At 60.9% G+C, this 56,693-nt stretch carries 55 protein-coding genes, 2 tRNA genes and 1 other annotated feature (1 of these 58 running past the window's edge); of the genes, 19 read left to right on the top strand and 38 right to left on the bottom strand.

The genetic code is table 11. From position 1 onward, the window contains the following. Positions 1-530, top strand: partial view of a polysaccharide pyruvyl transferase family protein gene (locus tag ACT67G_RS04190; RefSeq protein WP_443663096.1) — the end only. The gene continues 1,768 nt to the left of window position 1, outside the view; only the last 530 of its 2,298 coding nucleotides appear in the window; its start codon lies off the left edge, out of view; its stop codon occupies positions 528-530. Positions 531-617: 87 nt separating this feature from the next. Further along, the gene (gene rd, locus ACT67G_RS04185) at positions 618-776 is read left to right on the top strand and encodes a rubredoxin (protein WP_325246455.1); all 159 of its coding nucleotides are present in this window, start codon (positions 618-620) and stop codon (positions 774-776) included. A 65-nt stretch (positions 777-841) separates the two neighbouring features. Here the strand turns inward: rd and ACT67G_RS04180 are convergent, their stop codons facing one another. From ACT67G_RS04180 to dusB, 4 genes are all read right to left on the bottom strand, one after another. After that, positions 842-1,348: a QueT transporter family protein gene (locus ACT67G_RS04180; RefSeq protein ID WP_325246456.1), complete on the bottom strand. Its 507-nt coding sequence runs from the start codon at positions 1,346-1,348 to the stop codon at positions 842-844. 239 nt (positions 1,349-1,587) lie between these two features. Then, entirely contained in the window at positions 1,588-2,544 is a 957-nt protein-coding gene (locus tag ACT67G_RS04175) for a zf-HC2 domain-containing protein (protein WP_443663095.1), read from the bottom strand. 2 nt (positions 2,545-2,546) lie between these two features. Beyond that, the gene (locus tag ACT67G_RS04170) at positions 2,547-3,155 is read right to left on the bottom strand and encodes an RNA polymerase sigma factor (RefSeq protein WP_325246459.1); all 609 of its coding nucleotides are present in this window, start codon (positions 3,153-3,155) and stop codon (positions 2,547-2,549) included. 33 nt (positions 3,156-3,188) lie between these two features. Next, positions 3,189-4,157: a tRNA dihydrouridine synthase DusB gene (dusB, locus tag ACT67G_RS04165; protein WP_325246461.1), complete on the bottom strand. Its 969-nt coding sequence runs from the start codon at positions 4,155-4,157 to the stop codon at positions 3,189-3,191. Positions 4,158-4,375: 218 nt separating this feature from the next. On the opposite strand from dusB, the gene ACT67G_RS04160 reads away from it, so the two are divergent. Then, positions 4,376-6,406: a SpoIIE family protein phosphatase gene (locus ACT67G_RS04160; protein WP_443663094.1), complete on the top strand. Its 2,031-nt coding sequence runs from the start codon at positions 4,376-4,378 to the stop codon at positions 6,404-6,406. 70 nt (positions 6,407-6,476) lie between these two features. After that, complete coding sequence (locus ACT67G_RS04155; RefSeq protein WP_325246465.1) at positions 6,477-6,749, top strand: hypothetical protein; 273 nt, start codon at positions 6,477-6,479, stop codon at positions 6,747-6,749. Between the two features lie 54 nt (positions 6,750-6,803). Here ACT67G_RS04155 and ribF read toward each other — a convergent pair whose 3' ends face one another. From ribF to ACT67G_RS04095, 12 genes are all read right to left on the bottom strand, one after another. Continuing rightward, positions 6,804-7,721, bottom strand: coding sequence for a riboflavin biosynthesis protein RibF (gene ribF / locus ACT67G_RS04150; RefSeq protein WP_443663093.1), 918 nt, complete (start codon positions 7,719-7,721; stop codon positions 6,804-6,806). 14 nt (positions 7,722-7,735) lie between these two features. Next, positions 7,736-8,602, bottom strand: coding sequence for a tRNA pseudouridine(55) synthase TruB (gene truB, locus ACT67G_RS04145; protein ID WP_443663092.1), 867 nt, complete (start codon positions 8,600-8,602; stop codon positions 7,736-7,738). A gap of 37 nt (positions 8,603-8,639) precedes the next feature. Continuing rightward, positions 8,640-9,599: a DHH family phosphoesterase gene (locus ACT67G_RS04140; protein ID WP_443663091.1), complete on the bottom strand. Its 960-nt coding sequence runs from the start codon at positions 9,597-9,599 to the stop codon at positions 8,640-8,642. Between the two features lie 3 nt (positions 9,600-9,602). Next, positions 9,603-9,986 (bottom strand): 30S ribosome-binding factor RbfA, encoded by a 384-nt coding sequence (rbfA, locus tag ACT67G_RS04135; RefSeq protein ID WP_443663090.1) that lies wholly within the window; start codon positions 9,984-9,986, stop codon positions 9,603-9,605. 141 nt (positions 9,987-10,127) lie between these two features. Then, positions 10,128-12,494 carry a translation initiation factor IF-2 gene (gene infB / locus ACT67G_RS04130; RefSeq protein ID WP_325246475.1) on the bottom strand — a complete coding sequence of 789 codons (2,367 nt, stop codon included), beginning with the start codon at positions 12,492-12,494 and terminating at the stop codon, positions 10,128-10,130. Between the two features lie 81 nt (positions 12,495-12,575). Next, the gene (locus ACT67G_RS04125; protein WP_443663089.1) at positions 12,576-13,352 is read right to left on the bottom strand and encodes a L7Ae/L30e/S12e/Gadd45 family ribosomal protein; all 777 of its coding nucleotides are present in this window, start codon (positions 13,350-13,352) and stop codon (positions 12,576-12,578) included. After that, positions 13,342-13,620 carry an RNase P modulator RnpM gene (gene rnpM, locus ACT67G_RS04120; protein WP_325246479.1) on the bottom strand — a complete coding sequence of 93 codons (279 nt, stop codon included), beginning with the start codon at positions 13,618-13,620 and terminating at the stop codon, positions 13,342-13,344. Before rnpM ends, ACT67G_RS04125 begins: the two co-directional genes overlap by 11 nt. Positions 13,621-13,645: 25 nt before the next feature. Further along, positions 13,646-14,818, bottom strand: a complete 1,173-nt coding sequence (nusA, locus tag ACT67G_RS04115) for a transcription termination factor NusA (RefSeq protein ID WP_326216624.1) — start codon at positions 14,816-14,818, stop codon at positions 13,646-13,648. Positions 14,819-14,872: 54 nt separating this feature from the next. Beyond that, complete coding sequence (rimP, locus tag ACT67G_RS04110; protein WP_325246483.1) at positions 14,873-15,334, bottom strand: ribosome maturation factor RimP; 462 nt, start codon at positions 15,332-15,334, stop codon at positions 14,873-14,875. 219 nt (positions 15,335-15,553) lie between these two features. Beyond that, on the bottom strand, positions 15,554-16,366 hold the full coding sequence (locus ACT67G_RS04105) for a metal ABC transporter permease (protein ID WP_443663088.1): 813 nt from the start codon (positions 16,364-16,366) through the stop codon (positions 15,554-15,556). Continuing rightward, on the bottom strand, positions 16,363-17,076 hold the full coding sequence (locus ACT67G_RS04100; protein WP_443663087.1) for a metal ABC transporter ATP-binding protein: 714 nt from the start codon (positions 17,074-17,076) through the stop codon (positions 16,363-16,365). Before ACT67G_RS04100 ends, ACT67G_RS04105 begins: the two co-directional genes overlap by 4 nt. After that, entirely contained in the window at positions 17,063-17,479 is a 417-nt protein-coding gene (locus ACT67G_RS04095; protein WP_325246489.1) for a Fur family transcriptional regulator, read from the bottom strand. The genes ACT67G_RS04100 and ACT67G_RS04095 overlap by 14 nt, the downstream gene beginning before the upstream one ends. Before the next feature lie 156 nt (positions 17,480-17,635). Between ACT67G_RS04095 and ACT67G_RS04090 the strand changes: the two genes are divergently transcribed. The 12 genes from ACT67G_RS04090 to leuB all read left to right on the top strand — a co-directional run bounded on the left by ACT67G_RS04090 (position 17,636) and on the right by leuB (position 31,276). After that, complete coding sequence (locus tag ACT67G_RS04090; protein ID WP_325246491.1) at positions 17,636-18,553, top strand: sugar phosphate nucleotidyltransferase; 918 nt, start codon at positions 17,636-17,638, stop codon at positions 18,551-18,553. Positions 18,554-18,679: 126 nt separating this feature from the next. Beyond that, positions 18,680-19,390, top strand: coding sequence for an aspartate/glutamate racemase family protein (locus ACT67G_RS04085; RefSeq protein ID WP_325246493.1), 711 nt, complete (start codon positions 18,680-18,682; stop codon positions 19,388-19,390). Between the two features lie 217 nt (positions 19,391-19,607). After that, positions 19,608-20,843, top strand: a complete 1,236-nt coding sequence (locus tag ACT67G_RS04080; RefSeq protein WP_443663086.1) for a dicarboxylate/amino acid:cation symporter — start codon at positions 19,608-19,610, stop codon at positions 20,841-20,843. A gap of 172 nt (positions 20,844-21,015) precedes the next feature. After that, positions 21,016-21,918, top strand: a complete 903-nt coding sequence (locus ACT67G_RS04075; RefSeq protein ID WP_443663085.1) for a GDSL-type esterase/lipase family protein — start codon at positions 21,016-21,018, stop codon at positions 21,916-21,918. 247 nt (positions 21,919-22,165) lie between these two features. After that, on the top strand, positions 22,166-23,449 hold the full coding sequence (locus ACT67G_RS04070; protein WP_325246499.1) for a DUF362 domain-containing protein: 1,284 nt from the start codon (positions 22,166-22,168) through the stop codon (positions 23,447-23,449). A gap of 91 nt (positions 23,450-23,540) precedes the next feature. Further along, complete coding sequence (locus ACT67G_RS04065) at positions 23,541-24,908, top strand: GntP family permease (protein ID WP_443663084.1); 1,368 nt, start codon at positions 23,541-23,543, stop codon at positions 24,906-24,908. A gap of 45 nt (positions 24,909-24,953) precedes the next feature. Beyond that, positions 24,954-25,244 (top strand): UxaA family hydrolase, encoded by a 291-nt coding sequence (locus ACT67G_RS04060; protein WP_325246503.1) that lies wholly within the window; start codon positions 24,954-24,956, stop codon positions 25,242-25,244. Positions 25,245-25,259: 15 nt separating this feature from the next. After that, entirely contained in the window at positions 25,260-26,423 is a 1,164-nt protein-coding gene (locus ACT67G_RS04055) for a UxaA family hydrolase (protein ID WP_325246505.1), read from the top strand. 145 nt (positions 26,424-26,568) lie between these two features. After that, positions 26,569-26,829 (top strand) — a binding site (T-box leader). Positions 26,830-26,861: 32 nt separating this feature from the next. Continuing rightward, positions 26,862-28,421 (top strand): 2-isopropylmalate synthase, encoded by a 1,560-nt coding sequence (locus tag ACT67G_RS04050; protein WP_325244642.1) that lies wholly within the window; start codon positions 26,862-26,864, stop codon positions 28,419-28,421. Positions 28,422-28,440: 19 nt separating this feature from the next. Beyond that, positions 28,441-29,709, top strand: coding sequence for a 3-isopropylmalate dehydratase large subunit (leuC, locus tag ACT67G_RS04045; RefSeq protein WP_443663083.1), 1,269 nt, complete (start codon positions 28,441-28,443; stop codon positions 29,707-29,709). Next, on the top strand, positions 29,706-30,203 hold the full coding sequence (leuD, locus tag ACT67G_RS04040) for a 3-isopropylmalate dehydratase small subunit (protein ID WP_443663082.1): 498 nt from the start codon (positions 29,706-29,708) through the stop codon (positions 30,201-30,203). The genes leuC and leuD overlap by 4 nt, the downstream gene beginning before the upstream one ends. Then, positions 30,200-31,276, top strand: coding sequence for a 3-isopropylmalate dehydrogenase (gene leuB, locus ACT67G_RS04035; RefSeq protein WP_443663081.1), 1,077 nt, complete (start codon positions 30,200-30,202; stop codon positions 31,274-31,276). The genes leuD and leuB overlap by 4 nt, the downstream gene beginning before the upstream one ends. 58 nt (positions 31,277-31,334) lie before the next feature. Here leuB and pfkA read toward each other — a convergent pair whose 3' ends face one another. From pfkA to typA, 12 genes are all read right to left on the bottom strand, one after another. Then, positions 31,335-32,348, bottom strand: coding sequence for a 6-phosphofructokinase (pfkA, locus tag ACT67G_RS04030; RefSeq protein ID WP_443663080.1), 1,014 nt, complete (start codon positions 32,346-32,348; stop codon positions 31,335-31,337). Positions 32,349-32,443: 95 nt separating this feature from the next. After that, positions 32,444-33,811 carry an amino acid decarboxylase gene (locus ACT67G_RS04025; RefSeq protein ID WP_443663079.1) on the bottom strand — a complete coding sequence of 456 codons (1,368 nt, stop codon included), beginning with the start codon at positions 33,809-33,811 and terminating at the stop codon, positions 32,444-32,446. Further along, positions 33,808-35,190, bottom strand: coding sequence for a thioether cross-link-forming SCIFF peptide maturase (scfB, locus tag ACT67G_RS04020; protein WP_326214875.1), 1,383 nt, complete (start codon positions 35,188-35,190; stop codon positions 33,808-33,810). Before scfB ends, ACT67G_RS04025 begins: the two co-directional genes overlap by 4 nt. A gap of 125 nt (positions 35,191-35,315) precedes the next feature. Then, entirely contained in the window at positions 35,316-35,462 is a 147-nt protein-coding gene (scfA, locus tag ACT67G_RS04015) for a six-cysteine ranthipeptide SCIFF (protein ID WP_325245416.1), read from the bottom strand. Between the two features lie 126 nt (positions 35,463-35,588). Continuing rightward, positions 35,589-36,158: a TlpA family protein disulfide reductase gene (locus tag ACT67G_RS04010; RefSeq protein WP_443663078.1), complete on the bottom strand. Its 570-nt coding sequence runs from the start codon at positions 36,156-36,158 to the stop codon at positions 35,589-35,591. 12 nt (positions 36,159-36,170) lie between these two features. Continuing rightward, positions 36,171-36,839 (bottom strand): cytochrome c biogenesis CcdA family protein, encoded by a 669-nt coding sequence (locus ACT67G_RS04005; protein ID WP_443663077.1) that lies wholly within the window; start codon positions 36,837-36,839, stop codon positions 36,171-36,173. Between the two features lie 77 nt (positions 36,840-36,916). Further along, positions 36,917-38,260 (bottom strand): magnesium transporter, encoded by a 1,344-nt coding sequence (gene mgtE, locus ACT67G_RS04000; RefSeq protein WP_443663076.1) that lies wholly within the window; start codon positions 38,258-38,260, stop codon positions 36,917-36,919. Positions 38,261-38,570: 310 nt separating this feature from the next. Next, positions 38,571-39,356, bottom strand: coding sequence for a polysaccharide deacetylase family protein (locus ACT67G_RS03995; protein WP_443663075.1), 786 nt, complete (start codon positions 39,354-39,356; stop codon positions 38,571-38,573). A 212-nt stretch (positions 39,357-39,568) separates the two neighbouring features. Continuing rightward, positions 39,569-39,652 (bottom strand) — tRNA-Leu (locus ACT67G_RS03990). Positions 39,653-39,691: 39 nt separating this feature from the next. Further along, positions 39,692-40,168: a hypothetical protein gene (locus tag ACT67G_RS03985; protein WP_443663074.1), complete on the bottom strand. Its 477-nt coding sequence runs from the start codon at positions 40,166-40,168 to the stop codon at positions 39,692-39,694. A 113-nt stretch (positions 40,169-40,281) separates the two neighbouring features. Beyond that, positions 40,282-41,244, bottom strand: coding sequence for a stalk domain-containing protein (locus tag ACT67G_RS03980; protein ID WP_443663073.1), 963 nt, complete (start codon positions 41,242-41,244; stop codon positions 40,282-40,284). A 147-nt stretch (positions 41,245-41,391) separates the two neighbouring features. Next, entirely contained in the window at positions 41,392-43,215 is a 1,824-nt protein-coding gene (typA, locus tag ACT67G_RS03975; protein ID WP_443663072.1) for a translational GTPase TypA, read from the bottom strand. A gap of 348 nt (positions 43,216-43,563) precedes the next feature. Here typA and ACT67G_RS03970 point away from each other — a divergent pair, with 348 nt between their 5' ends. Both ACT67G_RS03970 and ACT67G_RS03965 read left to right on the top strand, forming a co-directional pair. Further along, positions 43,564-44,730, top strand: coding sequence for a phosphoglycerate dehydrogenase (locus ACT67G_RS03970; protein ID WP_325244058.1), 1,167 nt, complete (start codon positions 43,564-43,566; stop codon positions 44,728-44,730). A 211-nt stretch (positions 44,731-44,941) separates the two neighbouring features. Further along, positions 44,942-45,018, top strand: a tRNA-Arg gene (locus tag ACT67G_RS03965). A gap of 186 nt (positions 45,019-45,204) precedes the next feature. Here the strand turns inward: ACT67G_RS03965 and ACT67G_RS03960 are convergent. After that, entirely contained in the window at positions 45,205-46,599 is a 1,395-nt protein-coding gene (locus ACT67G_RS03960; protein ID WP_443663071.1) for a site-specific integrase, read from the bottom strand. 21 nt (positions 46,600-46,620) lie between these two features. After that, the gene (locus tag ACT67G_RS03955; protein WP_065533846.1) at positions 46,621-46,827 is read right to left on the bottom strand and encodes a helix-turn-helix domain-containing protein; all 207 of its coding nucleotides are present in this window, start codon (positions 46,825-46,827) and stop codon (positions 46,621-46,623) included. A gap of 87 nt (positions 46,828-46,914) precedes the next feature. On the opposite strand from ACT67G_RS03955, the gene ACT67G_RS03950 reads away from it, so the two are divergent. After that, on the top strand, positions 46,915-47,598 hold the full coding sequence (locus tag ACT67G_RS03950; RefSeq protein WP_443663070.1) for a hypothetical protein: 684 nt from the start codon (positions 46,915-46,917) through the stop codon (positions 47,596-47,598). A 9-nt stretch (positions 47,599-47,607) separates the two neighbouring features. On the opposite strand, the gene ACT67G_RS03945 is transcribed toward ACT67G_RS03950, so the two are convergent. The 8 genes from ACT67G_RS03945 to ACT67G_RS03910 all read right to left on the bottom strand — a co-directional run bounded on the left by ACT67G_RS03945 (position 47,608) and on the right by ACT67G_RS03910 (position 56,531). Further along, positions 47,608-49,350: an ABC transporter ATP-binding protein gene (locus ACT67G_RS03945; protein ID WP_443663069.1), complete on the bottom strand. Its 1,743-nt coding sequence runs from the start codon at positions 49,348-49,350 to the stop codon at positions 47,608-47,610. Positions 49,351-49,366: 16 nt separating this feature from the next. Continuing rightward, positions 49,367-51,160, bottom strand: a complete 1,794-nt coding sequence (locus tag ACT67G_RS03940) for an ABC transporter ATP-binding protein (RefSeq protein ID WP_443663068.1) — start codon at positions 51,158-51,160, stop codon at positions 49,367-49,369. A gap of 58 nt (positions 51,161-51,218) precedes the next feature. Next, the gene (locus ACT67G_RS03935) at positions 51,219-51,836 is read right to left on the bottom strand and encodes a TetR/AcrR family transcriptional regulator (RefSeq protein WP_443663067.1); all 618 of its coding nucleotides are present in this window, start codon (positions 51,834-51,836) and stop codon (positions 51,219-51,221) included. Positions 51,837-51,944: 108 nt separating this feature from the next. Next, entirely contained in the window at positions 51,945-54,041 is a 2,097-nt protein-coding gene (locus tag ACT67G_RS03930) for a heavy metal translocating P-type ATPase (protein ID WP_443663066.1), read from the bottom strand. A 54-nt stretch (positions 54,042-54,095) separates the two neighbouring features. Continuing rightward, positions 54,096-54,356: a DUF6110 family protein gene (locus ACT67G_RS03925; protein WP_289518741.1), complete on the bottom strand. Its 261-nt coding sequence runs from the start codon at positions 54,354-54,356 to the stop codon at positions 54,096-54,098. A 205-nt stretch (positions 54,357-54,561) separates the two neighbouring features. Next, positions 54,562-55,401 (bottom strand): helix-turn-helix domain-containing protein, encoded by an 840-nt coding sequence (locus tag ACT67G_RS03920; protein ID WP_443663065.1) that lies wholly within the window; start codon positions 55,399-55,401, stop codon positions 54,562-54,564. An 83-nt stretch (positions 55,402-55,484) separates the two neighbouring features. After that, positions 55,485-55,733 carry a heavy-metal-associated domain-containing protein gene (locus ACT67G_RS03915; RefSeq protein WP_443663064.1) on the bottom strand — a complete coding sequence of 83 codons (249 nt, stop codon included), beginning with the start codon at positions 55,731-55,733 and terminating at the stop codon, positions 55,485-55,487. Between the two features lie 129 nt (positions 55,734-55,862). After that, positions 55,863-56,531, bottom strand: a complete 669-nt coding sequence (locus tag ACT67G_RS03910; protein ID WP_443663063.1) for a class I SAM-dependent methyltransferase — start codon at positions 56,529-56,531, stop codon at positions 55,863-55,865. Positions 56,532-56,693 lie beyond the last annotated feature (162 nt).

The raw sequence follows: 56,693 nt of genomic DNA, 5'->3' as shown, positions 1-56,693 counted from the left end.
GGTTCCGCAACAAGGTCTCCGGCTGGAAGGACAGCCACTTCACCGCCGTCTTCAGCGACGGGACCGTGGACTCCGCGCCGCTGTTCCGCACGGAGTACGGCCGGGCCTTTGGCCGGGCGCTGTTCCTGCGCAGCAGCTGCCACCACTGTCCCTATGCCTCCATGACCCGGCCCGGGGATCTGACGTTGGGAGATTTCTGGGGCCTTGCCCCGGACGAGCTGCCGGATGAGCAGCTGCGGGGGGTGAGCTTGCTGCTGGTGAACACGCCCCACGGCAGCTATATCTTCGACCAGCTGCCTCTGGCAAAGCGGCCGTTCCCGGCGGAGCGGGCCATCGCCGGAAATCCCCGGCTGGCCTCTCCCATCCCGCCCAGCCCTCAGCGGACGGCCTTTTTCGCGGCCTACGCCATGGAGCCCTTTGAGCAGGTACGACGAAAATTTTTTAAGCTGCCCGCTCCTCCGGTGGCCTTGGCTGCCCGGGTGCTTTCACCGGAGGTGAAGGCCCGCCTGCGGAAGAAGCTGAGAAAATAACAGTGTTGCAAATACCATAGCAGTATAAAGCAGTTCCTGTTAGGATATCCTCAGGAAAAGTAATCAGAAGAAAGGAAGGTAACCCCCATGAAGAAGTACGAGTGCGGTCCTTGCGGCTATATTTACGACGAGGCCGCCGGCGATCCCGATAACGGCATTGCCCCCGGCACCAAGTGGGAGGATCTGCCCGCTGACTGGGTGTGCCCCGTCTGCGGCGTCGGCAAGGAAGAGTTCTCCGAGGTGTGATTTCTCTGTCTGCGTAAAAAATCCCCGGCTCCGTAAGGAGCCGGGGATTTTTTGTGGGAGAGGATTCAGGCGTGGGCAGTCAGATGAAGGGCCTTCACCCGGGGCAGCCAGCTGAGCAGCAGCAATCCCAGCACATAACAGGCGATGGCCTCGCCTAGGCCCACGGTAAAGGCGTTGAGGGCGAAGGCGGGCAGGAAGGCGGTGCCCTCCGGCATGAAGAACAGGGCGATTTCCGCGCCCACGATGACGGCGTTGCAGATCACCGGCGGCAGGGGAGCCAGATACTTGTTGGGCATCCGGCGGGTCCACAGGGCTGCCAGCAGCGTGGCGGCGGTGCCGAAGATCCAGTCCATGGGAATGGGAGAGAGCAGCAGGTTGGACAAAAAGCAGCCCACCGTCAGTCCCACGATGGCTTCCGGGAAGAAGAAGGGCAGCACCGTCATGGCCTCCGCCACCCGCAGCTGCACGCCGCCGTACTGGGGGATGGGCAGCAGGGTGGTGAGGGCCGTGTACACGGCGGCGATGATGGCGGCTGTGGTCAGCTGCCGGGTGGTAAAGCGGGGTTTGGACATGAAAAAAGACCTCCTGATTTGGAGGCCTGTTGCACGCGCAGCAAAGGAAAACGCACGGTAAGGCCGCGCGCAGCCTCCATTTTTTGTTTAGAGAACGGCAAAACACTCCATTTTGCCGAACGAACGCCTCAAAAGAGACGCTTGGACAGGGTGTGGAAACCTGTCAGGAGGCATCATACCATATTGCCGGAAAAAAGAAAAGGGGGAAATGCGAAATTTTTTCGCATTTCCCCCTCTTTTTACTGCATGACTACCACGACTTTGGCCCATTCTCCGCTGCCGGAATCTGTCCAGGAGACGTCCTCCAGCTGAGCGGTCAAATCCTGGAATTGCTGTTGATCCAGATAGTAGATCCGCTGGAGCTCCGCCCCGGTGTCCGGATCCCGGACCACCTCTGATGCGTCCATCCCGTCCAGCAGCGTGCCCGCCTGATCCGGCGTCAGCGTCAGCTGAGCAAAGCATTCCACCGTATTTTCCTGGGGACTGGAGGCGCCCGTTTCACCATCGGAATTTTCCTCATCCACCCGGGCGGTGGTGATGGAGGCGGGGACATCCTGAATCAGCGTGGTCTCCTTCCGGGCGGTGTCTTCCTCCTGTTGGGGAGTGCTCTCCTGCGGTGCTGTCTGCAAGGTGGACGGAAGGGAGGCCGGAGCCTGCACGGTGTCCTCCTGGGTGGTTTCCGTCTGGCCGCTCCCCGCAGAGTCGGAGGTCGAAGCAAAGTACTGCGCCGCTCCTGCGTTGGCGGCATTGTCGTTGGATGCCGTCTGGGGCTCTGTGGAGACATCCCGCTCCTGTGGCTGGATGGTATCTTCCGTTTGGCAGGACTCCTGCGAGGCTGCCTGGGCCGCGTCCTCTGTCATCCGGCTGCTGAGGGGACCCAGCCCCACCACTGCCGCAATGGCAAGGCAGGCGGCCAGCGGCGCCAGGATCCGCACGAGGCGGAGGGGGCGGCGCTTGCTGCGGGCCTGGGGCGGGGCGCTGCGGACAGCGTCCATGACAGTTTGGGAGAATCCCTCCGGCACCTGGACATCCGCCAGGTCTTCCAAAGCGTCCCGCACGGCAAAGGCGTCCGCCACATAGGCCCGGCAGTTTTCACACTCCGCCAGATGGCGGCGGACCTGATTGGCCTCCGCCTCCGGCAGTTCTCCGTCGATAAAGGCGTCCAGCAGGGCTGAGAGCTTTTCACAAGGTTCCATGGTCAGCCCTCCTTTCCTGTTTTTTTGGACGCAGCGAACGCGGAAAAGTTCCCGGTAGCGAGTAAAAAATTCCGCAGCTGTCTGCGCCCCCGGCTGATCCGGGACTTCACGGTGCCCAGATCCAACTTCAGAATCCCGGCGATCTCGTCGTAGCTGAGCTGGTGGATCTCCCGCAGGATCAGCACCTGCCGGTGCTCCGGAGAGAGGGAGGCCAGTCCTGCTTCGATCTGGCGGCGCAGATCCTCCCGCTCCGCGGCCTCCTGAGGGCCTGGTGCGCTGTCCGGCACACTGGGGCCGGATTCCTCATCGTCCAGGGACGGCCCCGCCGCCTGGCGGTGGCGGCCCTCCCGGCGCAGCAGATCCACACAGGAATTGCTGGCGAGCCGGTAAAGCCAGGTGGAGAAGCTGGCGTCTCCCCGGAAGCAAGGAAGCCCCTGCCAGGCGGCCAGGAAGGCCTCCTGGGCGGCTTCCGCGGCGTCCTCGGGATTGCCGCACATCCGCAGCGCCAGTGCATAGATCCGCTTTTCATACAGGTGTACCAGCTGTTCAAACGCCTCCTGGTCACCCTGTTGGGCCTGGGCGATCCATTGTTGTTCTTGTGTATGGTTCATCCTGCAACCCTCATTTGCGGGCCTCGCCCGCTGTCACGTCAGGTCCCGCTGGATGCCCCGGGTCACCCGGTAGACGTCCTCCAGCGTGTTCATGTGCACGATTTGTTCCTTGTAGTAACCGGAGTGGGGCACCCCCTTGAGATACCAGCAGTAGTGCCGCCGTGCCTCCAGCACCGCCACCCGCTCGCCCTTGTACCGGGCCGCAAGCTCAAACTGGCGCACCGCTGTCTCACACCGCTCCGCCAGGGGAGGCAGAGGCGGAACCTCCGTCCCCTCCAGCACCGCCTTGGCCTGCTGGAACAGCCACGGATTTCCAAAGCACCCCCGGCCGATCATAGCCATATCCGCCTTGGTGTGCTGCAGGATGCGGGCGGCGTCCTGGGGCTCCCAGATGTCGCCGTTGGCGATCACCGGGACATGCACCGCCTCTTTCACCGCCCGGATGCAGTTCCAGTCGGCCTTGCCGCTGTACACCTGGGCCCGGGTGCGGCCGTGGACGGCCACGGCGGAGATCCCCGCCTGCTCCAGGGTTTGGGCGAACTCCACGCAGTTGCAGCTGCCCATGTCCCAGCCCCGGCGGAACTTGGCGGTCACCGGCACGGACACGGCTTTCACCACGGCCTCCACGATGCGTCCGGCTTTCTCCGGATCCTTCATCAGGGCGGCGCCGTCGCCGTTGTTGACGATTTTTCCCATGGGGCAGCCCATATTGAGGTCAATGATATCGGCCCCCGTGTGTTCCAGGGCAATTTGGGCGGCTTCCGCCATGCAGACGGGGTCGCTGCCGAAGATCTGCACCGCCGCCGGATGCTCCCCGGGGAACTGGGTCAGCAGGGAGAAGGTCTTCTTGTCGTGGTAGCACAGGGCCTTGGAGGAGATCAGCTCCGTGATGGTATAGCCCGCCCCCAGCTCTGCGCAGATCTGGCGGAAAGCGGCGTCTGTGACACCGGCCATAGGGGCCAGCGCCAGGCGGGAGGGAATGTCCACGGTTCCGATCTTCATGGGTAAAAACTCCTTCTCTGGGACTTCAAAATGTTCATCCATCATACCATATGGGACGAAAAAAGTCCACCTTGGGGGGTGGAGGGCGGAAAACTTTTCTCCCCGCCGGGAAATTGGAGCCCTTTGCTTTTCCCGACGGGTTTCTTCCGGCAGCGGCGCTAAAATGGGAGAAACTACCAAAGAAGCCGCCTTGTGCGGCCATGTAGGAGGGACATGCTTTGCGGCAAGGACACATCATATTGGGGCGGGAACAGCAGGGACGGCTGCTGCGGCTGGGCGTGCGCTTTTTCCTGGCAGCGGCGCTGACTGCCTCCCAGACGCCGGGGGGCTACGCTCCTTTCGCCCTGGGCTTTGCCAGCGCGTCCGGGGGAGGGGCCGAAGGGGCCGCCGCCCTGGCGGGGACGGTGCTGGGAGCGGCGGTATTCATGGATTTTTACAGCGCCCTGCCCTTTCTGGCAGCGGTGGTTCTGGTGTTCACCACCGCCTGCGCTTTCCGCGACAGCTGGCTGATGGAGCGGCGCAGCTTCCTGCCTCTGACGGGGACAGGCCTCTTTCTGGCGGTGGCGGGGATCTATGTGGCCCAGTCCCTCTCGCCGCTGCGGGATGCGCCGTTGTGCGCCGCCGCTGCGGTGCTGGTGGGGCTTTCCGCCTGGTTTTACGGTCCGCTTTTTCAGGAGCGGCCGGAGCCGGACAGCCTGCTGTTCCTGGTGGGCTCGCTGCTGCTGGCGCTGGCGGACGTGGAGATCCTGACGGTCTCCGTGGGCCGGAGCCTGCTGGGGTTGCTGCTGGTGTATACCGCCTATGAGCGGGGCCTTCCGGCAGGTGCGGCAGCAGGCCTGGGCGCAGGGCTTGCGGCGGACTTTTGCAGCGGCAGCGGTACCGTACTCTATGCGGCGGCCTGGGGCCTGGGCGGCCTTCTGGCCGGAAGCCGGAGCGGTGGGCGTCGGATTGGGGCTTCTGCCGTCTTCTGGTGCGCGTCGCTGCTGGCGTCGCTGCCGGTGTCCGGCGAACTGCGCGCACCGCTTCTGGCGGAGGCCGGACTGGGGGCGGTGCTGTTTTTGCTGCTGCCCGGCAGGCTCTTCGGCGGCAAGCGGGTCAAGCGGGCGGAACCCTTAGAGGCCCCGGCAGGGCTGGAACGGCTCAAAGCCCAGCTCACCGGCGCCGCCGGGGCCCTGCGGGATCTGTATGAGAGCATGAACCGCCTTCCGGCTCCCGCTACGGAGGAAAACCCGGCCATCGTCTTTGACCGGGCGGCGGAGAAGGTGTGCCGGGGCTGTGCATTGTGCGAGCTTTGCTGGCAGCGGGAGTACAGCGGCACCTTCAATGCCCTCAACGACGCCACGCCCTATCTTCTGGAACGGGGCCGGGCCCTGGCCAAAGATTTCCCCGGCTACTTTTCCAGCCGCTGCATCCATATGCCGGATTTCCTCACCGCCGTCAACGGCGAGCTCTCCGCCTACCTCCTGCGCCGCCAGTACCGGAGGCAGCTGGAGGAGACCCGCCGCAGCGCCCGGGGCCAGTACGCCCAGCTCAGTGAACTGCTGACGGCCACCGCCGCCGGGCTGGGAGAGACCAGTCCCGTCTCCGGGGAGGGAAACACCTACCGCATCGGCGCTGCCCTGCGGCCCAAGGACGGGGAGACTGCCTGCGGCGACACGGTGACGGCCTTCCGCACGGAGAGCGGCCTTTTGTGTCTGCTGCTGGCGGACGGCATGGGAAGCGGTGAGGCCGCCCGGAAGGAGTCGGCCCTCACCTGCCGGCTGCTGCGCCAGTTCCTGGAGGCGGGGATCGCTCCCGAAGCGGCCTTGAAGACGCTCAACTCCGCCATGGCATTGCGGGGGGCGGATACCGGCAGCTTCACCACCATTGACCTGGTCACCTGCCGTCCGGAGACGGGGGAGGCAGCGGTGTACAAATTCGGTGCGGCTCCCAGCTACCTGAAAAAGTCCGGAACCGTCCGCCGCATCACCGGCGGCACACTGCCTGCAGGGCTCCGGGGGGCACCTGCGGCGCCGGATGTCACCAACCTCACCCTGGAGCCGGGGAGCTTTCTGGTGATGATCAGCGACGGTGTGGCGGATCCCGCCCGGGACGAGTGGCTTCAGGATCTGCTGGCAGGCTGGTCGGGAGACGATCCCCAGACGTTGGCCAATTTCCTCCTCAGTGAGAGCCGGCACCGGGAGACCCTGGACGACGACTGCGGAATCCAGATTTTATATCTGCCGGAGACGCCGGCAAAAAAGGTGTAAGCACGGTATAAAGTTTCCCCGGCTGAGACAAAATGGAAGTATCAAGCGCAAATGGCAGGAGGAAACGGATATGGTGAAAGGAATTTCCAGACGTGTAGTCGTCATTGACTCTCCGGATCAGCGGTATTTTGAGCAGGCCATCTTTCTGGTGCGCAACGACGCCGCCGGACAGGGCGTCACCGCCCAGGAGCTGGTGGAGGAGGCCCGCCGGGTGGCCCGCAATTACGCCGGCGGAGACCACGGGCGTCTGACCCGGGCCTGGCGGGAGCTGTCTCCGGCGGTCTATACCCTCATGGGGGCTGCGGGCATCGGCCTGGTATGGCTGACCGTGTGGCTGGTGTAAGGTTGAAAACAGCAAAAAAGGAGGCTGCCGCAGGCAGCCTCCTCTTTTGTTCGGTTATTGTTCCACAACCCCGTCAGGGTGATCCCGGAAGTAGGCCCGGGTGGTCTCTGCGTCAGCGGCGATCTGGATGCGCAGGGCATCCATGGAGTCAAAGCGCATCTCATCCCGCAGTTTGTGGAAAAACTCCAGGCGCACCGTGGTGCCGTACAGATCCCCCTGGAAGTCCAGCAGGCAGGCCTCCACGGTCACGTCGGTGCCGTTGTTGACCGTGGGGCGGGTGCCCACGTTGGTGACGGCGGCGTACTGCCCGCCGTCCGGCAAGGTCACCCGGGTGACATAGACGCCGTGGCTGGGGACCAGCACATGGGGCGGGATCTCCAGGTTGGCGGTGGGGAACAGCCGGGAAGAGCCGATGCCCCGCCCGTGGCGGACAGGGCCCGTCATCACATGGGGGTGGCCCAGAAAGCGGTTGGCCCGGTCGATCTGGCCCAGCTCCACCAGCCGCCGGATATAGGTGGAGCTCACCTCAATGCCCGCCACCTCCACCTTGGGGATGATATCGCAGCCAAGGCCCAGCTCCCCGCAGGCGGCAACCAGCCGCTCCGGGGAGCCCTCGTTTTTGTGGCCGAAGTGGTGGTCGTGGCCGGCCACCAGATGGACGGCGTGATAGCGCTCCATCAGGATGTCCGTTAAGTATTGATGCCAGGGGGTAGTCATCATCTCCTGGTCAAAGGGGACCATGATGACCTCGTCGATGCCGTAAAGCCGCCGTATCAGCTCCCGGCGGTCTGCCGGAGAGTTGATGAGGGGGCAGGGAATGCCGCTGACCACCTCCTTGGGGGGGCGGTCAAAGGTAAATACTGCGGAAGTACAGCCCCGGCGGGCGGCCTCCTGGGCAGTCCGGCGCAAAAGCGCGCCGTGACCCAGATGGACGCCGTCGAAAAAGCCCAGGGCAATGACACGTTCTTTCATGGGAAGATCCGTCCTTACGCTCCAAAAAAATTCTTGAGAGAGGTCAGGGTGCCGTCCCTGGCCTGGGACAGGCAGAGAAACTGCCGGTCCTGACTGTAAATGCGGTAGGTGCCGTCGGGGGTGCCCGGCATGGTGATGGGATTGCCGCAGCGGACCCGCTTTTCCATCTTGTCGGATTTGAGCAGCAAAATGGGATGATCAGAAAAGAGGCTGTCTGTGGACAGCAGCAGCGCCTCGCCTTGGGACTGGACATCCTCCAGCGTCACCGCCTGGTCTGCTGTAAAGCCCGCTGCCATGGTGCGGCGGAGGCTGAACATAGTGCCGCCGCAGCCCAGGGCCTGCCCGATATCGTGGCAGAGGGTGCGGATGTAGGTGCCCTTGGAGCACAGGCAGCGAAGGAGGTAATCCGTCTCATTCACCTGCTCCAAAAGCTCCAGTTCATAGATGGTGATGGACCGGGGCTTGCGGGCCACCTCCTGGCCCTTGCGGGCCAGCTCATAGAGCTTGTGCCCCCCCACCTTGATGGCGGAGTACATAGGCGGGATCTGCTGCTGGAGGCCCCGGAACCGCTCCAGGATTGCCGCTACCTGATCCCCTGTCACCTGTACCGGCCGGGTCTCCAGCACATGGCCGGAGGTATCCTGGGTGTCGGTGATCTGGCCCAGACGGAGCCCTGCTACGTATTCCTTCCGGGCGTTCTCGGCAAATTCCACGCCCCGGGTGGCTTGTCCCACAAAGACCGGCAGTACGCCGGTGGCCATGGGATCCAGGGTCCCCCCGTGGCCCACCCGCTTTTCATGCAGGATGCCCCGGATCTTGGCGCATACGTCCATGCTGGTCCAGTCCTGGGGCTTGTCGATGATGATGATGCCGTTGGGCATTGCGGATTCCTCCGTTTTCTAGGGTAGATGGAGCAGCTCAGGTCGCGGAGAAGTCCGGTGCTACCTGGGCTACAGCCTCCAGGATCCTGCGCTTGGCATCCTCCAGGGGCGCCTCCACCGTGCAGCCGGCGGCAGCGGCGTGTCCGCCGCCGCCCAGCAGGGCGGCAGCAGCCGTGGCATTGACCCGGCTGCCGGTGCGCAGAGACATCTTCCAAACGTCCGGCCGCAGCTCCCGCAGGGTGATGGCGCAGTCCACACCCTGGATCTGGGGGCCCAGGGCGCTGAGATCCTCAGCATCGGTCTCGGAGGCCTCCAGCCGCTCCATCAGGGAGATGGGCACGGTGAGAAGGGCTACCCGGCCGCCGTCATAAAACTCACAGCCGCTGAGCATGGCGGCCTCCAGCTGCATGCGCTTGCGGCTCTTGGTGCGGAAAAACACCTTGTTGACGGTCTGATAGTCGATGCCGGTGCGCATCAGCGCTGCCGCCACCGCGTGGGTCTGAGGGGTGACGTTGCCGTAGGCAAAGCAGCCTGTGTCGGTGGATACCGCCACGTAAAGAGGCAGGGCGATCTCCGCCGTAATGGGGCCCAGGTGTGCCAGAATGTCGTACATCAGCTCGCCGCAGGCCGCCGCCTCCGGCCGGACGATGTTGGCCTTGCCGAAATGTTCAAAGGAGGGATGGTGGTCGATGGCCAGATCCACCCGCTCCAGGTAGGGCTTGGCGTTCTCCGGAAACAGGGAGGGGGTGGCAATGTCCGTGGAGACCACCCGGTCCGGGGTAAAGTCCTCCGGCGCCGCATAGGGCAGGAAATAGGGGGCGGAGGTGTCCGTGAGCTCGGGATTGGGCAGCAGATACGCTGTCTTCCCCAGGGCACGGAGTCCCGCGCACAAGGCTGCGGCGCAGCCCACGGTGTCTCCGTCGGGGCGCACGTGGGTGAGGATCAGCACATTGTCAAAGGTCCGCAGCAGGGCGGCAGTCTCGGATACCGTCAGCATGGCTCACTCCTCCGTTTCCGGTGCGGAGCCCCGGGCCTCGTCAGCCTGTTCCACTTTGCGCAGTACCTCCAAAATATGGGCGCCGTGGGCAATGGAGTCATCGGCGATGAACTGCAGCTCCGGGGTATAGCGCAGCTGCAGCGCCCGGCCCAGCTCCCGGCGCAAAAAACCTGCGGCGGACTTGAGGCCCTTGAGCACATCCTTTTCCTGGGCCTTGTCCAATACGGAGATATAGACCCGGGCATAGCGCAGGTCGCCGGTGGTGTCCACCCGGGTAATGGAGACCATACCCACTTGGGAGACCCGGGGGTCTTTCAGACGGCGCAGCTGGTCGCTGAGCTCCCGCTGGATTTCCTCGTTGATACGGCCGATACGGTTACTAGGCATAGAAATGACCTCCTTCCAGAGGAAAAAGAAATGAAAGAAATGTTACATCCGGGAGCGGGCCCGGATAAAAATATCTGGGCGGGCGAATCCGCCCGCCCAGGTCGCTGGAGTTCTTCATAAAAGGGAAGGGATGGTACTCCCTTATCTGGGGATCTCCTCCATAGTGAAGGCCTCGATGATGTCGCCTTCCTTGATGTCGTTGAACTTCTCCACGGTGAGGCCGCACTCGTAGTTCTCGGCCACTTCCTTAGCGTCGTCCTTGAAGCGCTTCAGGGAGGCCAGGGCGCCCTCGTGGATCACGATGCCGTCCCGCACCACCCGCACGGAGCAGTTGCGCACGATCTTGCCGTCCTGGACATAGCAGCCGGCCACGGTGCCCACGCTGGAGACCTTGTAGGTCTGGCGGACTTCCGCGTGGCCCAGAACCACTTCCCGGAACTTGGGTGCCAGCATGCCCTTCATGGCGGCGGTGATCTCATCGATGCAGTCGTAGATGACCCGGTACATCCGCATATCCACGTTCTGACGGATGGCGCCGTCCCGGGCGGCGGCGTCCGGACGGACGTTGAAGCCCACGATGATGGCGTTGGAGGAGGCGGCCAGCATGACGTCGGATTCGTTGATGGCGCCCACGCCGCCGTGGATAACCCGGACGTTGACCTCGTCGTTGGAGAGCTTCTCCAAGGAGGCCTTCACCGCCTCCACGCTGCCCTGGACGTCGGCCTTGACGATGAGGGCCAGCTCCTTGCGCTCGCCGGCCTGGATCTGGTCGAAGAGATTCTCCAAAGAGACCTTCTGTACCGGCGCGGCGGCCTTGGCACGGGCCTCGGCCTTGCGCTGTTCCACCAGTTCCCGGGCCATACGCTCGTCGGCCACGGCGAAGAAGGGACTGCCGGCCTCGGGAGCCTCGGAAAGACCCGCAATCTCCACGGGGACGGAGGGGCCGGCCTGGGTGAGGCGGGCGCCCTTGTAGTCGGTCATGGTGCGCACGCGGCCCACGGCGGTGCCGGCGATGATGATGTCGCCCTGCTTGAGGGTGCCGTTCTGCACCAAGAGGGTAGCCACGGGGCCCCGGCCCTTGTCCAGCCGGGCCTCGATGACGGTGCCCTGGCCGGCCCGGTTGGGGTTGGCCTTGAGCTCCTCCATCTCGGCGGTGAGGGTCACCATCTCCAGGAGGTTGTCGATGCCGATATTCTTCTTGGCGGAGACCTTGCAGCAGATGGTCTCGCCGCCCCACTCCTCCGGCACCAGGCCGTATTCCGTCAGCTGCTGCATGACGCGGTCGGGGTTGGCCTCGGGCTTATCGATCTTGTTGATGGCCACGATGATGGGGATATTGGCGGCCTTGGCGTGGTTGATGGACTCCACGGTCTGGGGCATGATGCCATCGTCGGCAGCCACCATCAAAATGGCGATATCGGTGATCATGGCACCCCGGGCACGCATGGAGGTAAAGGCCTCATGGCCGGGAGTATCCAGGAAGGTGATGGGCTTGCCCTTCACCTGCACCTGATAGGCGCCGATGTGCTGGGTGATGCCGCCAGCCTCGCCGGCAGCCACGGAGGTATTGCGGATGGTGTCCAGCAGGGAGGTCTTGCCGTGATCCACGTGGCCCATGACCACCACCACGGGGGCGCGGGGAACCAGATCCTCCGGCTTATCCTCGTGGTCGTCGATGAGCTTTTCCTCGATGGTGACAGTGACCTCTTTTTCCACCTTGCAGCCCATCTCCTCGGCGATGATGGCTGCGGTGTCGAAGTCGATGAGCTGGCTCAAGGAGGCCATGACGCCGTTTTTCATCAGGCACTTGACCACCTCGGCGCCGGTCTTCTTCATGCGGCTGGCCAGTTCGCCCACGCTGATCTCGTCGGGAATCATGACCTTCACGGGAGCCTTCTTGGCAATCTCCAGCTGCAGGCGGCGCATCTTCTCCTGCTCGTCCTGGCGGCGCTTGTTGGACATGGGCATGCCCCGGCGCTGGCTGTTGGAGCGGATCTTCTCCTTGCCGCCCCGCTGCTGGCGCTGCATCCGGTCGGCCCGCTCGCCGCCCAGAGTCTCCAGACGCTCATCGTACTTGGCAAGGTTCACGTCGCCGCCCTTGCGGGTATCCACGATCTTCTTCTGAGGCACCCGGGTGGTGGGGTGAGACACCACCGGCTGGGGCTTGGACTGCTGGGGATTCTTCTGCTGCGGAGCCGCCTGCTGCTGCGGGGCCTGCTTGGCCGCCTGCTGCTGGGCGGGCTGCTGGGGAGCTGCCGGCTTCTGCGCCGGAGCCGCAGGGGCCTCCTTGGCCTTCTCCTGATAGGTGTCGGCAAAGATCACCTGGATGCCGGAGACCTGATTGTGCTGGGTCAGATAATCGAAGATCACGGACAGCTCATGGTCCGTCAGCACCTGCATGTGGTTCTTGGGGGCCGCCACATACTTGGTGAGGATCTCCGTAATGGTCTTGGTGGGCAGGCCGAAGTCCTTGGCCACCTCATGCACTCTGTATTTCTCAATACCCAATCAAAACACCTCGTTACGCTCCAACCCGAGGGCTGGGGAATTTTTTCAAGCATTTGCCGGAGGAATCTCTCCATCCGGATTTCAGCCCTCCCGTTTGCGGAAGGAGCCCTTGCCCTTTTTCACCGGGCGGCTGTGGGCATAGGGGGCGGTTCTCCCTGAGGAGCGTCCGCCGCCCGGGGAATGGCTGTTGGAAAAGCAATCCCGGGAACGGTGTCCCTGGGAAGCGGTGCGCTCAGCGTAGGGCTTGCGTGGGCCCCGTTCTTCGCCGGAGCCGTAGGCGCTCCGCTCTTTGTCATAGGGGCGCTTGCCGTAAGGCGGTTTGCCCTGCTGGGAGCGAAAATCCCGGCCGCCTTCCCTGCGGGGCGGCTGTCCGCTCCCTTCGCTGGGCTTGCGGCCGCGGCCTGCCTCCCGGCTCTCCGGCCTTTTCCGGGGCGGGGGAGCGGCCTTTTTGGGAGCTTTCTCCCGTGCCCGGGGAGCGGCCCGGCGCTCGGCGGCCCGCTGCTGCTTGAGGTGCAGCTTTTGGGCGATCTCGCCGTACTGGGCCGGGTCCTGCTGGGCCAGCCGGTCCGCCGCAGCGGCGGCCAGGCCCACATCTGTCAGGGCGGCCAGGGCCACGGAGGTGCGGCCCAGGGCGTGGCCCAGCTCCGCCTTGGTGGCGGGAAGGGTCAGGTACAGGCACTGGCCCACCCGGGCGAAAGAGGCGCACCGGCGGGCGATGGTGTCTCCGGCATCGGAGGCCAGGAGCAGCAGCCGGGCATCCCGGGCCTGGACTACTGTCTCCACGGGTTCCTCACCCATGACCAGCCGGCCGCCCCGCAGGGCCAGGCCCAGCAGGGACAAAACAGCGTCAATCTCCATGGGCACCTCCCAGCTCTGCCTCCATGGCGTCGTACACCTCCGGCGGGATGGTCACCTCGAAGGCCCGCTCCAGAGCCCGGGTTTTCCGGGCCTTGCGCAGGCACTCCACATTATGGCAGACGTAGGCGCCCCGGCCGGGCTTCTTCCCGCCGAAGTCCAGGGAGACCTGCCCCTCGGGAGAGCGCACCACCCGCAAGAGGGATTTCTTATCCTTCATTTCCCGGCAGCCCACACACTGCCGCTGGGGGATCTTTTTTACTTTCGGCATCCGTCAGGCCGCCTTTCTATGGAAATTATTCTTCGGTGCTCTCCGCAGCCTCAGCGGGGGCTTCCTCCTGAGCGGGGGCCTCCTCCTGGGAAGCAGCGGGCTCCTCTTCCTGATAGCTCTCAGGCTTGATATCGATCTTGTAGCCGGTAAGGCGGGCGGCCAGGCGGGCGTTCTGGCCCTCCTTGCCGATAGCCAGGGACAGCTGATCGTCAGGCACTAGCACACGGCAGGCCTTGCCCTCCTCCGCCATGCGCACATCCACCACGTCGGCGGGAGCCAGGGCGGCGGCGATAAAGGTGGCGGGATCCTCGCTGTACTTGATGATGTCGATCTTCTCGCCCCGCAGTTCTTCCACGATGGCAGCTACCCGCTGGCCCTTGGGGCCCACGCAGGCGCCGATGGGATCCACGTTCTCATCGTTGGACCACACAGCCATTTTGGTGCGGCTGCCGGCTTCCCGGGCGATGGAGCGGACCTCCACGGTGCCGTCGTAGATCTCAGGGACTTCCAGCTCGAACAGGCGCTTGACCAGGCCCGGATGGGTCCGGGAGATGAGGATCTGGGGACCCCGGGTGGACCGGCGGACTTCCACCACATAGACCTTGATGTGGCTGCCCTCGGTGAGCTCCTCGCCGGGAACCTGTTCACCGGAGAGCAGCAGGGCTTCGGTGGACTCGCTGCCGGTGCCGATGCGCAGGGAGACGTTGCCCGTGCGGGGATCGATGCGGGTCACCACGCCGGTGAGGATCTCATGCTGCTTGGAGTTGAACTCGTCGTACACCATGCCCCGCTCGGCCTCCCGCAGGCCCTGGATGATGACCTGCTTGCCGTTTCCGGCAGCGATGCGGCCAAACTCCACGGTGTCCACGGGGATGTTGACGATGTCGCCCACGTTGTACTTGGCGGAGAGGTGCTTGGCCTCCTCCACGGTCATCTCGTTGGCGGGATCCACGTAGTCCTCTTCCTCCACCACGTTCTTCTGTACGTACATGCGCAGATCCTTGTGGGCCTCGTCCACGTCCACGATGACGTTTTCCACACCCTCATGGTCCCGCTTGTAGGCGGTGGTCAGAGCCTGGATGATCTTATCCATCATGAAGCTCTGGGGAATGCCCCGCTCCTGCTCCAGCAGGGCCAGGGCGGCAAAGATCTCTGCGGGGTTGAAGCCCACGGGCTCCTTTTGCTTTTTGCCTTTCATGGTAATGCTCCTTACTTTATAATATACGTCTTTTTCCGACGGATGATGGTGTCTTTAGAATTCCACCCGCAGGCGGACCAGGGCCACGTCCTTCTTGGGGAAGGTGCGCTCCCCGGAGCCGTCGGTGATGGTGACGTCCCCGGTGGCCTCGTCGTAGGCGGAGAGCTTGCCGGGGAACTCCTTGCGGCCCTCCAGGTTCCGGTAGAGCTTCACCAGCACGGGAGAGCCCAGAAAACGCTGGAAATCAGAGGGACGCTTCAGGGCGCGCTCGGCGCCGGCGGAGCCCACCTCCAGGGTGTAGCTGCCCTCGATGGGGTCGGCCTCATCCAGAAGGTCCGAGAGCTTCCGGGACACGGCCTCACAGTCCAGAATGTCCACGCCGCCCTCCTTGTCCAGCAGTACCCGCAGATACCAGGTGCCTGCCTCCCGGACGTACTCCACATCCCAGAGGGTGCAGCCCTGTTCGGCGATGGCGGGAGCCGCCAGCTCCGCAGTCAGTTCGGTGATTTTCTTCATGGACACGCCTCCTCACTGGCAATCCCTGCAAATTTTAAGCAGGGGAAAAAGGTCAAGAAAAAGAGCGGACCACCGGTCCACTCCGCATACCTTACACATCTAACATATGCACTATACCATAGCGGAGCATAAAGCGCAAGCCTTTTCTTGCCATTATTATGGGAAAATCCGCCGAAAAAATGCCGGAGACACGGCAAAACCGTGCCTCCGGCGTCAAAATTACCGATTTTGGATGGCCCGCAGGGCGCAGGAGAGGAGAAAAAAGGCCAGATTGGCCGCCACCACCGAGGCACCCACCGGCGTGGACCACACCCAGGAGACCGTGAGGCCTACGCAGAAGCACACCACAGAGGTGATGCCGGCGCAGGTCACCACCCCCCGGAAGCTTTTGAACAAACGCATGGCGGTGAGGGCCGGGAAGATCACCAGGGAGGAGATCAGCATAGCGCCCATCATCCGCATGCCCAGCACGATGGTCAGGGCAGTGAGTACCGACAAAAGGGTGTTGTAGCGGTCTACCTTCAGACCGGTGGCCCGGGAGAAGCTCTCGTCAAAGGTGACGGCGAAGAGCTTGTGATAGAAGAGCACGAACCAGGCCAGCACCGCCAGGGAGAGCAGCACGGAGAGCACCACATCCGCCTCCGTCATGGCCAGAACGCTGCCGAACATGTAGTTATCCACATCGGTGGTCATGCCGGTGGTAAAGGAGATGACCATGATGCCCACCGCCAGGGACGAGGCGCTCATCACCGCCACGGCGGCGTCGCTGTTCCAGCGGGGATGGCTGGCCATGCGCAGCAGGAAGAAGGCCGCCAGGATCACCACAGGGATGGAGAAGTACAAGGGCGTCACCCCTAGGGCCACGGCGATGGCCAGGGCGCCGAAAGAGACGTGGGAGAGGCCGTCGCCGATCATGGAGTACCGCTTGAGCACCAGGGGCACCCCCAGCAAGGCGGCGCACAGGGACACCAGAATGCCTGCCGCCAGGGCCCGCTGCATAAAGGGATAGGAAAACATCTCCAGAAGACTCATCCCTCCACCTCCTGAAAGCGCTTCCCCAGGGGGGAGGCGAGATAGTCCGCCGCGGAGCCGAGAAAATAGCTGCTGCGGCCGATGCAGAGCACCGTGCGGGTGCTCTGCAGGGCGGCCTTGAGATCGTGGGTCACCATGACCACGGCCATGCCCTCCTTGCGGTTGAGGTAGCTGAGGATCTTGTAGAGATCCTGGGCGGCGGCGGGATCCAGCCCGGTGATGGGCTCATCCAGAATCAGCAGCTTGGAGGCGGCGCACAGGGCCCGGGCCAGCAGCACCCGCTGCTGCTGGCCGCCGGAGAGATCCCGGTAGCACTGGTCCTTGAGCTCCAGAACCCCCAGCTTGCCCAGGTTCATGAGGGCCGCGGACTTCTGGGCGGCGGAGTAGAAAAACCGGGTCTTTTTCTGGTTCAGGCAGCCGGAGAGCACCACCTCATACACAGTGGCGGGGAAGTCCCGCTGAGCCCGGGTCTGCTGGGGCAGGTAGCCGATGGCGCCCCGCTGGAGTTCCGGCGAACGGTCGATGGTGCCGGAGAGAGGGGCAAGCAGGCCCAGAAGGCCCCGCAGCAATGTGGACTTGCCGGAGCCGTTGTCTCCTACGATGCAAAGGTAATCCCCCGCCCGGATGGTGAGGTCCAGGTGGGTGAGGACGCTTTGCCCCTCGTAGCCCAGAGATACGTCCCGGCAGACGATCAGTTCATTGGTTTCCATGGGTGTCCTCCTCCCGGGCACACTCCTCACAAAGCCCGGTGAAGAGAGTCCGCCGGGGATCGATGCGGAAGTGGTGCGCGGTTTCCAGATGTTCGTAAAGATCTTTGAGATGGTCGCAGTCCAGGTGGCGGATCCGGCCGCAGCGCTGGCACTTGAGCAAAAAGCAGTCCCGGCGCCCCTCCCCGTGGGAGCAGTAGAGGTAAAAGGCGCCGCTTTCGGTGTTCACCTTGTGGACGACTCCCGCCTCCTCCAGCCGCTCCAGCTGGCGGTATATGGTGGCGAGCCCCACGGAAAAACCCTCCCGGCGCAGCTCCTCCGCCAGCTCCTGGGCGGAGAGAGCCTCAGACTCACGGCTTTCCAGGCAGCGCAGGACTGCCTGTTGTTGTTTGGTGCTGTATGGCATGGCTGCCTCCTGATTTGAAAATGAAAATCATTATCGTATTATAGCCCCCCGTAAAAAAAAGTCAAGACGGTTGAAAAAATCCTGGAAATAGGGTATGGTACAGGCAGAGGAAAAGATTGCGCAAGAGAGCGTAATACGAAAATAAGGAGCGGAACGATGAAAGTTTCACTGGTCATCATGGCAGCAGGCCTGGGCTCCCGCTATGGGGGGAGCAAGCAGGTGGACGGCATTGGCCCCCACAACGAGATCTTGATGGAGTATTCCATTTACGATGCCCTGCGGGCGGGGTTCAACAAGATCGTCTTCATCATCAAACCGGAGATGCGGGAGATGATGGAGCACATCTGCGGCGGCTACCTGGCCAAAAAGACCGCCCGGGACGGAAGCCCGGTGGAGGTGGCTTACGCCTATCAGGATTTCTCCTCCGTGCCGGACTTTTACCAGATCCCGCCGGAGCGCACCAAGCCCTTCGGCACGGTCCACGCGCTGCTGTGCGCGGCGGACGTGGTTCACGAGCCCTGCTGCGTCATCAATGCCGACGATTACTACGGCATCGACGCCTACCGTACCATCTATGAGGAGCTGGTGCGCCTGCCTGCCCAGGGCAAAGCCACCATGGTGGGCTATCTGCTCAAAAATACCGCCAGCCTTCACGGCACCGTCTCCCGGGGCGTGTGTACCGTCCGGGACGGCAAGCTTCAGACGGTGCGGGAGGCCCTGAAGGTTCAGCTCTATCCCGACGGGACGCTGCGGGATCTGGCGGAGGACCGGCCTCTGGCGCCGGACACGGTGGTGTCCATGAATTTCTGGGGCTTTGCCCCCAGCATCTTCCCGGCGCTGAAGACATATTTTGAGGATTTCCTGCGCAACGAGGCCGGAGACAATATCAAGGCCGAGTGCCTGCTGCCCATGATGGTGGATCAGCAGATGCAGAAGGGGGCTTTGGAGGTTTCCGTCCTCCACTCCGCCGACCGTTGGTTCGGCATGACCTACCGACAGGATCGGGAGGTGGTGGCCCAGGAGCTGCGCCGTCTCCATGAGACCGGTGCCTATCCTGAGAGCCTCCGGGAATAACGGCTCATCCCACCCCTGCCGGAAGGCAGGGGTGCTGTTTTTTTGGAACCATGGAACCCAGGTACCGGCCTGCTGCGGCGGAGGCCGGATGGATGCCTTGGCGCCGCAAAAGGAGGAACATTCAATATGAAAAAGAGTATCGGCATCATCGGCGGTATGGGGCCTATGGCCACGGTGGATCTTTACCGGAAAATCGTGGCGTGTACCGACGCATCCTGCGACAATGACCACGTCCGGGTGTATATCGACTCCAATGCCGCCATTCCCGACCGCACGGCGGCCATTTTACGGGGCGGGCCCGATCCGGTGCCCCAGATGGCGGATTCCGTCCGGAAGCTGACGGCGTGCGGAGCGGACTGCCTCATCATGCCCTGCAACACTGCGCACTATTTTCTCCCCCGGCTCCAGCCCCTGACGCCGGTGCCCTTTTTGAGTATGCTGGAGGCGGCGGCCGACACCTGCCGGGAGCGCTTCCCCGGCAAAACCGCCGGCGTGCTGGCCACCCGGGGGACGCTGGAGAGCGGCATCTACAGCCATACCCTGGAAGAGCACGGCGTACCGTATCTTCTGCCGGAGGAGGCGGAGCGGGATGTGCTGATGCAGGTGATCTACGACGGCGTCAAGCAGGGGAGCTCCCTGGCTCCCATGGAGGATGCGTTCCGTGGCGTACTGGCGGCCATGACGGGCCGGGGTGCGGACTACTTCATCCTGGGCTGCACGGAATTGCCTCTGGCCTTTTCCATGCTGCGTATCACCGCTCCTGCCGTGGATCCCACAGAGGAGCTTGCCCGCCGGGCCGTGTCATTTTGCGGCTACGGACTGCGGCCCCGGGAGTAGTACGCCGGGGAGGGACAGAGACAAAGAAAATGTCCATTTAGTGAGAAATTTTTCCAAAATTCGGAAAATAATATCCGGAAAATTTGCGGAATGCTCAAAACCGGACCTGTTGGCGTTTACAAATTGTTCATAATGCATTATAATAACCTCACCATCCAATCCGGCCTGGGGTGTTTTCCGCAGGCCGGGGAGGAAAATTATCGGAGAGGTGAGGATAATGAAGAAAAAAGTCAGCCTGCCTGTACAGATTCTCATTGCCCTGCTGCTGGGCATTGTGGTGGGCGCTGTCCTGGGTGCTGCAGGGTTGTCCAGCATCACCGCAGATTACATCAAGCCCTTTGGCGATATCTTCGTGAACCTGCTGAAGTTCATCGTGGTGCCTGTGGTGCTGATCTCTATGATCGACGGCATCTTGTCCATGGATGATATGAAGAAAGTGGGCGCCGTGGGCTGGAAGACAGTTTTGTACTTCCTGGTCACCACCGCCATCGCCTGCGTCATCGGCCTGGTGCTGGCCAATGTGTTCAACGGCGCCGGACTGTTCCCGGATCTCAGCCAGGAGCTGGGCAGCGCCACTTATGAGGCCGCGGAGTTCGACGGCTTTATGGCTACCCTGGTGAGCATCTTCCCCTCCAACATGTGGGAGGCCTTCCGTACCGCCAACATGCTGCAGGTGATCGTCATTGCCCTGTTCTTCGGCGGCGCCATCATGGCGGCCGGCGAGAAGGGCAAGCTGTGCCGGGATATCGTCTCCTCTGCCAATGAGGTCATCAACCGCCTGATGGACTTCATCATTGCCCTGAGCCCCATCGGCGTTTTCGCCTATATGTCCTGGGTGGTGGCTACCCAGGGCGCCGAGATCCTGGGTTCCCTGGCTCTGGTTATCGGCTGCGCCTATATCGGCTACATCATCCACGCTGTGGTGGTCTATTCTTTCTCCGCCAAGGCCTTCGCCGGCATGAGCCCCATCCGGTTCTTCAAGGGGGCGGCGGCGGCCATGATGTTCGCCTTCACCACCACCTCCTCTGCAGCCACGCTGCCGGTTTCCAAGGAGTGCGCTGAGGAACTGGGTGCCGACAAGGATATCGCCGCTTTCGTCCTGCCTCTGGGCGCCACCGTCAACATGGACGGTACCGCCATCTACCAGTGCGTGGCCACCGTGTTCCTGGCGGCCTGCTCCGGTATGGACCTGACCATCGGCCAGATGGTGCTGGTGGTGGTCACCGCCACCCTGGCCTCCATCGGTACTGCAGGCGTCTCCGGCGCCGGCATGATCATGCTGGCCATGGTGCTGGAGGCCATCAACATCCCCGTGGATTACATCGGCCTCATCGTGGCTGTGGACCGTCTCTTCGACATGGGCCGCACCTGTCTGAATGTCACCGGCGACATTGCCTGCTCCGTCTGCGTCACCCGCTGGGAAGACGGCAAGGCTGCCGCTTTGAAGAAGTAATCACAAAGAGAGCCGCCCTGTGGAGCGGGGAGACGGAAGGCCGTCTCCCCGCTCTCTTTTACTGTCTCCAATTTGATACTGTTTTTTCAACAAATTGTTTCGACTTTTTTTCCTCCCGCGCGTCTAATATAGTAGAAAGAAGTCGAGGAGCCACGGTAAAGGAGCGGATCACATGAAAAGAAGACGGCAAAGAGAAAAAAGAAGCGGCGTCCGGGTGCTGGGGACGCTGATGCTGGCAGCGGCCCTTTGCGCTTTGCTGGTTCCGTGTGTTTCCGTGGTGGCGGCCACGTTGGAAAATCAAAGCCGCGGCGTCAGCACTGCGGCGGCGGAACCCACGGAGACTGTGGCCTCCACAGACGGCAGGATGCCGGAAAAGCGGCAGCTGGTCCGGGAGGCTCCCAGGCAGAAGACGCAGGACAAGGAGCAGACGGCGGAACAGCCGGAGGCACCGGCCGTGCAGGAGAAGACCGTAACGCCCCCGGAGGCGGCGGCCCCTGTGGAGGATACATACTTTTCCGACACCGTGTTTGTGGGGGATTCCCGTACGGAGGGGTTCCACCTTTACAGCGGATTGAAGGAGGGGCAATACCTCTATTCGGTGGGAGCCACGGTGTCCAGCATCTTTACCAAGGCCACGGAGCAGACGGCGGCGGGCAAGGTGCCCATTATGGACGCCCTCACCGGGATGGAGTGCAGCAAGGTTTATGTCATGCTGGGGGTCAACGAGCTGGGCTGGGTGTCCTCACAGACTTTCCGGGATCAGTATGAAAAGGTCATTGACCGGATCCAGACCGATCATCCGGACGCCACGGTGGTGATCCAGTCCATCCTGCCGGTATCTCAGGCCCAGGACGACAAGAAGACCTACGTCAACAACGCCCGGATCCGGGAGTATAACGCCCTGCTGGAGGATCTGGCGCAGGAGAAGGGCTGCGTGTACCTGGATGTTGCCTCTGCGGTGTCCGATGAGACGGGCTGCCTGCGGTCAGACTGGACCTTTGACGGTGTGCATCTCAATCCTGCCGGCTGCCAGGCCTGGCTGCAATATCTGAAGGAACATCCGGTGGACGGATAAAAACAGCATAAGGGACGGGGGGACCGGAATGCGGCCCCCCGTTTTTTGTGTAAGAGGCACAAAAAGTGCAGACTTGTACCGGCGGCCTTGACGCTTTGGCGGGAATTGTGTAAAATAAATTCAATTAAACTGGTTTGTTGTGTGTATTTACAGAGGATTTTTGAGAGAAATTTTCCCATCATCCAATCCAAAGGGGTCACAGGAGCAGAACACCAGCCACTTTTTTGATATAAGGAGGAAATCTGCCATGGAAACGATTACTGATCTCATTAAAAACACGCCCATTCCCAAGATGGTCAAGATCCGGGAGGTCTATGACAATTCCCACATCCCTGAAGAAGACATCGCCGCCACTGTCACCCGGGAGCTGGACCGCCCGGAGATCGGCGGCAAGATTCTGCCCGGCCAGAAGATCGCCATTACCTGCGGCAGCCGGGGCATCAACCACAACGCCATTATGGCCCGGGCCATCGTGGACTTTGTCAAGTCCAAGGGGGCCGAGCCCTATATCGTGGCGTCCATGGGCAGCCACGGCGGCGCCACCGCCGAGGGCCAGACCCAGATCCTCAAGGACTACGGCATTACCGAGGAGAACATGGGCTGCCCCATCAAGAGCTCCATGGAGACCGTGCAGATCGGCATTTCCGGCGTGCGTCACCAGCCGGTGTACATCGACAAATACGCCTCTGAGGCCGACGGCATCATCCTCTACAACCGCATCAAGCCCCACACCTCTTTCCGGGGCCCCTATGAGAGCGGCCTCATGAAGATGATGGCCATTGGCCTTGGCAAGCAGAAGGGCGCTGAGAGCATCCATCACCAGAGCCCTGCCATCATGCACGAACTGGTGGAGGAGTACGGCCGTACCATCCTGGAAAACTGCCCCATTCTGGGCGGCATCGCCGTCATTGAGAACGCCTATGACGAGACCTACCTCATCAAAGGCCTGAGCGCCGCGGAGATCATCACCGAGGAGCCCAAGCTCAAGGAGATCTCCTACAAGACCATCGCCCACCTGCTCTTTGACAAGTGCGACGTGCTGGTGGTGGACAAGATCGGCAAGAACATCTCCGGCGACGGCATGGACCCCAACGTCTCCGGCCGCTTCGTCCAGCCCAAGTACTGCTCCGGCGGCATTGACGCCGAGAAGGTGGTCATTCTGGATATCACCGACGAGACCCACGGCAACGCCCAGGGCATCGGCCTGGCGGAGGTCACCACCCGCCGCCTGGTGAACCGCATGAAGCTGGAGATGACCTATCCCACCGGTGTCACCAATACCTTCCTGCACCTGATGAAGATCCCCATGATCATGGACAATGACCGCGAGGCATTGCAGCTGGCCCTGATGTGCTGCCCCGAGGCGGAGGATCCCGACAACATGAAGATGATCCGGATCCCCAACACCGCCCACATCGAGTACATCGAGATCTCCGAGGGCATGCTGCCCCTGGCCAAGGCCAACCCCAACATCGAGATCCTCTCCGAGCCCTACGACCTGCCCTTTGACGAAAACGGCAATCTCTTCTGAGAACCTCAGCTGCCGGCGGAGCAATTTTCCCCGCCGGCAGCTGGTGTTTGATATGTACCCCCAAAAATGTGTGTGAGAAAGGAAAAAAAGTATGGTAAGTCCTGGTATGTTGATTGCAGCCCTTGTGGTTGCCATCGCAATTATCCTCATTTGCATCATTGTACTCAAGCTCAACGCCGCCATCGGCATGGTCATCGCCTGCCTGGTGATGGGCGTGGCCGGCGGCCTGGATCTGCTGACCACCGCGTCCACCATTTCCTCGGGCTTCGGCAGCATGATGACCAGCATCGGCCTTCCGGTGGGCTTCGGCACCATCCTGGGCCAGCTGATGAGCGACAGCGGCGCTGCCTCTGTCATCGCTGACAAGCTGGTCTCCTCCTTCCCGGAGAAGAAGGCCATCTGGGGACTGAGCCTTGCAGGCTTCATCCTCTCCATCCCCGTGTTCTTTGACGTTACTTTCATCATCCTGATCCCCATCGGCATCACCATCGCCGCCAAGATCAACATGAAGATGTGCTACGTCACCGGCTGCCTGACCATCGGCGCCACCACCGCCCACTGCGTGGTGCCTCCCACTCCCAACCCCCTGGCTGCCGCCGATATCTTCGGCTTCGATCTGGGCATTATGCTGATCGTGGGCCTGGTGGTGGGCTTCATCACCGTGCTGGTGTCCGACTTCCTGTTCATCAAGATCCATGACCGCGGCATCTGGAACGAGGAAAAGGACGTCAACCACAGCTCCAACGTCACCAGCGAGCTGCTCTCTGCCCGTGACGCCCAGGACAACGGCAAGCCCAAGCCCTCCATGTTCATGGCTCTGCTGCCCATCATCATCCCCGTTGTCTGCATCCTCTTCGGCACCCTGGGCGGCGCCCTGTTTGAGGAAGCTCCCGTCATCTGCGACTTCCTGGGCGACAAGCTCATCGCCATGCTGCTGGGCACCCTGGGCGCCTACCTGGTGAGCCTGCCTTACATCGGCCGTGACCACCTGGAGGAGTCCGCCGGCGAGGCCCTCAAGAGCGCCGGCGTGGTGCTGCTGATCACCGGCGCAGGCGGTTCTTTCGCCTCCGTCATTACCGCCACCGGCATCGGTGATGCCATCGTGGGCCTGCTGGGCACCGACACCACCTCCGTGGTTCCCGCCATGTTCCTGGCCTACGGCATCGGCCTGATTTTCCGTGTGGCCCAGGGCTCCGGCACCGTGGCCGGCATGACCTCCATGGGCATCATGGCCACCATTGCCCCCGCCATCGGCTGCCATCCCGTGTGGATCGCCCTGGCCTGCCTCTCCGGCGGCAACTCCATCGGCCACGTCAACGACTCCGGCTTCTGGGTGGCCACCAACATGTCCGGCCTCACCGTTACCGGCGGCCTGAAGACCTACACGCTGGGCTCCTTCATCTCCTCCGTGTGCATCTTCATCCTGGCCCTGATCGGTGCCCTGGTCATCCCCCTGTAACTCCGGACTTTACGCAGATTTTGCAGCGAAAAGGAGATAGAAACAATGCGCAATGCAATGATCATTGATCCCAAGGACAATGTGGCTGTGGCCATTGAACCCATTGCCAAGGGTACGGCTGCCGTGTGGGTTGCCGGCGGCAAGGAGGCGTCTGTAACGGCGCTGGAGGATATCACCATCTACCACAAGCTGGCCACCCGGGATATCGCCAAGGGCGAGCCGGTGGTCAAGTACGGCGAGCACATCGGTGTGGCTGCCTGTGACATCAAGGCCGGTGAGCATGTCCACGTCCACAACGTGGAGGGCCACCGGGAGAATCTGGAAGCAAAAGAGTAAGAGGGAGGAAGAAACATGACTTTTTTCGGCTATAAGCGTCCCGACGGACGGGTCGGCGTGCGCAACAAGGTTTTGATCCTGCCTGCCAGCGTCTGCGCTTCCGACACCACCCGCATCATTGCCCAGCAGGTGGTGGGCAGCGTCACCTTCAACAACCAGCAGGGCTGCTCCCAGGTGGCTTCCGACCAGCAGCTGACCATGGACGTCATGGCCGGCTACGCCGCCAACCCCAACATCTACGGCACTGTGGTGGTGTCCCTGGGCTGTGAGAACTGCCAGATGGATCTGGTGGTGAAGGCCATCCAGGAGCGTACCAACAAGCCCATCAAGCAGGTCATCATCCAGGAGGCCGGCGGCACGTTGAAGGCAGTGGACCTGGCTGTGCGCTATGCCAAGGAGATGGTGGCGGAGGCCTCTTTGCTCCAGAAGGAGGAGTTCCCCATCTCCGAGCTGATCGTGGGCACCGAGTGCGGCGGCTCCGATCCCACCAGCGGCCTGGCTGCCAACCCCGTCATCGGCCAGATGAGTGATCTCGTTGTGGCTGCCGGCGGCACCTCCATCCTCTCCGAGACCACGGAGTTCATCGGCGCAGAGCATATCCTGGCCCGCCGGGCTGCCACGCCCGAGGTTCACGACCGTATCTTTGAGATCGTGCACCGCTACGAGAAGGCCCTGCAGCTGGTAGGTGAGGAAGTTCGGGAGGGCAACCCCTCTCCCGGCAACAAGGCCGGCGGCATCACCACCCTGGAGGAGAAGTCCCTGGGCTGCATCCACAAGGGCGGTCACAGCCCTGTCAATGCCGTGTATGACTACGCCAAGCAGGTAGAGCCCAAGCAGGGTCTGGTCATCATGGACACCCCGGGCAACGACCCCTCCTCCGTGGCGGCCATGGTGGCCGGCGGCGCCCAGGTGGTGGTGTTCTCCAGCGGACGGGGTACGCCCACCGGCAACCCCATCGCCCCTGTCATCAAGATCACCGGCAACAAGCTGACCTTCGCCAAGATGGAGGACAACATCGATCTGGATGCCTCTCCCCTGATCTACGGCGAGAAGACGCTGGAAGAGCTGGGCGACGATCTTTTGAAGATGGTGGTGGAGACTGCCAGCGGCAAGCAGACCAAGGCGGAGTCCCTGGGCTTCACCGAGATGGCCATTGCCCGCGTGTGCAACTACGTGTAAGACATGCCTCAGCAGGGCCGCGTTCTTTAGGAGCGCGGCCCTGTTTTTTCTTCCGGCGGGAGAGGGGAAGGATGTCTGCCCGTCAAAATTTTCCCTTGACAAATCGTCCCCGGTCCTGTATTTTAGATTTCAGCAACAGAATAACCGAGATACGATGACAGGGAGAAAATCCCCCCGGGACGCTTCAGAGAGTTGCCGGTTGCTGCGAGGCAATGCACAGCGGAGGGATGTCACTGGCCCTTGAGTATTTTTGCTGAGCCCTCTTTCGGGGGTTAGGTGAAAACGGGTTTCCTCACCGTTACCAAAGAGGCGGGATTCGCACAGCCTTACTGTGCTGATGCCGAAAGCGGGCAGATAATCTGTCAATGAGAGTGGTACCGCGGAAGTTCAGGCTTTCGTCTCTTTTACAAAAGAGACGAAGGCTTTTTTGTTGCCCCAATAACCAGACCGGTCACCGGTTTTGATGAAACGCAGGAGGATACAGTTATGAAGCGCATAAAGATTTTTGACACGACTCTCCGGGACGGCGAGCAGTCTCCTGGCTGCAGCATGAACCTCTCTGAAAAGATCGAAATGGCCAAACAGCTGGAAGCCCTGGGCGTGGACGTCATTGAGGCGGGCTTTGCCATCGCCTCTCCCATGGACTTTAAGAGCGTGCAGGCCATCGCCGCTGTTGCCAAGGAGTGCACCGTGGCAAGCCTGGCCCGCTGCACCAAGGGGGACATCGACGCCGCCTGGAACGCTGTGAAGGATGCCCGGCACCCCCGGATCCACGTGTTCATCGCCACCAGCGACATCCACATGGAGTATAAGCTGAAGATGACCCGGGAGCAGGTCCTCCAGAGCATCACGGAGATGGTGTCCTACGCCAAGTCCTTCTGCCAGGACATCGAGTTCTCCGCCGAGGATGCCTCCCGTTCCGAGCCGGCTTTCCTGGCCCAGTGCTATTCCAACGCCGTGGCCGCCGGCGCCACCACCCTCAACGTCCCAGACACCGTGGGCTATTCCACGCCCCAGGAGATGGGCGAACTGATCCGCTACCTGAAAGAGCACGTGGTGGGCGTGGAGAATACCGACATCTCCGTCCACTGCCACGACGATCTGGGCATGGCCGTGGCCAACACCCTGGCCTGCATCCAGGCGGGCGCCACCCAGGTGGAGTGCACTGTCAACGGCATCGGCGAGCGGGCGGGCAACGCCAGTCTGGAAGAGGTGGTCATGGCCATCCACACCCGTAAGGACTTCTATCAGGCGGAGACGGGCATCAATACCCGCCAGATCTACCGCTCCAGCAAACTCCTGAGCAACATCACCGGCGTGCCCATCCCGCCCAGCAAGGCCATCGTGGGTGCCAATGCCTTTGCCCATGAGTCCGGCATCCACCAGCACGGTGTCATCGCCAACGCCCAGACCTACGAGATCATGAACTCCGCCGATGTGGGCATTCCCCGCAACACCATGGTCCTGGGCAAGCACTCCGGCAAGCACGCATTGCGGGAGAAGCTCATCTCCATGGGCTATGAGCTCACGGATGAGGAGCTGGATCAGGTCTTCACCCGTTTCAAAGACCTGGCAGACAAGAAGAAGAACATCACCGCGGCGGATATCGAGGCCCTGGTGCTCCACCGCCGCAACGCCGCCAACACCGCATGCCAGTTGGTCAGCCATGTGGTCAACGCCGGCGACGGCGTGCCCAACACCTCCTGCGTACGGCTGCGCCGGGACGGGGAGGAGCTGGAAGAGGTGGCTATTGGCTCCGGCCCGCTGGACGCCTCCTTCAAAGCCATTAACCGGATGCTGGGTATGGACATCCGGCTGGAGAGCTTCAGCCTCAACGCCGTCACCGACGGCGAGGACGCCATCGGCGAGGCCGTGGTGAAGCTGGAGTCTCCCAGCGGCGATACCTTCACCGGCACCGGCCTCTCCACCGATATCATTGAGTCCTCCATCCGTGCCTATGTCAACGGCATCAACAAGATGATGGAAGCCACCGCGTAAACAAAGGAGCAAGAAGAACATGGGAATGACAATGACACAAAAGATCCTGGCCCGTCACGCGGGCCTGGATTCCGTCCGCCCCGGCCAGCTGATCAAGGCCAAACTGGATCTGGTGCTGGGCAACGACATCACCACCCCGGTAGCCATCAACGAGTTTGAGGCGGCAGGCTTCGACAAGGTTTTTGACAAGAGCCGCATTGCCCTGGTGATGGACCATTTCACCCCCAACAAGGACATCAAGGCCGCCACCCAGTGCAAGCAGTGCCGCACCTTCGCCCGGAAATTCGACATCGACCACTGGTACGATGTGGGCACCATGGGCATCGAGCACGCGCTGCTGCCGGAACAGGGCCTGGTAGCCCCCGGCGAGGCGGTCATCGGTGCCGACTCCCACACCTGCACCTACGGAGCCCTGGGCGCCTTCTCCACCGGCGTGGGTTCCACGGATATGGGCGCCGCCATGGCGGCAGGGGAGACCTGGTTCAAGGTGCCTGCCGCCATCCGGGTGGTGCTCACCGGGAAGCTGCGTCCCTACGTCTCCGGCAAGGACGTGATCCTCACCCTCATCGGCAGGATCGGCGTGGACGGCGCGCTGTACCAGTCCCTGGAGTTTACGGGCCCCGGCGTGGCGGAGCTGACCATCTACGACCGGCTCACCATCTGCAACATGGCCATCGAGGCCGGTGCCAAGAACGGTATCTTCCCGGTGGACGACGTGACCTGGGCCTACGTAGAGGGCCGGGTGGACCGTCCCTGGACCGCCTTTGAGGCGGACCCCGACGCGGAATATTCCCGCACCGTGGAGATCGACCTCTCGGAGGTGGACTGCACCGTGGCCTATCCCCACCTGCCGGAAAATGCCCACAGCGCCCGGGAGGGGCACGACATCGCCATCGACCAGATCGTCATCGGCTCCTGCACCAACGGCCAGCTGCCTGACATGGCTGCCGCAGCGGAGGTCCTCCGGGGCCGCCACCTGGCGCCGGGGGTCCGGGGCATCGTGATCCCCGCCACCCAGACGGTGTACCGGGAGTGCATGAAGCGGGGCTACGCCGATATCTTCCTGGATGCCGGGTGCATCGTCTCCACGCCCACCTGCGGTCCCTGCCTGGGCGGCCACATGGGCTGCCTTGCCGCCGGGGAGCGCTGTGTCTCCACCACCAACCGCAACTTTGTGGGCCGCATGGGCCATGTGGACAGTGAAGTCTACCTGGCATCTCCGGCCGTGGCCGCCGCCTCCGGCGTGGCGGGCCATATCTGCCATCCCGAGGAGGTCTGCACAAAATGAACGCACATGGAATCGTCCACCGCTACGGCGACCACGTGGACACGGACGTCATCATCCCCGCCCGGTACCTGGCGACCCAAAATCCCAAGGAACTGGCGGCCCACTGCATGGAGGATATCGACAAGGACTTTGCAAAAAAATGCCGCCCCGGTGATCTGATCGTGGCGGGCTGGAACTTCGGCTGCGGCTCCTCCCGGGAGCATGCCCCCATCGCCATCAAGGCCAGCGGCGTCTCCTGCGTCATCGCCAAGACCTTCGCCCGGATCTTCTACCGCAACGCCATCAACATCGGTCTGGCCATTTTGGAGTGCCCCGCCGCCAGCGATGGCATCGCAGAGGGCGACGAGGTGTCCGTGGACTTTGACACCGGCGTCATCACCAACCACACCAAGGGAGAGACCTATCAGGCAGAGCCCTTCCCGCCCTTCATCAAGGACATGATCGCCCAGGGGGGATTGATGGCATCTTTGAAAGCACGGGAGGCGGTAAAATGAACAAGACCATTGCCGTGATCCGGGGCGACGGCATCGGCCCGGAGATCGTGGGTGAAGCCATCGGCGTCCTGGACGCCGTGGCCAAGAAATTCGGCCACACCTTTACCTACCGGGAAGCCCCCATGGGCGGCTGTGCCATCGACGCCTTCGGCGTGCCCCTGCCGGAAAGTAGCCTGGAGACCTGCCTGGCCTCCGACAGCGTGCTGCTGGGCGCGGTGGGCGGTCCCAAGTGGGATGCCCAGCCCTCCGCAAACCGCCCGGAGCGGGGCCTTCTGAAGCTCCGGGGCGCTATGGGGCTCTATACCAACGTCCGGCCCGCCCGGATGTTCCAGGACCTCGCTGCTGCCTGCCCCTTGCGTCCGGACATCGCCGCCCGGGGCATCGACTTCGTGGTGGTGCGGGAGCTCATCGGCGGCGTATACTTTGGAGAGCACGCCACCGCTCAGGTGGACGGGGAGGACAAGGCCACCGACATCATGTCCTATACGGAGCATGAGATCCGCCGGGTGGCCCATGTGGCTTTCCAGATGGCCCGCAAGCGCCGCCACCGGGTGACCTCCGTGGACAAGGCCAACGTGCTGGATACCTCCCGGCTGTGGCGCCGGGTGGTGACGGAGGTGGCGGCGGAGTATCCCGACGTGGAACTTCTCCACATGTATGTGGATAACGCCGCCATGCAGATCGTCCGGGACCCCAGCCAGTTCGACGTGCTGGTGACGGAGAACCTCTTCGGCGACATCCTCTCCGACGAGGCAAGTCAGATCACCGGTTCCATCGGTATGATCCCCTCCTCCAGCATGGGAGAGGGAACCCGGGGACTTTACGAGCCCATCCACGGCTCCGCCCCGGATATTGCCGGGCAGGACAAGGCCAACCCCATCGGCACCATCCTCTCCGCCGCCATGATGCTGCGCTACAGCTTCGATATGGCTGCTGAGGCCGACGCCGTGGAGGCGGCCGTGGACGCCGTGCTGAAGGAGGGCTGGCGCTGCGGCGACATCCTCCTGGGCGGCGGCAAGCTGGTAGGCTGCCGGGAGATGGGGCGGCTGATCCGGGAGAAGATTGCCGGCTGATACAAAGAAAAAATCCCGCCTGTTGCAGAAACAGGCGGGATTTTTATGTGATGTAAGGTTACAGCTCCGCGGGACGGCGGCTGTTGGTCAGAGCCTCCAGCACCTGGTAGCGCTCCATCTCCAGGGTTTTGGTCATCTGCAGGGCCTCTTCCATATCCAGATCCACAATGCGGCCGTCCTGGGTGGCGATGACCCGGTTGCCCTTGCCCTCGCTGAGGACCTTCACAGCCTCATAGCCCATTCGGCTGGCAGTCTCCCGGTCCCGGGCGGAGGGGGAGCCGCCCCGCTGGATGTGGCCCAGCACCGTCACACGGGGATCGATGCCCACGGCATCGTGAATGCGCTTGCCGATCTCCACGGCGCTGCCGGCGCCTTCCGCCACCACTACCATGTAGTGGGTGGAGCCGGAGAGGCGGGCCCGGCGGATCTTTTCCACGATGTCCTCTTCAAAATCCACCGGCCGCTCGGGGATCAGCACGGCGGTGGCGCCCACGGCAATGCCCACGTACAGCGCCAGATATCCGGCATGGCGGCCCATGACCTCCACCACGGAGCAGCGCTCGTGGGACTGCATGGTGTCCCGCAGCTTGTCGATGCACTCGATGGCGGTGTTGCAGGCGGTGTCAAAACCGATGGTGTAGTGGGAGCAGCCGATGTCGTTGTCGATGGTGGCGGGGATGCCCACCACTTGCAGATGTTCTCCAGCCTCCGCCGCTTGGCGGCTCAGGGCCAGGGCGCCCCGGAAGGTACCGTCGCCGCCGATGGCCACGATGCCGTCCAGACCCAGCAGCTTGCAGGTGGCCAGGGCCTTGGCCCGGCCGGCAGGCTCCATGAACTCCATGCTGCGGGCGGTATAGAGCATGGTGCCGCCCTTGTCGATGATGTGGCTGACGCTGGAGGCGTCCATGGGGAAAAAGTCGCTGTTGATGAGGCCGTTCCAGCCCCGGCGGATGCCCACGCAGTCGATACCGCGGCCCACGGCCGTCCGTACCACAGCCCGCACTGCGGCGTTCATGCCGGGGGCGTCGCCGCCGCTGGTGAGGACGCCGATCCGTTTCACCTGTTTATCCATATAGAAAGTCCTCCCTGAATCCATGGGTAGTCCGGCCGAGGGGGAAGTGGCCGTATTGAAAGAATGATACCGCCCGCAAACAAAACTGTCAAGATTTATGGGAAAGTTTGACGAAAAAACGATTGCGCTTTCCGCACAACCGGCACTTGTGTAATGCCCAGACGGGCCATGAGATCCGCGCCCGACCGGGTGATCTCCTCCCCCATTACCGCAATGGGGATGGCAGGAGGACAGGACACGGCGGCCCCGGCGCACACCCGCCCCGCGGCCGCCTCTGCCGCCACGTGCTCCCGGGGGGAGAGCATGGCCTGACGGGGCGTGAGAACCTGCCGCCCGGCGTGGGGCAGGGCCAGAGGGAGACGGGGGGTACCAAGGACAACGGAAGAGAGAGCCTCCTCCACCCGGACAAGGTCTGCCTCGGGTGTGTCGACAGCGGGCATCAGCACCAGGGCGTCCGGGTCTGCGTACTCCGGCTCCACGCCGTGGCGACGCAGGATTTCCGCCAGCTCCCGGCCGTCCAGGCCCCCGGCGGCCGCGTCCACCACGATCTTCATGGGCTCCGTTCCCCGCAGGGGGATGCCCTGCTCTCGCAGGTGGGTTTTGAGGGCCTCCACCTTGCGGCACATCTCTGCCAGACGGGCGGGGAAGTCTCCGGCCAGGCGGGCGTTGCAATAATCCAGGGACTGCAAGATCAGGTAGGAGGGGCTGGAGGAGCCGAAGAGAGCCAGGCACTCGCGGGCGTCCGCCTCGTAGGGAGCGAGGGCGTCTTTGCCGATGTGCAGATATGCCCCGCCGGTGAGCACCGGCAGCGTCTTGTGGGCGGAGTCGCAGCACAAGGCTGCCCCCAGATCCAGAGGGTGTGCCGGATGGGGGAGAAATTTCAGATAGGCCCCGTGGGCGTTGTCCACCAGCAGGGGGACCCCATGGGCCCGGCACACCGCCGAGAGGGCGGCGATGTCCAGCATCCCCCCCAGATAGTCCGGGGAGGTAAGGTACACCGCCATGGGGCGGCGCTCTGCGGTGGAGAGGGCGGTTTCCAGCCCCTCCGCCGTGATGGGGCAGGCGCACAGGCTGCTCTCTGCATCCGGATACAGCCACTGGGGCGTCACGTCCAGCAGGGCGCAGGCGTGGAGAAAGGCCTTGTGGGCGTTGCGCCCCGCCAGGATCACCGGCTCCGTCCCCGCCGGGCGGTGGAGCAGGGCCAGGTGCACCATGGCCTTCACACACTGGGAGCTGCCCCCGGCAGAGTACAGGGTGCGGCGAGAGCCGAAGAGAGCGGAGGCATTGGCCTCACTCTCTTCGATGATGCCCTCGGGGGCTGCCAGATCATCGGCCCCGGAAATCTCCGTAATGTCCAGGGCTTCACAGCCCAGGGGGCCCGTGCCCTTGTGGCCGGGCATGTGGAGCCGGGCGGTGCCGCTCTGGGCGTACCGCCGGACAAAGTCACAGATGGGAGTGGTCATTGCTCCTGATCCTGGCTCAGGGCAGCCTGGAGCATGATGGCGCACTCGATGCGCTTTTTAAAGAGCTCACAGCCGTACTCATACACGCCCAGGATGGAGCCGGTGGCATGGTAGCTGTTGGCGGCGCAGCCGCCGGAGCAGTAGAGCTTGGCCCAGCAGTCCTTACACTCGGGCCGGGCGTAAGCGTTGCAGGAGCGGAACTGATCCTGGACGGCGGTGTTCTTCACGCCCTCCCAGATGTTGCCCAGGGAGTACTTGGGATCGCCCACAAACTGGTGGCAGGGGAAGAGCTCGCCCCAGGGGGTGACAGCCATGTACTCCGTGCCGCTGCCGCAGCCGGAAATGCGCTTGTAGATACAGGGACCGTGCTTGAGGTCCAGAATGTAGTGGTAGAAGGTGATGGGCTTGCCCTCCCGGTGGCGGCGGAGCATGTCCCGGGCCAGGATCTCGTACTGCTCAAAGAGCACCGGCAGATCTTCTTTGGTCAGGGCGCAGGGGTCGTCGGGGGAGCACACCACCGGCTCCATGCTCAGCTCCGTGAAGCCCAGGTCTGCCATGTGGAAGATGTCGTTGGTGAAGTCGGTGTTGTAGTGGGTGTAGGTGCCCCGCATGTAGTAGCTCTTGTCCCCCCGCTTTTCCACAAACCGCTGGAACTTGGGGACAATGGTGTCGTAGCTGCCCTTGCCGGCGTAGTCCTTGCGGAAGCGGTCGTGGACCTCCTTGCGCCCGTCCAGGGAGAGGACCACGTTGTGCATCTCCCGGTTGCAGAAGTCGATGACCTCGTCGTCCAGCAGCACGCCGTTGGTGGTGAGGGTAAAGCGGAAGTTCTTGTGGTGGATAGGCTCCAGGGACCGGGCATAGGCCACCAGATCCTTCACTACCTGCCAGTTCATCAGGGGCTCACCGCCGAAGAAATCCACCTCCAGATTCCGCCGGTCACCGGAGTGGGCCACCAGGAAGTCCAGGGCCTGCTTGCCTACCTCAAAGGACATGAGGGCCCGCTCCCCCTGGTATTTGCCCTGGCTTGCAAAGCAGTAACTGCAGCTTAGGTTGCAGGTGTGGGCCACGTGGAGGCACAGGGCCTTGATGACGTTGGAGTGGTTTTTGTAGTCGGCTGCCATGGGCTCGTAGGTGTCGGGAGTGAAGAGCTTGTGGGCGGCCTTCAGGGATTCCACCGCGTCGATGCACTCCCGCACATCAGTCTCGGTAACGTCCGGCCGATCCGGATAGGCCTTGAGGATGGCGGCAGTGATCTCATCCGGGGTGTGGTCTTGGAACATGGCGATGATGTCATAGGCCACGTCGTCCACCAGGTGGACGGAGCCGCTGCAGGTATCCAGGACGATGTTGTAGCCGTCCAGCTTGTATTGATGGTGCATAGATAACCTCCGGGCGCCCGCAGGCGCGTCTTATAAAATATGTATCGCTCCCCATCGGGAGAGGGAATGTTCAGCAAAAAAGTGCCGCCTCGTTGATAAGGCGGCACTTTTGTCATGCGGAGTGATTAGTGGTTCTGGTTCTCGCAGGGCTGGTTGGCAACGCCGCAGCTGGTCTTGCAGGCAGACTGGCAGGAAGTCTGGCACTCGCCGCAGCCGCCGTTCTCCACGCTCTTGCACAGGTCACGGGTCTCGATGGTCTTGATTCTATCCATAATACAGATCTCCAATCTCGTCGTTTGCGGATGGCGCAAACCAGTGTATTTACCATTCCATAGTAAAGCACGGCGGCCCGCTTGTCAAGAGGGAAAGCACTGCGCCGCCGGGGTTTTGACGCATTCTCACGCTTCCGGCAGGATCATGGCAAGGCCCTGATCCAATGCCTCCTCCGACAGCTGCCCCATGCCCCGGGCTACCAGGTTGCCATCGGCGTCGATGAAGTAGGTGGTGGGAAAGGCGGAGATCCCATAGGTGTAAACGGCGTTTTGCTCCGTGTCAAAGTATACCGGGAAGGTGTACCCCTCCTCCTGGATGTAGGTCTCGCCCGCCTCCTGGGTCTCGCCGTTCATGCTGCCCACGCCGTCGATCATAATGAAGGCGACGTCTTCCCCCAGTTCCTCGTAGGCGGCCTGAAAGTGGGGCATTTCCGCCCGGCAGGGGGGACAGGTACTGGCCCAGAAGTTCAGCACGGCGGGCTTTCCCAGAAGGGAAGAGAGGGTTATCTCATTGCCGTCGGCGTCGTAGACGGTAAAGTCCGGGGCAGCTACCGGGGCTGCATCCTCCTCACCGCCGGATTCCTGGGCCACCTGTTCACCGCTCCCGGACCCCAGCGTCCGGTAGGCGATGGTGGCAGCCCCCAGAATTACCACCAGGGCCAGGATCAAAAGCAGGGATCGTTTCTTGGCATTCATGGAGTTCCTCCTTTAGATGGCCAGGACCGACAACAGCCGGCCCATGAGCCCGGTCATCATGGCGATGCCCACCACGATCAGCAGCCCGCCGGAGAAGAACTGAATGGGGCGGTAGTGCCGCTTGATCCAGTCAAAGGCGGACTTCAGCTGATCCAGCAGCAGGGCGCTGAGCAAAAAGGGCACGCCCAGTCCCAGTGAGTAGGCCAGCAGCAGTGTGACGCCTTTGAGGGCGGAGCCCTGCTGGGAAGCCAGCATTAGCGCCGAGCCCAGAAAGGCTCCCACGCAGGGTGTCCAGCCCACAGAGAACACCAGGCCGAAGAGCATGGAGGAGAGGAAATCCCCCCGGGCCACGGAGGCGCCGGAGCCCAGCCCCCGGAATAGTTTCAGCTGGAAAAGACCCAGGAAATGCAATCCGAAGAGCACCACGATGAGGCCGCTGACGATGTTGACGGCGGTTTGATGGTGCTGGAGCAGGGAACCCACGCTGCCGGCAAAGGCCCCCAGGGCCACAAAGGTAACGGTGAAGCCCAGTACGAAGCCCAGGGCATTTTTGAAAGCGGAGAGCTTGCTGCCCCCGGCGGCGCCCCCCATCAGATAGGAGAGGTAGATGGGCAGCATGGGCAAAAGGCACGGAGAGATGAAGGTGATGAGCCCTTCCAGAAAGGTGATGAGGTATTCCATGGAGGGGTTACGGCTCCTTTCCTTTTTCTGCAGGATATCAGGGCCGGCGGCCGCTGTCTGTGACAAGGTCACGTCCCTCAGATAGGCAGCAGCACGCAGGCGATCTTGAAGTACACCACTAGAGAGATGGCGTCCACAATGGTGGTGATAAGGGGAGCGGCCATAATGGCCGGATCCGCGTGAACCATTTTGGCGGCCATGGGCAACACGCCGCCGATGGTCTTAGCCAGCAATACCGTCACCAGCAGCGCCAGGGCCACCGTGAAGGCCACGGCCTCGTTGCCGGGGTAGGTGATGATGAGGCGCACAAAGTTCACGGCGCTGAGCACCACGCCCACCACCAGGCTCACCCGCAGCTCCTTCCAGAACACCCGGAAGAGGTCCTTCAATTCGATCTCGCCTACGGCCATGCCCCGGATCACCAGGGTGCTGGATTGGCTGCCGGCGTTTCCGCCGGTGTCCGTCAGCATGGGGATGAAGGTCACCAGCAGGGGCATGGCGGCAAAGGCGGCTTCATACTGGCCCAGGATGCCGCCGGTGATCATGCCGGAGATCATCAGTACCAGCAGCCACACGATCCGGTGCCGGGCCAGGGTGAAAACGCCGGTTTTCAGATAGGGTTTTTCCGAGGGGGCCATGGCGGCCATCTTTTCAAAGTCCTCGGTGGCTTCCTCTTCCAGCACGTCCATGCTGTCATCCACGGTGACGATGCCCACCAGGCGGCCCTCCTTGTCCACCACGGGCAACGAGAGAAAGTCGTACTTCATCAGCCGGGCCACCGCCTCTTCCCGATCCTCTCCGGTCTCAGCGGTGATGAGATCCGTCTCCATCAGGTCGGAGACCTTGTCGGAATCCTTGGCCAGCAGCAGCTCCCGGATGGTGATGACGCCCTCCAGCTTCCGGGAGGCGTCCGTCACATAGCAGGTGTAGATGCTCTCGGCGTCGGCGCCGGTCTCCCGGATATGACGGATGGCCTCCGCTACCGACATAGTCTGCTTGAGGTCGGTAAACTCAGCAGTCATGATGCTGCCCACGGAGTTTTCCGGGTAGTTCAAAAATTGGTTGATGAGTTTGCGGGTCTCCGGACGGGCGATCTGGAGCACCCGCTTGACCACGTTGGCCGGGAGCTCCTCCAGCATGTCCACTGCGTCGTCTACATACAGCTCTTCCACAATGGCGGAGAGCTCCTGGTCGGTGATGGACTCCAGCACGCCTTGCTGCTGCTCGGGGGAGAGATTGGAGAACACCTCCGCTGCCAGCTCCTTGGACAGGGTACGGAAGGCCAGTACTGCCTGCTCCTGGGTCAGCGTCTCCAGAAACAGTGCGATGTCCACGGGGTTTTCCTCTGTCAGTGCTGCCCGCAGAGCGTGGAAATCCCGGCGCTGGAGCAGCTGCTCCAGCAGTTCAAAATTCTGCTTCATGTTGCATTCCTCCTCTGTTCAAACGGTTGAGAATCCAGCGAGGAAGTCACAAAACAGACAAAACCGCCCAGAGCTGCCGGTTTCCCGGCAGCCCCGTGCGGCGATATTCATGCATGGAACGTCTGACGGCGTCCCGGTTTATGAGGAAAACCAGGGAAGCAGCGCCTGAGAGATCCATAACGGAATATCACTGCCCGTTTTCGTACTTCGTCCGCATACGTCCACTTGGTTTTCCTCCTTTTCTGTAAAAGATACGGCGGGTTTCCCCAACCGCCCCGAGAATATCATATTTTTTTATCCTTGGCAACCCTCAATTTTGTGAATTGGATTCCGCTGGAAATTGCCGCCCGGTGTGGTCGATGGTGTAGTCGGTGTTGTAGGTTCCCTGCCAGATGAGCTCCGAGATGGGGACCACCGTGTAGCCCTGGCCGATGAGGTATTCCAGGATGCCCGGCAGGGCCTCCGGGGTGTGGAGGGCGGCGTTGTGGAAGAGGATGATGGACCCGGGCTGTACTTTGGAGGTGACCCGCTGGGTGATTTCGGAGGCGGAGATCTCCTTCCAGTCCAGAGAGTCCACGTCCCACTGGATGGGCTCCATGCCGAAGTCCCGGATGGCCCGGATCACATGGTCGTCATACTCCCCGTAAGGGCACCGGATCAGGGTGGGGGCCACGCCGGTCACAGCTTTGATCTTGTCGCTGGAGGCCTGGAGGTCGGCAGTGATCTCCTCTGTGGAGAGGGAGTTGTAGTGGGCGTGAGTGTCGGAGTGACTCATGACCTCGTGCCCGGCGTCATGGAGAGCCTTGACAGACTCCGGGTATTTGGTGACCCAGTCTCCCACCACAAAGAAGGTGGCCTTGATGTTGTACTTGCCCAGAATGTCGATAAGCTGCTGGGTGTCCTCATTGCCCCAGGCGGCGTCAAAGCTGACGGAGCAGACCTTCTGATCCCGCTCCACGCTGTAGATGGGCAGCTGGCGGTCAGTGGCATAGGCCCCGGCGGTGGCGGGCCACAGGATCACATAGGCGGCCATGCACACTGCCAGGATGCCTGCGGCCATAGCGGCGGCGGGCCGCTTTCGCAGGATGATGTTCATAAGGGATCCCTCCTTGTCTTGATAGTGCATCGTATGAAGTTTTGACGGAGGAAATCCCAAATCCGCCGAGAAAATGACAGGCATGCGTTGGGGCAAAAGAGAGGGGGATGGTATACGATTAGGATATTATGCGTGATGTTATACAAAATGTATCAAGAATCGCGGGGCTTTGACAGAAAACGGGAGCAAGCGATATGACGCTTGCTCCGACATGGTGCGCCTGAAGGGACTCGAACCCACACGCTAAAAGCACGAGAACCTAAATCTCGCATGTCTACCAATTCCATCACAGGCGCATATGAGCGGCGGGGAACCCGTGCCGCTGTTTTTTTGCTTTAATGCTGCGGGTAAAATTCATCAGGTGTTTTTGCCATGGGGAGGGCCTTTTTTACCCACTTTGAAAAGGCGGGCTTGCAGATCAAAACCCAAGCGTACCCATCATAGCAAATCAGCTCCAGCTGTGTTAATGGCGTCTGGAAGCAATACTCCGGCGCACCGAACTTTTCAATCTCCCAGTAGGGCTCATAATTCCAAACCTCACAGGGCTGCGTGCCTTTTGGCACTGCGGAGAGGACGCCACCCAGGATAAAGTGTACGTGGCCCGCAGACAGATGGGCGGTCAGCTCTATACCGTCCATCAGTAATCCTGTCCACTGCCAGCGCCTGCGCACTTCCTCCGGGCAGCTTTCTGCATACCAAAGATCATGGTCAGTAATGACCCAGTCATATTGGTACTGCAAATCCCCCAGTGCTGAAAAGATATCCAGCAGGTCATGCGGCAACTCTTGCCGGGCGATCATCCAGAAATCCATGCACAACAGTATAGCACATCAGGCGCATGCGGACAACGGAAAAATGAAATTCTTTTATGGGGGCAGAACGGAAAGGGGCCGCGTCTTATCCAAGACGCGGCCCTCGAAGGCCATCAGCCTGCCACATACAGGTTCAGAAGCTGGATCAGGGTACCGGCCGACAAATAGGTGGTGCCGTCTTCCAGCGTACTGGCAGCGGAAATGGTACTGCCGTCACCGCAGCAAACGGACCCTGTACCGGGGTCTACGGAACATACGATGCTGCCATCGGAGCGGGCCACATTGGCCCCGGTCTTTGCATCCCAGTATACCGTCATTCCCACGGATTCGGCCACAGCCCGCAGCGGCAGCATGGTTTCATCACCCACCAGCCTGGCTTTCTCAGAGAGTACCTGCGTGCCTACCGTCAGAAGACCGTCTTCCCCGCAGGTGATGTAGCTGCTGTACGTGTAAGGAAATACAAGAACTTTGGAGATGTCACCGTCCGTGCCGGTCCAAGTCAGGATCCGGGTGCCGGGAACCAGATCTTCCAGCCGGACGGGATCGTCGGAACCGTAGCGCTCCAGCTGGGCCGCATCGGTGATTTTCAGAATTTTATCATCTGTGGTGGTCACCTCTGTCCAGGTCAGAGCCGGAGGAGGATAGATGGCGATCATGGCCTGGGGCGTAACGGCGCGGATCTCGTGGTATTGCGGTGCGCTGAAATCTGCGGGAATATTGGCTACGATCAAAATGGCAGTGGCTTGAGGAGGAAGACTCATGGTCATCACCGGTCCTACCCATGCGTAAATGGTCTCACCGTCTTTCAAGTCGTCCGTGGACATGGGTTCACCGGTAACGGCATCCAGACAGAGGATGCTCTCGCCGTGAAGAATGACTTCGTTGAGAGAATCGTCCTGGTTGGAATTGCGGACCAGCAGACCGCCGTCAGAGAGTTGGGTAAGGGTGCCCCAGACCCGGATAGGGCCGGCGGTGGGAGTCAGATGCGGGGCAGTTGCTTCCGCCGCCATAGCGGGGATACACAACAGGGTGGCACACAGCACCAAAGAGAGTAGCCTGAACATCTTCTTTTTCATTGCAGTCCTTCCTTTCTGCCGCGGAACCAACAGGATTCCGCGGCCTTTGCTGAGATAGACGCACAGATGGTGGAAAAAGTTCCCCGCAGACAAAGAAGATGGTAAAAAAGAACCGTCCGGCCAATATGGCCGGACGGAAGGAAATGATTATTTTTTGCTGTGAAGGGCTTTCATACGCTTTTCGTGGTCCAGAATGGCCTTGCGCATCCGCAGGCTCTTGGGAGTGACCTCCAGCAGCTCGTCGTCCGCCAGGAATTCCAGGCACTGCTCCAGGCTCATCTGCTTGGGGGGAGTGAGCCGCAGGGCATCGTCGGAGCCGGAGGCACGGGTGTTGGTCAGCTGCTTCTTCTTGCACACGTTCACCGTCATGTCCTCGCTGCGGGGGCTCACGCCGATGATCATGCCGCCGTAGACGGGGACGCCGGCGCCGATGAAGAGGGTGCCCCGCTCCTGGGCGTTGTACAGGCCGTAGGTGATGGACTCGCCGGTCTCGAAGGAGATCATGGAGCCGTTGCCACGGCGCTGGATATCGCCCTTGTAGGGAGCGTAGGAGTCAAATACGGAGGCCATGATGCCCTCACCCCGGGTGTCGGTGAGGAACTCGTTGCGGTAGCCGAACAGGCCCCGGGCGGGGATCAGGAATTCAATTTTCATGCGGTCGCCCACAGGGGTCATCTCCAGCATGTCCGCTTTGCGCTGACCCAGTTTTTCAATGACGCTGCCCACGCAGTCACCGGGTACGTCCACCACCAGACGCTCGATGGGCTCGCACTTCTTGCCGTCGATCTCCTTATAGAGCACACGGGCAGGGGAGACCTGGAACTCATAGCCCTCCCGGCGCATGGTTTCGATGAGGATGGAGAGGCTCATCTCACCCCGGCCGGCCACGTTAAAGGCGGTTTCCTTGTCAGTGTCGGTGACCCGCAGGGACACGTCCCGCAGGGTCTCCCGGTACAGCCGTTCCCGCAGCTGGCGGGAGGTGACGAACTTGCCTTCCTTGCCGGCAAAGGGAGAGTCGTTGACGGAGAAGGTCATCTCCAGGGTGGGGGCGGAGATCTTCACAAAGGGCAGAGCCTCCACACAGTCGGGGGCACAGATGGTGTCGCCGATGGTGATGTCGGGGATACCGCTCATGGCGATGATATTGCCGGCGGTAGCTTCCTGGATGGGCTTGCGGGCCAGTCCGTCAAACTCATAGATGGCAGTGGCCTTGGCCTTACGCAGTACGGCCTCGGGGTCGTGGTAGTTGCAAACGGCGATCTCCTGGTTCTGCTTGAGAACGCCCCGCTCGATGCGGCCGATGGCGATCCGGCCCACAAACTCGTTGTAGTCGATGGAGCTCACCAGCATCTGGAAGGGCTGGTCGGTGTCCGCCTCGGGGGCGGGGATATACTCCAGGATGGTCTCGAAAAGGGGCTTCAAGTCCGTGCTCACCACATCGGGGGAGTAGGAGGCAGTGCCGTTGCGGCCGGAGCAGAAGAGCATGGGGGAGTCCAGCTGCTCGGGAGTGGCGTCCAGGTCCATCAGCAGCTCCAGCACCTCGTCCACCACTTCGTGGATGCGCTGGTCGGGCCGGTCGATCTTGTTGACCACCACGATGACCCGGTGGCCCAGCTCCAGAGCCTTGGAGAGGACGAAGCGGGTCTGGGGCATGGGGCCCTCGGCGGCGTCCACCAGCAGGATAACGCCGTTGACCATCTTCAGGATGCGCTCCACCTCGCCGCCGAAATCGGCGTGGCCCGGGGTGTCCACGATGTTGATCTTCACGTCCTTGTACTGGATGGCGGTGTTTTTGGCCAGGATGGTGATGCCGCGCTCACGCTCCAGGTCGCCGGAGTCCATGACCCGATCCACGACTTCCTGGTTTTCCCGGTACACACCGCCCTGTTTGAGCATTTCGTCCACCAGGGTGGTCTTGCCGTGGTCGACGTGGGCGATGATGGCAACGTTTCTCAAATGTTCATTCTGCAAAGTAAAAACCCCTTTCCTTGGGTCAAAGTAATCAAGTTTTGCACACGATTCTACATTATATTCCGCCTGCCGCTGTTTTGCAAGCTGTTTTCCGGGAGTTTTTTGAAAAAACCTGATATTTTTCTGATTTTTTTCATAGGAATGAAACAGCCTGTTCCGTGCTGCAAAAAAGTAATACCTTTTCCACAAAAAAATCAGCTGGGGGCGGGCGCCTTTTCGACACCTGGACGATTGACGCTGTTGAGAGAGCGGCTCTATAATGAAACTGCTGTGACGGAAGCGGCGCCAGCGCTGCACGTTCCGCCGCAAGTATTGTGGTTCGCTGGAACCACCCAGGAGGCATTTGCCATGTATCAGATCAAGACGTTCAACAAGATTTCCCCTGTGGGCCTGAATCACTTTGACCCCGAGCAGTACACCGTTTCCGACACCCAGACCAACGAGGATGCCATCGTGGTTCGCTCTGCCAAGCTGCTGGACTACGACTTTCCCCAGAATCTGCTGGCCATCGCCCGGGCGGGTGCCGGTGTCAATAACATCCCCCTGGATCGCTGCTCCGAGGCGGGCATCGTGGTGTTCAATACCCCCGGTGCCAATGCCAACGCAGTGAAGGAGCTGGTGCTGTGCGCCATGCTGATGGGCTCCCGGGATGTGGACGGCGGCATCCAGTGGGTGCGCAAGCAGGTGGAATCCGGCGTGGACGTCACCACCGTGGTGGAAAAGGGCAAGGCGGCCTTTGTGGGGCCGGAGCTCTATAAAAAGACCCTGGGTGTCATTGGCCTGGGTGCCATCGGCTCTCTGGTGGCCAACATCGCATTGTCCATGGGCATGGACGTTTACGGCTATGATCCCTTCCTGTCTGTGGATGCCGCGCTGCGTCTGGATCGCCATATCCATGTGGTGAAGGACATCAACGAGCTCTACAAGCGTGCTGATTACATCACCATCCACATCCACTATACCGCCAAGACCGAGAAGATGATCGATGCCAAGGCCATCGCCGCCATGAAGCGGGGTGTCCGGTTCATCAACCTGGCCCGGGGCGAGATCGTGGATGACGATGCCATGATGGCAGCGCTGGACACGGGGTGGGTCTCCACCTATATTACCGACTTCCCCAATAACCGGATTGTAAAGGCACCCCATGTCATCGCCATGCCCCATCTGGGAGCCTCCACGCCGGAGAGTGAGCAGAACTGTGCCGTGATGGCTGTGGATGAGCTGCGGGACTATCTGGAAAACGGCAATATCCGCAACTCCGTGAATATGCCGGCTGCCAGCCTGGAGCGCAGCGGCGTCATGCGTATGTGCATCATCCACCGGAATGTCCCCGCCATGCTGGCCAATATTACCACCCTTTTGAGCAAGGACGGCGTCAATGTGGAGAACCTGAGCAACAAGTCCCGGGGTGATTACGCCTACACCATCGTGGATCTGGGAAATCAGGTGGACGCATCCATCATCGAGGATGTGAAAGCGCTGCCCAATGTGATCCGTGTCCGGGTGATTCAGTAAGGAAAAGAGGGCTCGCCGGAGAAAAGCGGCGGGCCCTCTTTTACATTTGACAGCAGAGGGCAAAACGAGTATAGTAAACCCAGTGTCTCTCTGAAAAGACGTGGATTCATGCGAAGATGTCTCTGTAGCTCAGTCGGATAGAGCAACCGCCTCCTAAGCGGCAGTTCGTTCGAATCCGTTTGGGCGGAAAAATTGAATATTTTTGATATATGTCCCAGTAGCTCAGTTGGATAGAGCACGAGCCTCCTAAGCCCGGGGTCGCACGTTCGAGTCGTGTCTGGGACGCCAAAAGCACCGCTGCAAGCCATTTTTTGCTGGTTTGCAGCGTTTTTTATTTTTCTTCTCCCGGCCTGCCGCTCGTTTGAGGCCGGGAGAATTTTATGCGCTGCTATGTATATCCTGCTAAGAAGAAACGAACGATTTCCACGTTCCTGCTAAGAAAAATCCCATCTTTGCTAATTGGAGTTTTCGGACTTACCTGCCGCCCGGTGCCGCCGAGAGCAACGCAGCCAGGGTATTTGCCAGTTCCGGTGACTGCCGGAGCTGTTCCACCAGGGCCTCCAGGTCGAGCGTCGCCGGTGCCGGTTCCTTCGGCTCCTCCGGCGGACGGACTGCCCGAAGATCCGGCTTGGCATAGAAGGCGCTTTCAAACTTCTGGGCGTTGATCTTGCGGTCCTCGTCCAGGATGTGCGCATACACGCTGGTGATCATGTCGATCTCCGCATGGCCCGTGTCGCCCTGGGTAGCCTTTAGGTCGCCGTGGTTGAGTTTCAACTTGTAGGTGGTGCTGGAATGACGGAGGGAATGAAAGACTACCCTGGGCAGCCCTGCCTTCTCCCGCAGCATCTCAAACTCCTTCAGGATGATGCGGTCCTCGCAGGGTCGGCCGTTGGGCAGCGCCACTACCAGGTCATAATCCTGATACTCGTCACCGAGAAAGCCTCGCAGCTCATCCTGGGCTTTCTTCCATTCCCGCAGGGTGTAGGCCAGCGTCTTGGGCAGCCACACCTTGCGGATACTGGAATCCGTCTTGGGCTTTTTCAGAATCACCCTGGTGCTGGTGTTGGGAAACAGCGGCGTAAAGATGTGGTAGACATCCTTCTGCCCCAGCATCTCAATGGCCCGCTTGGAGGCCCGCGCCAGCTCCTTGTCGATGAAAACATAGGCGTTGTCATCGGCAATATCGTCATCGGAGATGTGGACATTGTTCCAGGTCAGCCCCAGGATCTCACCCATCCGCAGGGAGCAAGCAAATGACAGGTTCATCGCTACATAGAACTTGCTGTCCGTACACTGATCCAGGGCGGTGCGGATCATATCGGCGGTCCAGATGTCCCGCTTCTTATACTCCGTCTTGGGCAGTACCACATTGTCAAAGGGGTTCTTGGGGACCAGCTCCCACCGGACCGCCTGCTTGAAGGCGCAGCGGAGGAGCTTGATGATCTTGTCAATGGTGGCGTTGGTCACGAACTCCGTTTTAGCATGGTGATTCTTGGTGTTCACCGCAGGGGTTTTCTGCAAGGTCTGGATGTACTTGTCCACCACACGGGGCGTGATGTCCTGTACTTTCATGTCCCCGATGATGGGGTTGATGTAGTTGGCGATCAGCGAGTTTTGGCTGTCATACATGGAGACGCCCCACCGCTTTTCGCCGTAGAGGGAGACGAAGTCCAGCAGAAACTCCGAGATGCTTTGATTGCTGGGTGGGAGAAAAGACCGGGTGGTTTTCTGATTCTCCACCTCCGCCTTGCGCTTCAATGCGTCCTGATAGCTGGAGCGGGTCTCCCACTTCTGCTTGGTCTCGCCGTTCTCGTCCACATAGGTGTAGACGATGGAATAGTTTTTCTTTCTTTTGATAATGGATGCCATAACGAACCTTCCTTTCTTGTGTCACAGGTCAAGTGACTCCAGCCAGTGGTCGAACGACCGCTTGGAAATCCGTATGGCGTTGCCAATTCGTACGCTTTTGAAAAGGTCCTCCCGCACAAGGCTATATGCCCGCGCTTGGCTGACACCTAAAATCACGGCAATGTCATTGACCGTGTAGGTGCGGCACTCCAAAGGCCTTTTCTCCGTACCGTTCTGAATCTCTGACACAGCAGCCTCCTTTCCTGTCAGAAACGGCACGCAAAAGGGTGTTCATTCATATCTGCCAGGGCTCCAGGTCAGGAGCGGTTTACCCGTTTGAAAACCCTGGGCGCCGACTACGCCGAGGAAGCCCTGGCTGCTCGGATTGCCGGAAGGTCCTGCCCCTCCCGCCAGCCGAAGCAGCGCACCGGGAGCCCCAGCCTGCTCATCGACATCCAGAACAATATCAAAGCCCAGCAGAGTGCCGGCTACAAACATTGGGCAACGATTGAGAACCTAAAGCGAGCAGCGGAAACGCTGAACTTCCTGACGGAGCATGGCATCGGAAGTTTGGAGGACCTGTCCGAGCGGTGCGATGGAGTGGCAGCCGCCACCGCCAGGGTAAAGGCGGATCTCTGGGCAACCGAAAAGGAAATGGAGCGGCTGACCATCACCATGAAGCACGCTGCCACCTATCGTCAGCTTCGCCCCTTGTATGACCAATACTGCCAGTCCAGGGACAAGGAGAAATTTCTCCGGGGGCATGAGAGTGAGATCATCCTGTTCGAGGCAGCGGCAAGGGAACTGAAACGGTTGAACGCCGTACCCCTGCCCGCCGCCCAGCGGCTCCGGGCCGAAATAGATGAACTCACCGTCAGAAGGACCGCCCTGCAATCGGAATACAGGAAGGCTCAACAGAAAGAACGGGAGTACGACACCCTCAACCAAAACGTCCGTATCTTACTGGAACGGTCAGAGGATGTTGTACTCCCGAAGGAAAAATCGAATGAACTTGAATAAACGAAATAATTAGCCCAGTTGCCAACGGGCGCTCTCACTCTGGAGTTCCACCATACGGCGGTAGAGGCCTCCGCGTTCCATCAGTTCCGCAGGCGTACCCTGCTCGGCCACATGGCCGTTTTCCAGCACAACGATGTGGTCTGCTCCTGCCACGGTGCGCATCCGGTGAGCAATGACCAGCACCGTCTTGCCTGCCAGCAGACGGGAGAGCGCACCCTGCACCTTTGTCTCATTTTCCACATCCAGACTGGCAGTAGCCTCGTCCAGCAGGACGATGGGGGCGTTCTTCAAAAGAGCCCGGGCGATGGAGATGCGCTGCCGCTCTCCGCCGGAGAGTTTTGCGCCGTTTTCCCCGATGGGGGTATCATATCCCTGGGGCAGGCGGCGGATGAACTCCCCGCAGTTGGCGGCCTCAGCCGCGGCCCGCACCTCCTCGTCGGTGGCGCCTCGCTTGCCCAGACGGATGTTCTCCATCACCGTGTCGTCAAATAGCACCACATCCTGAAACACCATGGAGTAATCGGTCAGCAATGCCTCCGGGTCCACCGTGGAGATGTCCACGCCGCCTACCTTGATGCTTCCCTCTGTTACATCCCACAGCCGGGCAGCCAGTCGGGCGCAGGTACTCTTACCGGACCCGGAAGGACCCACCAGGGCAGTCACTTCGCCCTCCCGGGCGGTAAAGCTCACACCGTCCAGCACTTTTTTCTTGTCATAGGCAAACCCCACATGGTCGAACTCAATATCGTGTCCCTTGGGCTGAAACACCTCTGCACCCTCAGCCGTGGGGGTGTTGTAAATCTCGTTCATGCGGTCGGCGGATACTTGGGACACAAACATCTCAGCGATGAGAGCCAGGCTCTGGTCAAAAGGCGCATACACGCGGGTAATAACCAGCAGGAACAAAAACAGCAGCATGAAGTCAATTTGCCCGGAAAGAATCAGGCCGGCTCCCACCAGAATGGTGGTAGCTACCCCCAGACGCATGATAACGCTGGCCGCATTGACGAAGATGCCGGTCCCCAGCTCGCCCTGGATGGTGACCTTCTCATGGTCGTCAATCTTCGTATTGAGCCCGGCCAGATAACGCTCCTCCTGATTGGTGGCGCGGATCTCCCGGACATTTTCCAGAGCTTCCTGAATGCCGTCGGAGACGCGGATCGCGGCTTTTTTCGTCCGCTCGGAGGTCCGGGCGGAAATCCTCCGGGTGCCGAACAGCAGGCCGAAGGCCACCGGCACACCCCACAGGCAGGCGATGGCCAGCCGCCAGTCATACACCAGCAGGCACACCGCGATAATCGCCGTGGAGAGATAGGCACCGTACAGATAGCCCAGCACATGGGACCAGACATGTTCCATGCGGTTCACATCGCCCATAATGGTCTCGGTCAGATCCGCCAGATCCCGCTTGCCGAAGTAGCCCAAAGGCAGTTTGCGCAGCCGCTCCGCCAGACTGAGCCGGGTGGATTTCACCTCGTTATAGACCAGTCCATAGGTGGCGTAGTACTGCTGAAGATGAGTCACAAAGGAAAGGATCAGGAATACAACCACCAGCCCGAGCAGGAGGGCTGCGTTGGGCAGCGGCTGGTCGTCTGTAAAGGTTCCCATCAGGCCGTACATCAGCAGATACAGGATGCTCATGCCGCCCATGACGACAAGGTTGACGATGACCGTCCAGAAGGCTCCCTTTTTGACATTTTTTACGCCCTGGTCAGTGAGGGCGTATTTCCTCTGAAAGTTTTTGCTGAACATATTCTTCACCCCTCTCTCACTGTTCGCTGGTGATCTTCCACTGGACTGCCTTGTTGTAATCCGCCCACATCCGGGCATAGAGGCCACCGGCGGCAGTCAGCTCCTGATGGGAGCCCTGCTCCACGATGCGTCCCTCCTCCAGCACCAGAATCTTGTCCGCACCGACCACAGTAGACAGACGGTGGGCAATCATGATAACGGTGCGGCCACGGGTCAACTCGGTAAACGCCTTTTGGATTAACGCCTCGTTCTCAGGGTCAGCAAAGGCGGTGGCTTCATCGAGAACCACGATGGGTGCATCCTTCAGGATGGCCCGGGCCAGGGCGATGCGCTGCTGCTCGCCGCCGGAAAGATAAGTCCCCTCGGAGCCGATCAGGGTGTCCGTGCCCTGGGGCAGTTTCTCCAGAATGTCCTCACACTGAGCGGCCATCAACGCCGAGAGCACCTGCTCCCGGGTGGCGTTGGGACGGGCGGCCCGGACATTCTCCAAAATGGAGGCTTTGAACAGGCGGCTGTTCTGGAACACAAAGGCGATCTGATCCATGAGTACATGGGGATCGATCTGCCGCACATCCACGCCGCCCACCTTCACCACGCCAGAGGTGGCGTCCCAGAAGCGGGGGATCAGGCTGGCAGCGGTGGTCTTGCCGCCGCCGGAAGGGCCTACCAGGGCTACGGTCTGTCCCGGCTCCGCTGTGAAGGACACATGGGAGAGGGCGGAGGTCTGGGCTCCGTCGTAAGTAAAACTCACATCTTCAAATTCTACACGGCTGCTTCCGGGGGATTGGGGGTGTTCAGGCACTTTCAGTTCAGGGGCGCACATGACCTGGCCAATGCGCCCCAGCGCAGTACTGGCCAGCATCATACCAGATGCGGCAAACATGATTTTGGCAAGCGCGGTGGAAATGATGGCGGAGAACACTGCGTAAAAGGCGAAGTTTGTAATAAATCCCGCAAAGTCACCGCCGGCCAGAGCTCCGGGAGCCAGGAAAAGAGCCACAGGCACCAAGAACACAAAAGCGCCCTCGGTAAAGGTCAGATTGATGGACTGGGGCACACGGCACACATCACCCTGATAGTGCTCCGCTTTGGAACTGTAATCCTCAATGGCCTCCTGAAAGGCCTTGAAGGAATAAACGGTCTGCTGGAAAATCTTGACCACCGGAATGCCCCGGACATACTCGGTGCCTGCCTTGGTCATGCGATCCTGGGCCGCCTGATACTCTGCCATCAGTTTGGCGTTTTTGCCGCCCATCATGGAGAACATGGCGATCATGGAAATCACCGCCGCCAGCAGGCAGGCCGCGCCCATCCGCCAGTCAAAGACGAACATCAGCACCAGCATGGACACAAACAGGGTGATGGTGCCTACAATGTCCGCCAAATTGTGGGCAAGCAGGGTCTCGGTATCGGCCGCCGCCGCATCCAGCCGTCCCCGGATGAGGCCGGAGGCATTGGAGTCGAAGAAGCCCAGCGGGGCTTTCATCACATGGGCAACGCCTCGCTTGCGGATGTTGGCCGCTGTGCGGAAGGCCGCCAGATGGGTACACATCAATCCTGCAAAGTACAGGACGATGCCGGCCACCGCAAAGGCAAACGCCAGCCAGCCGTATTGTGCGATGTCCTGCGCCCGGGTCCAGTCCGGCGCTACGGCAATCAGATCCCGGGCCACCAGCCAGATACAAATGTAGGGTGCCATGCTCAACAGCATGGACACCGCCGACAGGGCCAGCCCCAGGAAGGTCAGCCCCTTGTGACTGCCTGCGTAGTCCAGCAGGACCGCAACATCACTCTTTTTCTTCTGCTTCATGAAAAAACCTCCTTCTTCGAGTTAGCAGTAACTAACTAATGTTCAAAAAAGATAGGGGTCATCCCCCCATCAATTTCAGCCATCCACCCGTGTAGAAAGTGCGGAACTGTTCTACATCCCGCAGGGCCTGTTCTTTCGGCATATCATGTACGACGATCTCAAAAAGACCGTTGAACATTCCGCTGGCGATGATGTGGCAAAGAGACTGGCTCAGTTCCGGGACCTCCCGGCCCAGGCGGCGGAGAACATCCATGTAACGGAGCGTGTACTCCACCTCCACCTCTACCATGTTGTGGACAAAGTGCTCGTAGTTGGTGCCCTCGGCCTTGCACAGCAGCAGCTTCACCGGCTCCCGGTGGTCGCAGATATAGTCCACCATCCAATTCACGCACTGGCTGGACTCCAGCCCCATGTGCTCCGGCTGTTCCTGCTCAGGCAGTTCGGAAAAGGAAGTCTGCGCCTCCATGAACCGCCCCATCAAAGCAGCCGCGTGCGGCTCCACGATGGAGGCAAAAAGCGCCTCCTTGCTGGAGAAATAACCGTAGAACGCACCGGTGGTTACCCCGGCATTTTTCACGATCTGCCGCAGAGAAGCCCCTTGAAAGCCCTTGTCCAGAAATTCGGCCATGGCCGCCTCATGGATTTTTTCCAGCGTGGCGTTAGACTTTTCTTCCATAGACTCTCTCCTTATAACAGCGTTATATAACACTGTTATAATACGACTGGAGCAGTAGTTTGTCAAGTGGAATACGAAAAAAGCCCGGCGCATACGCGCCGGACTTTGTCAGAAGACTTTATTTTGTTTTGGCTGGGGCAGGGCAGTCATGCTGTGGAGGCTTACGCCAAGGGTAGACAGGTTGTGGAGCATAGCGGAGGTGGTTGGAGGCAGGATGCCTGCCACGCCAAGACCGATCAGCGCCCCATTGAACCCAATGACAAAGCGGTAGTTGTTCTGGATGCGGTACATTAAGCCCATGGCCAGCTGCCGCAGGCGCACCAGCTCCCACAGACTGTCGGCAGCAATGGTGATGTCGGCGATCTCCCTGGCAATGGCCGCCCCGTCACTGATGGCGATGCCGGCGTCCGCCTCAGAGAGGGCCGGAGAGTCGTTGATGCCATCCCCCACCATCAGTACGGTGTGCCCCTCCCGCCGCATAGCAGCCACATACTCTGCCTTATCCGCTGGGAGAACCCCGGCCCGGAAGTCATCTACTCCCAGTTGCTCCGCAATGGAAGCGGCGGTACGGGGGCTGTCCCCGGTCAGCATCACCAGTTTTTTTACGCCCAGATTTCTTAGGGCAGATAGGACCTCCCGCGCCTCCTCTCGCAGAGGATCGGAGATGCAGATTACGGCGGAGAGCACCCCATCGATGGCCAGATAGAGCTGGGAGAATTCAGGGGGCAGGGCATCAAATTTGTTTTCCTCACCCTCGGGAATCACGCACTTCTCGTCCTCGAAGATGAAGTGGGCGCTGCCGATGCACACTTGCTCTCCGTCCACTGAGCTGGCAATGCCGTGAGCAACCAGGTACTCCACCTTAGCATGGCGTTCTTCGTGGCTCAACCCCCGGCGTTTGGCCTCCTCTACCACAGCGTTTGCCATAGAGTGAGGGAAATGCTCCTCCAAACAGGCGGCAAGGCGCAGCATCTCCGCCTCGTCCTTCCCGTTGAAGGGGATGACGCGGGCCACCCTGGGGCAGGCATGGGTGAGGGTGCCGGTCTTATCAAAGACAATGGTATCGGCGCTGGCCACAGCCTCCAGGAACTTGCCGCCCTTGACCGTGATGTGCTCCCGCCCCGCCTCCCGCATGGCAGAGAGCACCGCCAGGGGCATGGCCAGTTTCAGGGCACAGGAGAAGTCCACCATGAGCACCGACAAGGCCCGGGTCAAGTTCCTGGTGAGCGCAAGGCTCACCAGGCTGCCGGCAAAGGTATAGGGCACCAGCTTGTCTGCCAAGTTGGACGCTTTGGCTTCGGCGGCGGACTTCATCTGCTCGGAACGCTGGATCATCTCCACGATCTGGTCATAGCGGCTCTGGCCAGAGGCCTGCTTTACCTCCAGCACGGACTCGCCCTCCTCCACCACAGTGCCGGCATAAACCGCGCCGCCGGGCCGCTTGGCCACGGGGACGGATTCGCCGGTGAGGGATGCCTGGTTGACGGTGATCTCTCCCTTCGCCACCACGCTGTCCAGGGGGATGACACTTCCGGCTCGAACCACGACCCGGTCGCCGGGTCTGATCTGGCCGATAGGGGTGAGCACTTCACCAGCCTCGGTTTTCAGCCACACCCGATCCACATGGAGAGACAGACTCTCTGCCAGATCCGCCACAGATTTCTTCCGTGTCCAATCCTCCAGCAGTTCACCGATCTCCAACAAGAACATGACAGTGCCGGCAGTACCGAAGTCCCTGCGGCAGACGGAGATCCCGATGGACAACGCATCCAGCATCTCCACCTTGATCTGACGATGTCCCAGACAGCGCAGACCTCTGTGCAGAAAGGGGATCATGTGCCAAACAATCCGGGCGATCCGCAGCGGGGCGGGCAAAAACAGGGCAGCGGCTGCTTTCACCGCCACCTTGCCTACCAGCTTCTCTTGGAACTCTCGGTTCAGAGTCCGGGTGCTGTGGCCGGACAGAGTGACAAACGACTCCGCCCCGGCCCAGGTGAACGCGCCGAGGGCGGAGAGGACAGCTTCCCGGTCTCCCGTATAGGTCACGATGACGCAGCAGGTGCGCTCATGGACTACGGCCTCCCGGGTCCAGGGCTGTCCCTTCAGCCAGGTTTCCAGCAGATCCGCCTGGCGGATCGTCATGTTTTTTTGCCGGAGCCGCAGGCGCATCCGGCCCCGGCTCTCGTGTACGATGGTTGCTCTCATGCAAGTCTCCTTTCATGAAAAAAGGAGCCGTTTTCCGGCTCCCTTCCGCAGTTTTTAGGCTTCCTGACCTTCCACCTGAGCCTCGGCTTCCTTGGCGTCCCGGGCCTCGTTGATGTCCTTGGCAGCGGCCAGAATGTCGGCGGCGTTCTCCTGAACAGTGGTAACGGTCTCCATTACGCTGTCTTTCATCCGCAGACCTGCGGCAGTGATATGAGTATAAGCCTTCTTGGCATCTTTGCTGGTGAGCAGCTTGATACCGGCAGAGCCAAACAGGGCTCCGCCCACGAAGCAGGCCAGTCTGACATAGTGTTTCATCATGGGAATCTTTCCTTTCTGCTATGTGATTATTTGTGTTTGTAGCCCGTGATCATCACCATGACCATGCAGATCACAGCGCCCCAGGCCCAGAAGCGATGTTGTTTCATTGAGATCTCCTCCTGCTCGGAAACAAACGCGTCCCACTGTGTGTTGAAACATTATAGCAGATGGGATGCCCCGTGTATCACCGAATCAGACGATGTTATGCCGGTTCAGACATTTTTCGATACATAGTTGGCGACATGCCATACTGCCGCCGGAAGGCGGCGGAGAACTGGCTGGCACTGCTGTATCCCACGGACTGGGCCACCCCCAGCACGCTGAGGGAGGAGTCCCGCAGCAACTCCGCTGCACGCTCCATCCTCCGCTGCTGCAGCCAGGTGTGGACCGGCAGTCCGTACAGACGACGGAACCCCTCTTTGAATGTAGTTGCAGAGAGGCAGGCGCGGCGGCTCAAATCTGATATGGAGAGGGGTTCGTCCAGATGCTCCTCCATATATCGGCGGGTTTCTGCCAGGGTCCGGATCATCTCCTGATCCAGCACCGGGGCCATTTCCGCCGCTGGTTCCTCCGGGGCAGAGAGCAGATACAGCAGTTCTACCGACTTCCACACGCACCAGCGCGCCCGCTCGCTCTGGGGCAAACGATCCAGGTCGGCAAAGGCCGCCTGGCTCCAGTGAGAGGGACCCTCCACGGCGCAGCCGCCCCGGCTGACCATCCAACGCCGCACTTGATCCGTGTTCAAGGTCAAACCGCCCAGCAGGTTGCAAATAGTTTTTAGACTCTCCCGGGCGCCCCGGGCGTCCACCGCCACCAGAACACCCTTTAAGCCGGTCTCCACTCTGGCATCAGTCAGATCAGAGATGTCGGTGAGGAGAAGCACCTGCCGGGTACCTAACCTCAGAGCCGAACCATCCCGCCGGGTCAGGGTCAACATCCCGGCCAAGCAGAACAATACCTCGAAGTGCAGAGGTTCCAACCGGAGGGGCAGAGGGAATGACCTCTCGCACAGGGAAAACAGGCAGGCTCGCGCGCCAGGCATCACTTGTGCCCATTCCCCCTGTTCTGATAAACATTCTGCCAGCATCCGCTTGCCTCCTCTCCATTGATCTGTGTCCCAAACATTTATCGGCCAAACAGCCCTTTCTTCTGCCAAGACTCCTTCCAAATCTCCCCCACATCATAGCCAGTGGCGGAAATAGCCGCCCGTAAAGCCTCTTGATCCAGTTCAGCTTCCGTGATTACCACAGTCTCTTTTTTACTCCGAGATGAGGTGACCTTCTTCACCGGAAAGGCTTTCCGCACCGCATCGTTCACATGGCTTTCGCACATACCGCACATCATGCCGTCTACTTGGATTGTGTATTTCCACATCTTCTGTTCCTCCATTCTTCTTAAAGTCCGTTTCGCTGGTTCCAGCATATACGGTACACTTCATCAAAAACATTCCAATGGTTGAATGGCAAGTCAAATGCCGTACTCGACCGCACCATTTTCCACTATTTATGAGATGCCACCCAGTTCTTCATTTTCTAAAAGGCTGCTGTTTTCCCGCATCGCCAGCACGCAGAGCCAATGCTTTTTCGCATTCCGATTTAGGATGACCTCAGAAAAACCTGCCTCGGTGAGAAAACGGGCAAGTTGGTCTCCATCGAAGATCCTCATCCCATCAATGACAGAAAGCCACTTGCTGGCGTGGGGATCTTCTCCGTCCGACTCATTGACGATCAGAAAGATGCCGCCCGGCCGTAAGGCGCGATACACCTCTCGGAAACTCTCCGTGGGACCAGGCCAGAAATATACCGTTTCAAATGCGGTTACCAAATCAAATGCGCCATCCTCGAAGGGAAGGCAAGACACCTCTCCCTGTATGATACGGCAGCGGCCGGCTTGCAGCCCCTTGCGGTTCACACTCCTGGCCTTTTCCACAGATACTTCTGAATAGTCCAAGGCGGCGACAGTCGCGGCAGGGTATTTTCGCAAAAGGGCTCGGATATTCCGCCCACCACCGCAGCCCAGCTCCGCAATCTCGGTTGGGCCAGTTTCAGGCAAATAGCTAAGGCCCCAATCCGCAAGGGCAGCATGGGCACGATTCATGCTGCCCACCATGCACCTGCCCAGCAATCCTTTCGGCTTGCGGGTATTGTTGAAAAAAGCCTTTAGTATTCCCATAACTGCCTCCATGAGTCGGAATTGTGGTTAGCGATAACTAACTGCAATTTATTATAAATCCTTTCTTGCGGAAAAGCAATATACAAGTGTGTTATCACGCTGCTTTACACTATGGAAATGTGGAAAACGGCCGCTCCGCCGATGGAAAACAGATATTCACGG

Source organism: Dysosmobacter sp., from assembly GCF_052306735.1.
Classification (GTDB): Bacteria; Bacillota; Clostridia; order Oscillospirales; family Oscillospiraceae; genus Oscillibacter.
Note: the sequence above shows the minus strand (reverse complement) of the source record. Positions and strands in the feature narration are given on the sequence as shown.

Excerpts from the sequence above, each read along its gene's own strand:
- rd (WP_325246455.1), top strand. The coding sequence starts at position 618 with ATGAAGAAGTACGAGTGCGGTCCTTGCGGCTATATTTACGACGAGGCC.
- ACT67G_RS04180 (WP_325246456.1), bottom strand. The coding sequence starts at position 1,348 with ATGTCCAAACCCCGCTTTACCACCCGGCAGCTGACCACAGCCGCCATC.
- ACT67G_RS04175 (WP_443663095.1), bottom strand. The coding sequence starts at position 2,544 with ATGGAACCTTGTGAAAAGCTCTCAGCCCTGCTGGACGCCTTTATCGAC.
- ACT67G_RS04170 (WP_325246459.1), bottom strand. The coding sequence starts at position 3,155 with ATGAACCATACACAAGAACAACAATGGATCGCCCAGGCCCAACAGGGT.
- dusB (WP_325246461.1), bottom strand. The coding sequence starts at position 4,157 with ATGAAGATCGGAACCGTGGACATTCCCTCCCGCCTGGCGCTGGCCCCT.
- ACT67G_RS04155 (WP_325246465.1), top strand. The coding sequence starts at position 6,477 with ATGGTGAAAGGAATTTCCAGACGTGTAGTCGTCATTGACTCTCCGGAT.
- ribF (WP_443663093.1), bottom strand. The coding sequence starts at position 7,721 with ATGAAAGAACGTGTCATTGCCCTGGGCTTTTTCGACGGCGTCCATCTG.
- truB (WP_443663092.1), bottom strand. The coding sequence starts at position 8,602 with ATGCCCAACGGCATCATCATCATCGACAAGCCCCAGGACTGGACCAGC.
- ACT67G_RS04140 (WP_443663091.1), bottom strand. The coding sequence starts at position 9,599 with ATGCTGACGGTATCCGAGACTGCCGCCCTGCTGCGGACCTTTGACAAT.
- rbfA (WP_443663090.1), bottom strand. The coding sequence starts at position 9,986 with ATGCCTAGTAACCGTATCGGCCGTATCAACGAGGAAATCCAGCGGGAG.
- ACT67G_RS04125 (WP_443663089.1), bottom strand. The coding sequence starts at position 13,352 with ATGGAGATTGACGCTGTTTTGTCCCTGCTGGGCCTGGCCCTGCGGGGC.
- rnpM (WP_325246479.1), bottom strand. The coding sequence starts at position 13,620 with ATGCCGAAAGTAAAAAAGATCCCCCAGCGGCAGTGTGTGGGCTGCCGG.
- nusA (WP_326216624.1), bottom strand. The coding sequence starts at position 14,818 with ATGAAAGGCAAAAAGCAAAAGGAGCCCGTGGGCTTCAACCCCGCAGAG.
- rimP (WP_325246483.1), bottom strand. The coding sequence starts at position 15,334 with ATGAAGAAAATCACCGAACTGACTGCGGAGCTGGCGGCTCCCGCCATC.
- ACT67G_RS04105 (WP_443663088.1), bottom strand. The coding sequence starts at position 16,366 with ATGAGTCTTCTGGAGATGTTTTCCTATCCCTTTATGCAGCGGGCCCTG.
- ACT67G_RS04100 (WP_443663087.1), bottom strand. The coding sequence starts at position 17,076 with ATGGAAACCAATGAACTGATCGTCTGCCGGGACGTATCTCTGGGCTAC.
- ACT67G_RS04095 (WP_325246489.1), bottom strand. The coding sequence starts at position 17,479 with ATGCCATACAGCACCAAACAACAACAGGCAGTCCTGCGCTGCCTGGAA.
- ACT67G_RS04090 (WP_325246491.1), top strand. The coding sequence starts at position 17,636 with ATGAAAGTTTCACTGGTCATCATGGCAGCAGGCCTGGGCTCCCGCTAT.
- ACT67G_RS04085 (WP_325246493.1), top strand. The coding sequence starts at position 18,680 with ATGAAAAAGAGTATCGGCATCATCGGCGGTATGGGGCCTATGGCCACG.
- ACT67G_RS04080 (WP_443663086.1), top strand. The coding sequence starts at position 19,608 with ATGAAGAAAAAAGTCAGCCTGCCTGTACAGATTCTCATTGCCCTGCTG.
- ACT67G_RS04075 (WP_443663085.1), top strand. The coding sequence starts at position 21,016 with ATGAAAAGAAGACGGCAAAGAGAAAAAAGAAGCGGCGTCCGGGTGCTG.
- ACT67G_RS04070 (WP_325246499.1), top strand. The coding sequence starts at position 22,166 with ATGGAAACGATTACTGATCTCATTAAAAACACGCCCATTCCCAAGATG.
- ACT67G_RS04065 (WP_443663084.1), top strand. The coding sequence starts at position 23,541 with ATGGTAAGTCCTGGTATGTTGATTGCAGCCCTTGTGGTTGCCATCGCA.
- ACT67G_RS04060 (WP_325246503.1), top strand. The coding sequence starts at position 24,954 with ATGCGCAATGCAATGATCATTGATCCCAAGGACAATGTGGCTGTGGCC.
- ACT67G_RS04055 (WP_325246505.1), top strand. The coding sequence starts at position 25,260 with ATGACTTTTTTCGGCTATAAGCGTCCCGACGGACGGGTCGGCGTGCGC.
- leuC (WP_443663083.1), top strand. The coding sequence starts at position 28,441 with ATGGGAATGACAATGACACAAAAGATCCTGGCCCGTCACGCGGGCCTG.
- leuD (WP_443663082.1), top strand. The coding sequence starts at position 29,706 with ATGAACGCACATGGAATCGTCCACCGCTACGGCGACCACGTGGACACG.
- leuB (WP_443663081.1), top strand. The coding sequence starts at position 30,200 with ATGAACAAGACCATTGCCGTGATCCGGGGCGACGGCATCGGCCCGGAG.
- pfkA (WP_443663080.1), bottom strand. The coding sequence starts at position 32,348 with ATGGATAAACAGGTGAAACGGATCGGCGTCCTCACCAGCGGCGGCGAC.
- ACT67G_RS04025 (WP_443663079.1), bottom strand. The coding sequence starts at position 33,811 with ATGACCACTCCCATCTGTGACTTTGTCCGGCGGTACGCCCAGAGCGGC.
- scfB (WP_326214875.1), bottom strand. The coding sequence starts at position 35,190 with ATGCACCATCAATACAAGCTGGACGGCTACAACATCGTCCTGGATACC.
- scfA (WP_325245416.1), bottom strand. The coding sequence starts at position 35,462 with ATGGATAGAATCAAGACCATCGAGACCCGTGACCTGTGCAAGAGCGTG.
- ACT67G_RS04010 (WP_443663078.1), bottom strand. The coding sequence starts at position 36,158 with ATGAATGCCAAGAAACGATCCCTGCTTTTGATCCTGGCCCTGGTGGTA.
- ACT67G_RS04005 (WP_443663077.1), bottom strand. The coding sequence starts at position 36,839 with ATGGAATACCTCATCACCTTTCTGGAAGGGCTCATCACCTTCATCTCT.
- mgtE (WP_443663076.1), bottom strand. The coding sequence starts at position 38,260 with ATGAAGCAGAATTTTGAACTGCTGGAGCAGCTGCTCCAGCGCCGGGAT.
- ACT67G_RS03995 (WP_443663075.1), bottom strand. The coding sequence starts at position 39,356 with ATGAACATCATCCTGCGAAAGCGGCCCGCCGCCGCTATGGCCGCAGGC.
- ACT67G_RS03985 (WP_443663074.1), bottom strand. The coding sequence starts at position 40,168 with ATGGATTTCTGGATGATCGCCCGGCAAGAGTTGCCGCATGACCTGCTG.
- ACT67G_RS03980 (WP_443663073.1), bottom strand. The coding sequence starts at position 41,244 with ATGAAAAAGAAGATGTTCAGGCTACTCTCTTTGGTGCTGTGTGCCACC.
- ACT67G_RS03970 (WP_325244058.1), top strand. The coding sequence starts at position 43,564 with ATGTATCAGATCAAGACGTTCAACAAGATTTCCCCTGTGGGCCTGAAT.
- ACT67G_RS03960 (WP_443663071.1), bottom strand. The coding sequence starts at position 46,599 with ATGGCATCCATTATCAAAAGAAAGAAAAACTATTCCATCGTCTACACC.
- ACT67G_RS03945 (WP_443663069.1), bottom strand. The coding sequence starts at position 49,350 with ATGTTCAGCAAAAACTTTCAGAGGAAATACGCCCTCACTGACCAGGGC.
- ACT67G_RS03940 (WP_443663068.1), bottom strand. The coding sequence starts at position 51,160 with ATGAAGCAGAAGAAAAAGAGTGATGTTGCGGTCCTGCTGGACTACGCA.
- ACT67G_RS03935 (WP_443663067.1), bottom strand. The coding sequence starts at position 51,836 with ATGGAAGAAAAGTCTAACGCCACGCTGGAAAAAATCCATGAGGCGGCC.
- ACT67G_RS03930 (WP_443663066.1), bottom strand. The coding sequence starts at position 54,041 with ATGAGAGCAACCATCGTACACGAGAGCCGGGGCCGGATGCGCCTGCGG.
- ACT67G_RS03925 (WP_289518741.1), bottom strand. The coding sequence starts at position 54,356 with ATGAAACACTATGTCAGACTGGCCTGCTTCGTGGGCGGAGCCCTGTTT.
- ACT67G_RS03920 (WP_443663065.1), bottom strand. The coding sequence starts at position 55,401 with ATGCCTGGCGCGCGAGCCTGCCTGTTTTCCCTGTGCGAGAGGTCATTC.
- ACT67G_RS03915 (WP_443663064.1), bottom strand. The coding sequence starts at position 55,733 with ATGTGGAAATACACAATCCAAGTAGACGGCATGATGTGCGGTATGTGC.
- ACT67G_RS03910 (WP_443663063.1), bottom strand. The coding sequence starts at position 56,531 with ATGGGAATACTAAAGGCTTTTTTCAACAATACCCGCAAGCCGAAAGGA.